Genomic DNA, 57,671 nt, shown 5'->3' on the forward strand with positions numbered 1-57,671 from the left:
CTCCGAAGATCCGCGCGGCCAGATCACGGGCCGCCGTCTGCCCGTCGGTCGGGGTGAAGTCCATGTCATCGCGCCCCTTCCGCGACGGCCCGGAACACCGGCAGCTCCAGTTCCTCGTCGGCCCTCAGGAACTCCAGCCGGACGGGCATCCCGATGCGCACCTCGTCGTACGGCACCCCGATCACATTGCTGACCATGCGCACGCCCTCGGCCAGCTCGATCAGTCCCACCGCGTACGGACCGGGCCCGTCCGGGTCCGGCGCCTCGCGGGAGGAGCCGTCGGCACCGCCGAAGGCGGGAAAGCGCGGGTGGTGCATCACCACGTACGAGTACACCGTCCCCGCACCGTCGGCCTCGACCGCGTCCCACTCCGCGGAGCCGCACTCCCCGCACCCCGGCAGCCAGGGGAAGCGCGGCGTCGCGCAGGACGCGCAGCGCTGGATCAGCAGCCGGTGCCGGGCGACGCCCTCCCAGAACCCCGCGTTGTCCCGGTTGACCACCGGGCGGGGGCGCCGGGGCCGGGGCTCCCGCCCGGCTCCCGGCGCGTACTTGAGGATGCGGAAGCGGTGCGCCCCGGCGAGCTCCCCGTCCGCCCGGACGTCCATCCTGGTCGTGACGAAGTAGCCCGCGCCCAGCTTGGTCGTCTTGCGCGGCGAGACCGTCTCGATCACCGAGTCGTAGGTGATCCGGTGCCCGGGCCGCAGCGGGCGCAGGTACTCCTGCTCGCAGTCGGTCGCCACCACCGCGGCGAACCCGGCGCCGTCGAGCAGCGCGAACAACTCGTCGTGCGCTCCGGTGCGACCGGTGTGCCCCGACAGCCCGCCCATCGTCCACGCCTGGAGCATCGTCGGCGGAGCGATCGCGTCCGGTCCCTCGTACGCCGGGTTGCGGTCGCCCATCGCCTCGCACCAGTGCCTGATCATCGGTGCGTTCACCGGATCCTTGCCGACGCCTGGGGTCGAGGCGCCGCGCCCCTCGTACACCTTCAGCAGCGGATAGAGCTCGTCCTCGCTCATCGCTTGCCCCTCCGCATGCCGAGCCGCATCGTCGCGACGATCTCCCGCTGCACCTCGCTCACCCCGCCCCCGAACGTGTTGATCTGTGCGGCACGGTTCATCCGCTCCAGTTCCCCGTCCCCCACGGCACCCGGTGAACCGGCCCTCACCAGCCCCGACTCGCCCGTGATCTCCTGGCACATCCGGTACACCTCGACGGCCGACTCGGTTGCCGTGAACTTCACGCCGCTCGCGTCCCCGGGGGCGAGCCGCCCGGTCCCCACGTCGCCCACCAGGCGCCAGCTGAGCAGCCGTGTCGCCGCGAGCCGGGCGTGCACTTCGGCCAGCCTGGTACGCACCCAGGGCTCGTCAATGGCGCGGGCACCCGTCACCGGGTCGGGTGTGCGGGCCCGTTCCAGGGCGGCCGCCGCGAAGTCCTCCGCCTGCATGCCGATCGCGGCGAGTGCCACCCGCTCGTGGTTGAGCTGGCTGGTGATCAGCTCCCAGCCGCCGTTCTCCTCGCCGACGAGGTTCGTCGCGGGCACCCGGACGCCGTCGTAGTACGTCGCTGTCGTCGTGAGCCCGCCGACCGTCCTGATCGGGGTCCAGGAGAAGCCGGGTGAGTCGGTGGGCACCAGGACGACAGAGATGCCCCGGTGCCGGGGCGCCTCGGGGCAGGTGCGGCAGGCGAGCCAGATCCAGTCGGCGTTCTGGGCGTTGGAGGTGAAGACCTTCTGACCGCTGACGACCCAGTCGCCGCCCTCGCGAACCGCCCCGGTGCGCAGCGCGGCGAGGTCGGTCCCGGCCCCGGGCTCGCTGTAGCCGATGGCGAAGACGAGCTCGCCGCGGAGGATCCCGGGCAGGAAGAACGCCCTCTGCTCGTCCGTCCCGTACGTCATCAGCGTCGGGCCGACCGTGTTCAGCGTGACCATGGAGACGGGCGCGCCGGCGCGATACGCCTCGTCGAAGAAGACGAACTGCTCGTCCGCGCCCCGTCCCTGCCCTCCGTACTCGACGGGCCAGCCGAGGCCGAGGAGTCCGTCGGTACCGATGCGCCGGAGCAGCCTGCGCTGTTCGGCGTGGTCGTCGGCGGCCGGGGGACCGTCCGGCATCAGGGCGCGGAAGTACGAGCGGAGTTCGGCGCGCAGCCGCTGCTGGCGCTCTGTCGGGGCGAGGTGCACGGCGGCGGCCTCCCGGGCGGTGCGGGGTGTGGTGTGGCACAGCTGCAAGGTTTTTGACTGTCCGTCAGATAACCTGCTCTGTCAAGGCGAGGGGCACCGCCGCGGGCCCTCCGGAACGCCACGGCCACTGAGGCGTGCGCGCGGGGGACACGGCCCGGCGCGTCCCGCCCCCGCTCCCGCAACGGCGGACGGTCCGCACGCCGGTGCCGGAGCACCGCCGCGCGGACCGTCGTCCACTCCTCGCTCACCCCTCCCCGGGCGGCACCCCTACCAGAGCGGCAGGAAGGTGATCGCGATGTTCTCGTTCGACTGGTCGATCGCCGTGAAGGCCGAGCCGTTCACGGAGGCCGTGTTGTTCTGGTTGGACGCACCGGCACCGGTGGCCACCTGCTGGGTGGTCGTCGAGTTGCCGAGGTTGTGGCCACCCACACCACTGCCGCTGACGGTGGCCACGGCGGCGTTCGATCCGTCACCCGCGAAGGCTCCGTTGTCGGCGTGCGCCACACCGGCGAAGAGGGCGGCGGCCAAGGGCAGCGCGGCGACGGCGGCCAGGGCGCGGGCGGTACGGATGCTTGCCATGTCGATTCCTCCGAAGCATTGGAAGTGCACCGGGCAGCGGCGCACCGGAACGTGCGGAACTACGGCTGGAAACAGAGCGGTTGGCCGACCGCCCCGGTCGATCTTCACGACGTCGCGCATCCAGAGTTGCCCAGCGGGTCTCCGGCGAACCACCCCGGAGGCGGTGATTCGCCCTCAAGCGTGAGGACATGCCGATAAACCCCCATCCGGCCGCGAACCTCGCAGCTCAGCCGCCCGGGCAGCGCCAGAACCCCCGCTCCCGGGAGGAAAAGCGTTACGGCACATTTTCGGCCAATCCCCTCCTCTTCCCTTGGTCGAACATTCGTACGAACATGGAGTCATGGCCACCACCGACCGGCACACCGCCACCCTGGCCCTCGCCCACGCGCTCTCCGCCGCCGAGCGCGGACTCCCCGTGATCCCCCTGTCCCCCACGAAGCTCCCGGCCCTGCCGTCACCCCACCGCCTGGAACCGGAGCCGGCCCACTGCCGGGGCGAGTGCGGCCGGCCCGGGCACGGAGTGCACGATGCGACGGCCGACCCCGCCGCCGTCCGCGCGCTCTTCTCCGCCGCGCCCTGGGCCACCGGGTACGGCATCGCCTGCGGACGCCCGCCGCACCACCTGATCGGTGTCGACCTGGACACCGGGACGGCCGCCGTCGGCGCCACGGACTCGGCCGCGGCCCTGCGGCAGCTGGCACTCCGGCACCTGTTCACGATCCCGGAGACGGTCACCGTCATCACCCCGAGCGGCGGCCGCCACCTGTGGCTGACCGGCCCGTCCGACGTGGTGGTGCCGAACTCGGCGAGCCGCCTCGCCCCCGGAATCGACATCCGCGGCGCCGGGGGCTATCTCGTCGGCCCGGGATCGGTGTCGGCGCACGGCGCGTACCGCCTCGCACCGGGCTCGGCCGAGCTGCCGCCCGCACCGTGCCCCGACGCCCTGCTGAGGCTGATCGCGCCCCCCGCAACCACCCACCGCCCCGCGTCGGCCCGGCCCCCGCACGGCCAGGGGCTGATCCACTTCGTGCTCGCGGCCCACAAGGGGCAGCGCAACACCCGGCTGTTCTGGGCCGCTTGCCGGGCGTACGAGAACGGCATCGGCGAGAGCCTCGCCGACGCGCTGACCCAAGCCGCCGTGCGCGCCGGACTGAGCGAGCGCGAGGCCCGCGCGACGATCGCGTCGGCCGCACGACTGACGAGCCGTTGAGTCACCGGCGCACCGGGACGGCCGGCGCCCCGCGGCCGTCCGGGCGCCGGAGCCCGGCACCCGGCGGCACCGGACCGGGACATCCCGACCCTCGGCCCGTCGTGATATGCCTCACACGAGAATGCCGCCAATCGAGGCCAACTGTCCGGCTTGGGTGATTCACCCATGGTATGAGGCACCGTCAGCCGCCGTACCGTCCCCACAACTTGCTTCCACAGCACCGGCGGTGCTCATACGATCACCACCGACCAGTCGCCCTGCGTGAGGGAACCCGCGGCGGCTGCCCGTGCTTCCGTACCCCAGACACCGGACCCCAGAAAAGGGTGCTCGTGACACTCCGCCGCACCGTGGCAACGGCCGTCGCCGCTGCCGTGACCACGCCCGCCGTACTGTTCGGCGCCACCCCCGCGTTCGCCGACGACACGCCGACCGCCTCCGTCACCGCGCCGGTCGCCCCCGAGGACGCCGCATCGCACGCCGGCATGCTGCGCGGCGACGCGCTGGCCGGCAAGATCGACGCCGGCCGGGACGCGACAGGGGCGCAGGCCGCCGAGCCCTCCGTCGAGGAGCTCGAGAAGGCCGCCGCGCAGGCCCAGAAGGCGTACGACGACGCCGTCGCCGCGGAGAAGGCCGCGCTGGCCGCCGTGGAGGCCGCGCACTCCGACGACTTCCCCCTCGCCGTCGCGGCCGAGGCGGCGGCGCGGGCGGCGGCCGAGGCGGCCACCGCCAGGACCGACGCCGACAAGGCCCTGGCCGACGCCGAGGCCGCACTCGCCGCGCTGCCCGGGACCGCAGGACCCGAGGAGAAGGCCGCCGCCGAGAAGGCCGTCGCGGAGGCCGCCGCCGCGGCCGGGACCGCCGCGGCCGCCAAGACCGCGGCCGACGAGAAGGCGAAGCGGGCCGCCACCGACCTGGGTGACGCCCGCGTCGCCTCCGTACGGGAGCTGGGCAAGGCCCAGGAGGCCGTGAAGAAGGCCCTGGAGGCCAAGAAGGCCGCCGACAAGGCCCTCGAGGACGCCCTGGAGGAGCAGGAGCCGGTCCCGTGCCGGCCCGAGAGCGAGCTCACCGCGACCCTCACCGGCCTGCCCGCCCGGATCACCGCCGGTTCGACCGTCGAGATGAAGCTCCGCATCACCAACGGCACGGACAGGACGCTCGACGATGTCTGGCCCTTCGTCTACGTCCACGCGATCGAGAAGGGCGGCTACGCACCCATCGACGACCACATGCACCTGCGGTGGTCGACGCCCACCCAGACCTGGACGGAGGCGGGCGACGACTACACCGCCGGTTCCGTCACCTCGCTGAAGGCCGGTGGCCACGCCGACATCAAGCTGCGGCTGACGGTCGACGCCGGCACGCCCGACGCCGCGGGCGCCGCGTTCATCGCCGCCGACTACGTCAACGAGGACGGCACCTGCGGCGGTTCGCCGGAGCTGACCCCGTACGACTTCGAGGTCGCCGCCGAGCCCGCACCGTCCGCCTCCCCGTCGCCCAGCTCCGGAACGGGCACGCAGACCCAGACCACGACCACGCAGCCGCTCACCACCACGAGCGGCAGCCTCGCCAGCACCGGCTCCTCCGCGGCCCTGCCGCAGCTCGCCGCGGCGGGCGCGGCCGTGGCCCTCGGCGCCGGCGCCGTCTTCGCGGCGCGCCGCCGGAAGGCGGATTCCGCTTCCTGACCCTCGGCGACGCGGTGGAAGGGCGCTTCCGCACGGATTCCAGGGGGACGCCCTTCCCCGCGCGCCGTCAGCGCTTGCTGAATACGCTGACCGGCCGCTCCTGCCGCTCGCCGTCGACGATGACGTCGACGTACTCGTCGTAGAAGGCGATCCGGTCCTTGATGACGCTCACGGCCGGCAGCGGATCGGGATAGCTCCAGGCGATGTCGGGCCGCACGTCGCCCTGTCCCGCCCAGGACCAGTACTCGGTTGCCACGCCCTTGTACGGGCAGCGGGTGCTCGAGTCGGTCGGGGTGAACAGGTCGAGGCGCACGTCCTCGCGCGGGAAGTAGTAGCGCACCGGCAGGTCCGTCTCGAACAGCAGCACCGGGGACCGCGTGTCCGCGACGACCGTGCCCTCGATCTCGACCTGGACACGGCGAGTGCTGGGCAGTGCGTCGACGCGCTTGTGGGGATCACGTGGGTGCACGAAGATCTCCTCCTCCTCTTCGTACCAGTGGTCGAGGACCTCGCGGCCGAACCAGGCGAAGCACACGTACCCGGCCAGCTCCTCGCCGGGGCAGCCCCAGGCCGCGGAGCGCACGACCTCGTCGCCCACCACGAGGTCGTAGAAGTCGGTGGCCCCCGCGTGCCGCCGCCCGGGGGGCCGCTCGAACCTCCGCAGCAGGTCCATCCGGACGTCCCCGGCCGGGAACGCGTACACCGGCACGGGAACGCCCGGCTCCCACACCAGCACCGGCCGGCGGCTGTCGACGACGGTGACGCCGCCCTTCGTCCCGCGGACCCAGCGTCCACTGGGCTCCCAGAGCAGGCTGTCGGCCGGATCGGGACGGCGCCGGACCACCGGCGCGGTCCCGGGCGTCTCCCCGGGTGCCGCCATGGCCTCCTCCTCCGGTCGGTACCGCGTCCTGCGGCCGGTACGGCGCCCTCCGGCCCGCGGACCGCGCCGCCCTCCTGACCCCTCCACCTTGGGGTTCCGCGCCCCCGGGTGCAACGCCGCATCCACGCCCGGTGGCGGCGGACCCGGAGGGCCGCCACCGGGGGGACGGCCGGCGCGCCCCGGGCAGCCCTCCCGCCCGTGCCGCCGGCGCGGCACCCGTCCTGGTCGCCCGCCGTTGCGGAACCGTCGTCACTCCCCGTAGGACTTCCCGACGGTCAAACGGTCGTCAGCTCGTCCACCAGACCGGTCGCCACCGGCACGGCGATCCCGTGCCGCGCCGCCGCCCTCAGCAGCGCGCCGCCGATCGCGTCGAGCTCCAGCGGCCGGCCGGCCTCCGCGTCGCGTTGCATCGAGGACTTGGTGCCCGGCGGGAAGGAGTCGTAAAGCGCCAGCGTCCCGGCGGGGTCGGTGGTGGTTCCGCAGGCCTCGCTGACCGCGGCGGCCTCCTCGAACAGCGCCAGCAGTTCGTCGCGCCGCTCCGTCCGCACATCGCCGATGGTGAGTCCGTAACGGGTGGTGAGCAGTGCGAAGGGCGCGAGGAAGGCGAGCTTGGCCCAGAGCACCGCGACCCCGTCCTCCAGGATCCGGGTGCGCACGTCGGCGGCGTTGAGCATCGCGGCCGGCAAGTCGAGGCGTTCCTGGGTTCCGCCGAGGTCGATCTCGGTGAAGGGGCTGCCGTGCTCGATGACCCCGGGGCTGACGCGGGTCGACTCCACCCGGATGACGGCCGGTGCGACCCGATGCGAACCGTAGCGTCCACGCAGGACGTCAAGGTGCTCGATGCCGTTGAGCAACGGCACGACGAGCCCGTCGCCCAGCACCGCGGGCGGAATGCGCTCCAGCGCGGTGTGGAGCGCCGTGTGCTTGACGGTGACCAGACACAGATCGACCGGTTCGCGCAGCTCGGTGTCCGCCTCCACCTGCGTGGTGAAGTCCCCGAAGTGCGTACTGCGAACCCGGATGCCGTCCCGGCGCAGCGCCCGTGTCGTCGCCTCCCCGGCCACACAGATCACCCGGTGCCCGGCCCGGGACAGTACGGCGGCCAGCAGTCCACCGACACCCCCCGGGCCGAGAACCGCGACGGTCCGTCGTTCTGCGGGTGCCGCTCCGGGGAGCGGGGAGTTCGTGAGCACCGTGTGGCAGTCCTTCCAGGCGGACCGGCTGAGAAGTGGGCGGAAGCCGGTGAAGAGCGTGAGGAGACCGGGACCCCACCGGTCACGGAAGTCCGGGTCGACGCGTGCGATGTCGAGTTCGTTCGCGGCCGACAGCTCGGCGAAGTCGCGCCGCAACGACGGGCCCGGGGTGAAGGTCCGGCCGGTGAACCGGTCGCGGAAGGCGGCATCGGCGTCGGCGAGGGTGGGGTAGGAAGCCGCCCGGTCACAACTGGCGTAGAAGTACACGACGGCCTCGGCCTCGCTGCCGATCGCAGCCGCGAGTTCGTCGCGGCGTTCCAGGGGGAGCAGGGCGGTGGCGAAGCCGTCGGTTCCGTAGCAGGCATGGCACAGGCCGGCGAGCTGGAGGGCCGGGCGGGCACCCCACGCGGCGAGCAGGCCCTGCACACGTCGCAGGTGAGCGAGGAGAGTGCCACCCGGGTGCTCCATGCCCTCAGCACCCAGCGCGCGCAGGAGCGCGACGGCTTCGGCGGCAGGCAGGACTGACAAGGGACTCGTTCTCCTCTCGGGAGCGGTGGGTCGGCACCCGCCCCGCGCGATCGCAACGAGTCCGGACCGTCGCGCAGGCGCGGGACGGGTTGCCGCCTTGGGCCCTGCAGTGATCTTCGAACACCGGCGGAATTCAAGTCAATCCTCAGGTTTCCTTGACAACTCCCAAGCAATAGCTTGGGTGTTGTGACCCTCGACGATCTGCGTGTCTTCGTGGCGGTGTGCCGGGCCGGAAGCCTGAGCGCCGTCGCCCGCGAACTCACGTGTACACAGTCGGCGGTGAGCCAGCACGTGAAGCGGCTGGAGCGGGAGACCGGCGTCAGCCTCCTGGAACGCCGTCCGCGCGGCGTCGTCCCCACACCGGCCGGGCGCATGCTCCAGGCAGCCGCGGCGGACGGCATCGCCGGCCTCGACCTCGCATTGCGCCGCATCGACGAGCTGGTGCGCGGTGACGCCGGATCGGTCCGGGTGACGACGGGCGGCACGACCGTTCGCCACTTCATGTCCGAGGCCGTCGTCGCCTTCCGGAACCGCTACCCCGACGTGAACCTGGAGTTCCAGACCGCCAACTCCAGCCGCAGTTGCTTCGACGCCCTCTCGGCCCACGATCTCGACCTCGCCTGGATCACCATCGGCAGCCCGGTACGCGGCATCGAGCAGCGCCCAGTCGTCGACCTGCCCTGGGTCCTGGCCGTCCGGGCCGATGACCCGCTCGCCGACCGGCACTGCGTCGGACCGGCCGAGCTCTCGGGCATCCGGCACATCCGCCTTCCGGAGAACTCCGCCTCTCGGGCCCACCTCGACGCGGCCTTCGCGGACCTGGGCATCCGTGTCAGCTCCGACACCAGTGTCGCCGACTGGGACACCGCCGTGCTCCTGGCCGAGCTCGGCCTCGGCCACGCCGTCGTGCCCGCCCCACCCGGCCGGTACGTCTCCGGCGACGCCGCCACCCTGCGGTTCGTACCCGTGCCCGATCTGCCTCCGCTGTCCGTGGGCTGGGCCGTCCGCCGCTGGGACGCCCTCACCCCGGTCGCCCGTACCTTCGCCGACACCGTCAGCCGCCACTGCGCGAAGGCCGTCAGCGCGGCACGGGCGCGGGACGCGTCGCGGGAGCCGTAACGACAGCGCCAATCCTCCGGGAGACGGGCTGGCGCGGCAGGCGGCGGGCGGCGCACGATGGAGGTGTGGCCCAGCCAAGGAGGCATCGTCATGTTGGAGGTCAAGACCCCCGGTAAGCCGGACGAGAAGCGAGAATTCCCCCATGGCCACCTCGAAGCCGTTCACCTCTCGGGGCTGGACTTCGCGGTGGCAACCTTCGAGCCCGGCTGGAAGTGGTCACGGGAGGTCGCGCCGATCGCCGGGACCGAGAGCTGCCAGTTCCATCACAACGGGATGGTGGTGCAGGGGCGGCTGCACATACGGATGGACGACGGAGCCGAGACCGAGGTCGGTCCCGGGGAGGTCTTCGTGTGTTCACCCGGGCACGATGCGTGGACGGTCGGCGACGAGCCGTGCGTGGCGTACGACTTCGCCGGTCAGACGGCCAAGGACTACGCGAAGCCCAAGTGAGGACCACAAGGCCGCAGAACCCGAGCACGACGGCGACGTGCGTACTTCTCGACCGCGACTCAGCGCGCGACCGGGTGGTACCGCAGGGCCTCACGCGCGTGATACCGCCAGGCACCTGCGACACAGCCGAGGGATCATCGACCGCCGTGCCCCCAATGTGCCCGATCGAGCGGGAAACTCACGGGGAGCACCGGTCGGTCACGGAGAGCGGAAAGGAGAACGACCCCCGACCGGATCTCCTGGTCAGGGGCCGCTCGCCTGCGGTGGGTGTGGGATGTGAACGCACGGTGACATCGCTGTCACGACGGTTCTGGAGACCGCTGGGCCCTGGAGCTGCTTTCCATACGCTGACCTGCAGCTTGACGCCCTCTGGCACTGGATTGCGGGCGTCCTCTGGCACTGGATCGCAGGGCTCTGGCCCACACATGGTCCACGAACCTCATCGCGGCACTTCGGATCACCGACTTGCAGGTTCCGCCGGAGTCGCCGCTGCGGCTGCCGTTCAAGACACTACTTGCCCTTCTTTTCAGCAGCGCTCATGGATTCAGTCTCCTCCGGGCGGACGGCCAGAACCACGGCGCGGCCCTCATAGAGGATGTCGTAGATGAGTCCTCCGTAGCCGGGCGGTACCGTCCCGGCCGAGGTGGCCGGCGGATAGAAGTCCGAGGCGGCGAGAAGGCCGCCGTCGCGGGCGTCACGCCACTGGATTTGGTCCATGTAGTTGGCGCCGATCGGGCCGGGGTTGTACTTGGTGGGGTCGGACTCTTTCGATCGGGCGTTCGCGTTCACGAACACACGCTTGTCCGGTGGACCGATGAGGGTGATGTAGCTGTTACTGCGCTGCTTGACCTTCCAGGCCAGTGACATACGGCCGTCGCGGAAGTCGATGGCAGATGCGGTGCCCAGGCCGAAGTCCATGACGTAGATGCGGTTGTTGACCGCGTCGACCGACACCTTGGCGTAGTAGTAGCTGTACTGACCGGGCTTCAGTGTCGGGGTGGGGTCCATGCGAGTCATGCGCCTGGCATCGCCCTGATGAATGGCGATCACGCTCAACGGCACCTGTGTGGGGGCTCCGTTGTTGGAGAAGACCACCCAGTCACCCATGATGACGGGCGCGCCGGCCTGAGTCTGGCCGGGTCTGGTATAGGTGACCGGACCCCAGGTGGTGTCCTGCGTGATGGTGTGGCCGTCCCAGACGTAGCGGTAGATCTGGGTGGGGGTGGTGATGTAGGCATAGTCGTGCCCCTGGTAGCGGCTGGTGGTGACCCGGCCGAGCACGTTGCCCTTCAGTTCCGTCCAGCTGAGGACCTTGAAAGTCTCGGGGTCGACCGTGCCGATGATGGAGGGCTTGGCCGAGTTGGGAGCCCCAGGGCACTTGAACGCGGCCGAGCTGTAGCCGTTGAGCGTGCAGCCGACGGGCCGGTTCAGTGATCTGACGACGATCGTGCCGTCGGGGAAGGCGTCGATGCCATTGAAGGCGCTGTCGTTGGGGGGACTGCTCCCGGTGGGCATGTCCTGCTTGATGAGGATCTTGCCGGTGGTCCCATCGAGCTTGTAGAGCGTGTGGTCGGAGATCGCGACGATATTGCCGTCGGCCATGACGTCAACCGCACCGGACACATGTAGCTCGTTGTTGTCTCGGGCGTCGGACAGATAGGTGCGCCAGATCTGCTTCATCGTGCCGGGCTCGACCTTCGCGACAAAGGTGTGCAGCGCCGGCGGGTTCGCGTCACCGTTGCCGCCACCGTAGACGTAAAGGTCGTTCTCATCGCGCGTGGCGATGTCGAACTGCGAGTAGTAGACGTCCGTGGTGGGGTGTGCCTCGACCACGTTCGGCCCCGTCATCGAGCCGGGGAACCGAGCACACGGGTACAGGCTGCTGCGTCCGGAGTCGTAGTGCTCAAACGGCTGAAGCGTTCTGTACCAGGGGCTGTTCTGCTGTTGGGCCGCGCATGCGGCTTCCTCCTGGGCGATGGCAGGGTCCCCGATGGGCGGGTCGACGAACGGTGGAGTACTCGGCCCGTCATGTGATGCGGGTGCGGAGGGATCGACCGGCCCCCCGCGTAGCGGCCTGTCCGGCGCGTCGGTTGTTCCGAAGCCGCAGCCAGCCGCAACCATGGCGAGGGCAGCGAGTGCCCCGGCGACCCGCAGGCGACGTATGCCTACCTTCACTCTTTCCTCCTTGTCCCGGGCACTCGGCGCCCTGGACTCCCGTACCACCCGGACACGCCGAGGCTCGCAGTGGTTCTCGAAACCTGGAGTGGGCATTCACCGCACCGGAGTCCTCCCGCGGGGCTTTGCCCCGGACCTGCCCTCCGGCTCGGTGTGAAGGCGAAGACGCACGAGGGCGTGCGCTCCGGACAGCGCCTGCCGAGATGCAACGACGGGCGCTGTTCGCATCTGCAGCGTAGGCAGGTCAGACGGCGCGCGGCTGCATCTGCTGGTCCGATCGGGGCATCCCTGTTCGCCTTCCGATCTGGCTGAGGATCCGCAGACACTCCTGCCTGGTACGAGCAGGCCGTGGCGTACGCGGTCGTGAAGTGGCCGAAGGCCGCCGCCAGGCACCGGGCGAGCATCGCGGAAGCGCTCGCGACGGTCACCCCGGCGTTCCTGTCGACGACCCGGGGAGCTCCCCGCCGACTGCCGGCTGCCCGAGTCGGGGTGGGGCGAACTGGTCCTCGCCGGACCGCGATGACCGCGGGCGCGGTGAGCAGGAACAGCCCGGGCACACAGCAGAGCAGGAACGGCAGCAGCACGCACCCGTTGACCCGGACCTACCCGGTCAGCTCCCGCAGGGGAGGCCACTCGTCCGCCTGGAACCGCTGCCGCAGCGACTGCCGGCCGCGCGGGATGTACGGGGGCCTCGGCGGGGGCGGGCCCGGATGCGGTGGCCGGACGTTCGGATTCCCGCCACCGTAGGGGTTGTTGTGTCCGTAGCGATTCCCCCCTCCGTACGGATTCCCCGGCCGCGGCCCCCGGGGCCGTGCGGGTTCTGTCCCCCGAACGTCACTCCGGTTCCTCCCCGCTGTCGTCGCACTGATCACTCCAGCGCGACGAACCGGCGTGCACGGAAAGCCACATGGCGGTCCGATGTGTCAGTTCGGTCCCGACGTGCGGCAGGTCGTGCGCGTCGGACGAGTTGGTCGCGATCGTGCGATGCAGCGAGGGCCCGCACGCCCCGTGGCAGGGGTGTGCGGGCCCTCGGCCGAGCGGACGCCGGGTGCTCAGTCCGTGTCGGCGACCGTCTGCAGCGTGCCGTCGTCGACGACGAGCTCGTGGTAGCCGAAGCGCTCACCCAGCTCGTGGTACCGCAGGTACTGCGATTCCGTGATCGGGACCATGTACGCCTTGAGGATCCGCAGGAAAAGGCGGAAACCCAGGTCGGGGTCCACGTGGACGACCACCTGCTCCACCGCGGCCACCACGTCGGCCCCACCGGAGTGGCCGGCGGCGCGGACGGCGCCGACCACGGCCGGAGCGACCTCGCGGATCTCCCGCAGAACCGCCTCCCCGAGCATCCCGTTCGCCGGTGGCTCCGGCGATGCGGGAGTGAAGGAGGGCTCGTCCTGGCGCACTCGTGCCACGCAGAGTCCGACGATCTCGTCCAGCCACGCGCGCCCTTCGACGGGCACGGTGCCCGGGTCGTAGGGAAGTCCGATCGCCGCACACCACAACCGGTCGATCACCGGAGCCGGCACAGGGGACGCCAGCAGTCGCTGCGCATCCTGCAGGAGTGTCGGCGCGTAGCCGCCGTCTCCCCAGCTCGCCGCCTCGGTGACGAGCTCCTCGGGCGTGACCTCACCGGCCCATGGGGCGGCGAACCACTTGGTGAGCCCGCTGAGCCCGAAATCGATCCAGATGTCCTGGCGTCGCACTGTCACCTCACGGCCTCGGTCCCTTGGGGTAGGAGGTGTACACCATGTAGCCCGGCTTGTGCGCGGACCTCTTGAGAGTGATGGACACGACGTTCGTGGCCGCCCAGCTGGCACCTGTGTGGTGGTAGACGGTGCCGAGGGATGCCGGATTGTCCAGCGTCACGTCGAACGAAAGGAGGTCCGTGGGGCTCTCCGAGTCCTTCCGCGTGTCCTGCATCCACTTCTGCAGACGCTTCTGGTTCGCCGCGTTCTGCTTGGGCGACATGCCCGTCAGCCACTTCGCCATGGCGTCGTTCACGGCTGCCTGAGCCGTGTCCAGATTCGTCCAGACACCGGTCACACCGGGGTGGTTGGGGTTCTTCGCGAGATCGGCCTTGGCCTTGTCGATGGCCCGCTGGGGCGTGGTCTTCACGTGGTCCCGGATCGTGTGTGCACCGCGGTCGCCCTCGTGCAACTCCAGCTTCACGCAGTTGTGGACCAGGACGTCACGCGCCGGTGCGCCCGGCGCGCCCTCCGAGCCCACATAGAAGGTGTGGGTCCCGTCGACCGTGATGTCGTACACCGTGCGGGGTGCCAGATCCGACCGGTCGTTCAGCGCACGGACGGCGCGAGCCGTACCGTCCGGGCCGCGGAGCCGGTCGCCGGCGCGCAGGTCGGCCACGACGGTCCACCCTCGCTCCGCCACGAACACCCGGTGCCCTGCCGTACTGGTCAGGCGGTACCCGTCGGCGAAGGACACTTCGACGAGACGATTCGCATCGTGCCGGTACGTGTCCGTGACGGGCTGGATCGCGTGCACGCCGGTCTCGGCGTCCGTCGCGAGGACCAGGTCGCCCTCGCGGACGGAGTCGATCGGCCGACGCGTGCCGTCCGCCATCAGCACCCGTGTCTCCGCCGGGAAGCTGTTGACCCGGCAGCTCGTCAGGGCGTCCTCGACGATGTTGACCTGCTGCGAGATCTTCGCGAGCGTCGCGGGGTCCACGTCGAGGATCTTCAGGGCCTTGTAGGCGTCGGCGATGCCGATGCCGGTCTTCAGGGCGGCGTCCAGGGCGTTGATCGCCTCGGCGATCTTGGCGAAGGCCTTGCCGGGAACGAAGTTGGACGCGGCCCAGGCGCAGCCGCTGACGCTGCCGTGCCAGCAGTCGACGAAGTCCTGGATCAGGACTGCCTTGAGGATCCGGTAGACGACGGTCTGCTGGATCAGGTCGAGCTTGCTGAAGTAGTTGGTGACGTCCTTCTTCAGCCCCGTGAAGGGTTCGGACCTGACCAGGACCGTGTCGGCCTGCGGGCAGCCGGTCGCCGATGCGGGCACGTCCGGGTCGGTGCAGAGGAAGAAGTCGACGGTTGCGTTGAACGTGACCGTGAAGGTGACGGTGCAGCCCTCGAAGCCGATTTCGATGACGCAGTCGTTGAGCTGCTTGGCGTCGGTGACTTCGACGGTGCTCTCGTCGACGACGTACCAGGTGCCGCCGATTCCGGTGCCCGCTCCGCTGCTGACCTGCTGGTTGGCCTCCTTGCGCTCGGCGGACTCGGCCGCTTCCTGCGCCGACTCGGCGTACTTCTGGGCGTCCTTGGCCGCCTCCTCCGCCAGGGTGGCGGCGGTGTCGGCGCGGGTCGCCGCGGCGCGGGCGTCCTTGGCGGCCTGCTCGGCCGCCGCTGCGGCCTCACGGGCGGCCTGGGCGTCGAGCGCGGCCGCGTCGGCGGACGAACGGGCGTCGGTGGCGTAGCCCTCGGCGCGGTCGGCCGCCTTGTCGGCCGCGGCCGCGTCCTCGCCGGCCTTGCGGTCGTACTCGATGGTGCGCGCGAGGGACTGCGACGCCTTGGACGCCGCGGTGGCGGCGTCGGCCGCGTAGCCGAGTGCCTCCTTCGCGTAGGTGCGGGCGGTCGCCGCGTGGCCCGCCGCGTTCGCGGCGTGCTGGTAGGCGGCCTTGGCGTCGCCCTGCGCGGCCTCCGCGATGGCCTTGGCCGCGGCGGCCTCCTCCTGCGCGTTCTTGGCGTGGGCGTCGGCGACGCTCTTCTGCTGCTCGGCGATCGACTTGGACGACTGGCCCGCCAGCACCACGAGGGAGGCGGCGGAGTCGGTCGTCACGTACGGGGAGCCGAGCTGGATGGCGTCGTTCGCCGGCTTGGCGACCTGCTCGGCCGCGTTCCCTGCGTCGACGGCGGCCTGCGCCGTGACGTGGGCGAAGCCGGCGGCCTTGGCCGAGGCGACGAGCGCCTTGCCGGCCTCCTTGTGGGCCTCGTCCGCCTGGGTCTTGGCGGTCTTGGCCTGCTTCTCTGCCTCGTCCGCCAGCGCGACGGCGGTCTTCGCCTCCGCGGCGGCGTGCTCCGACGCCTTGATGGCGTCCGCCGCCGCACTGGTCGCGGTGCGCACCGCGGCCTCGGACTTCAGCTTGGCGGCCTGGGCCGCGTCCGAGTGGGCGCGGGCGCGCTTGGCGGCCGCTTCCGCTCGGGTGGCGGCGGCGTCCGCGTCGGCGGCGGCCTGCGTCGCGGCGTTCGCCGCGGTGCGGGCCCGGCCGGCTGCGGCCTCGGCGTCGTCGGCGTGGCCTGCCGCCGCGTCCGCCGCGGCACGCGACTCCTGGGCGTTGGCGTCCGACTCGTGGGCCTGGGCGAACGCCTCCTTGGCATCGGCCTTGGCGCGTGCCGCGTCCGCCTTCTGCTCGGCGTCCCAGGCGTCGTCGCGCAGGTCCTTGGCCTTGTCGCGGGCGGCCTCGGCTGCCTTCTGCTTCTCGACCGCGGTGCCTTCGGCTGCCTCCGCCTTCTCCTTGGCGTCCTGCGCGGTGCCCGCCTCGGCCTCGGCGGTCCTGCGGTGCTGGGCCGCCTCGGCCTGCTTGGCCGCCGCGGTCTCCTTCTCCTTCTTCGCGGTGGCCTCCTCGGCCTCCGCGGCGAGCCGCTTGGCGTGGGCCGTGGCGGCGGCCGCCTTGGCGTCGCCCTCGGCCTTCAGCGCCTCGGCGAGCTTCGCCTCCGCGGTCTCCTTGTCCTTCTTCGCGTTGTCGCGGTGGAGCTTCGCACCGTCGGAGGCGGCCTTCGCCTGCAACTCGGCGGCGTAGGCCGCCTGCCGGCGGAACTCGGCCTTCGACTGTGCGGCCTGGGCCAGCGCCCGCTGCGAGATCGTGTCACTGTCCGCGGCGGAGGCGCGGGTGGCCGCCTCGGCGGTCTCACCGGCCTTCACCATCGCGTCCAGCGCGGCGACGGCGCCCTTGGTGACCTGAGCCTTCTGCTGGGCGGCCAGCAGACCGCGGCCCCGGGGCGAACCCTGGGCGTCCGCGATCGCGTAGGCGGCCTTCTCGGCGGTGTCACTGGTGGTGGCGGCCTTCTTCGCCGCTGCCGCCTGCGCCTTGAGGGCGTCCAGTTGCTTCTTCGCCGCGGCGCGGGCGTCCGTGATGCCCTTCGCGGCCTTGTCGAACTGGGCCTTCGGCGGGACGGAGCCGTTGTTGCCGGAGACCTTGACCGTGAACTGCTGCGGTCCCGTGGGGCCGCAGGTCGCCTGCACGGCGTTGACGCTGTTGTCGAACTTGGGCAGGTTCACGCACTTGCCCGTGCCGACGTTCTTCAGGGTCGTCTTGGCCCGGACGTTGTAGTCCCAGGTCTGCGCCGGGGAGCTGTTGCAGGTCCAGATCTGGATCTTCGCGCCGTCGGCGGTGCTGGTGCCCGAGACGTCCAGGCACTTCTGGGAACCGACGTTCCGCAGATGCAGACCCCTGTCGTCGCCCTCGACGATCCACTGCTGGGCGGCGCCGTTGTTGCAGGTGTACACCTGGACGGGGGTGCCGTTGGCGGTCTTGCCGCCCTCGACGTCGAGGCACTTGCCGGTGGAGGCGCTCACCTGGATGGTGGTCGGCTTGGTGCCGATCCAGCCGACTCCGCCCGCGGACCAGTAGTCCTGGAACTGGGTCAGGTGGTCGGCCACCCAGGAGTGGCCGATCAGGTCACCGAGGATCTTCGACCCGGAGGCCAGCGCCTTGGTGGCGTCCTTGTTGGCGGTCAGCAGCTGGTTGCGCTGGGCCGCCTGCGAGGAGATCTCCTGCTGCCACTCGGTGGCGGCCGTGTCGGAGATCGAGTCCAGGACGTCGTTCGGGTCGATCGGGTCACGCCACGCGCAGGCGGCGAAGCGGGTCTTGAGGTCCTCGACCGCGATCCGGTGCTCCGGCGAACCGGGCTGGGGAGCGGTGCGCGGGAAGCCGCCGGACGCGAGGAAGATCCGGGCGTTGTCCGCGCCCGTGGGCTCCAGCGACCAGTTCGTCAGGTGCTCGAACGCGTCGCGCTCGGCGAGGGCACGGTTCCAGTCGGGCGAGCTCGGGTCCGGGTCGGTGCCGTAGAGCGGGGCCCCGAGGTCCTTGACCGCCTTGACGGTCGCCGCGTCGGCGCCCGGGGTCGGGTCCTCGTAGAAGTCGCCCTCGTCCTTCCAGAACCGGTCGGAGATCCACTTGGTCAGACCGGTCTGCTCGTAGAAGTCCTGGCCCTCGCGAGTACCGGGAGGCCACTCGAATCCGGTGGCGGTGAAGCCGGCCGGGTTGGTCAGCCCCTGGAGAGGCTTCTGCCACCCGTCGCGCAGGGCGTGCAGGGCGTCGAGTTCCTTCAGCGCCGTGTCCCGGTCGCTCTGGTACGCCGTGGCGAGCGGGGTGTCCTCCCAGTGCTGCCGGTCGGCGAGTTCGTGGAGCTTCTCCGGCGTCTGGTCGAGTCCGCTCTGCGCGGTGGCGGCCATGGACGGTCCGCCGAGCCGCAGCACGCCGTCCATCAGGCACTGGTCCTGGCGGAGCAGTTCGGCGGGGGTCTCCTCGTTCCAGTCGTTGCTGGCGCCCGCTGGGGCCATGCGGTCGGCCCGGTCCGGCACGGCGGCGCCGGGCTGCGCGCCCAGACCGCCGAGGACGGCGAGCGCCGCCACTGAGGTGACGACAGGGGTGAGGATCGGTGATCGGCGTGGTCCGGGTCTGAACAACCCTGGTTTGAGGCGCAAGGGAGCAATCCTTCGTCGCGATCGAGGACAGGCGGGGTGCCGGTGCGGCGGGTGGAGGTTCGGGCGGTCAGCCCTGCGCGGCGGCGCGGACGGCGAGACCGTCCGGTACGGCGTGCTCAGCGAGCCGGTGGTGCGGCATGACGGTGAACCTCCCCCGTGGCGGATCCGTCCCCCGGCCGCCGTGTGATGTGCGCGTCCCGTGGCCGAGCGGTCAGGTCCCGCCACGCGCGCGGCGCTCACCATACGTCCGCCGCCGCACGGGGGTCCGGCCATTTCCGGAGCGCGGAGCACCGCTGCGGAGTGGCGGATGTGAGGCGGGCCCGCCACTCGCCCAGGCAGAACCCGTGTCCATGACAGGAGCTACCTGCGAAGGGGATGCGAAGGTCGGGCCCAGAGTTGACCTTTTCCGGTCACAAGTTGACTGAAAATGAACAGTCGAGAGCGAACAATCCCCTACCCGGCAGTAGCCCGAGCCCCGTTCCGGCGCCGCACCCGCCCTGGGCTCGACACCATGGAGTGGACCCAACAGGAGTACCTGGCCCACCTGGCGGGCGAACGGCGCCGATACGCCTGGTTGATGCGGCACCACGGCGGCAGGACCGCCGTCCGGGCGGGCGTCGAGGCGACGGAGTGGTACCCGTACGAACCGGCCGACGCCCCGCACCGCGGACTCACGTTCCACGACTCGTCCTGGCACTGGGCGATGTCGGCCCTGCACGGGGCCGACTGCCACCGGATCCACCCGGAACTGTCGAACCCGTCGGCCGAGTACGACGCCCTGGACCGACCAGGTCGCGGACTCCTGGCCGGAACTCCCGGAAGGGGTCACCGAGCGACCGGCCGACGTGTGGGAGCCACTGCTCGCCGTCGCGGAGGCCGCCGGCGGGGACCGCCGGCGGGGACCGGCCGCGGCGGGCCCGTACCCATCCCGCCCGTGCTCGTCGGGATGCTGCGCGAGCACATCAAGACGTACGGCACGGCCGACGATGGACGCCTGTTCCGCGCGGACCCTGGCAGCCGGGTGCGGTCCACGGAGTACTGCGAGGTACGGACCGGGCCCGCGTCAAGGCGCTCAGCAAGGCCGAGGCCGCAACGCCGCTCGCGGACGTGCCGTACTCGCTGCGGCACGCCGGCGTCTCCCTGTGGATCAACTCGGGTGTGGATCCGGTCGAGGTCGCCCGTCGGGCCGGCCACAACCTCACCATGCTGTTCCGCTCCTAGGCGAAGATCCTCCGGGGCCGACAGACGCTCGCCAACGACCTGATCGACAAGAGTCCGAGCGGCAGCCAGTGAGCCCGGACAGGACCTCGACGTGATCGTGGAGAGCGCGGAGTGCTCCTGTGACGCCGGGGACGACACCCCCCACTGACCGACACGATCCGGTCAACTCCGTTCAGGCCCCGGCGTACTCGCGTCGGGGCCTGAGCCCGACCCGGTCACCGCTATGGTGCCGCTCATGCTCTTCCGCTGGGACTGGCTCCGGTCCGTACTGGCCGCGCCGATCGTGCCGACCCTCGGCCCGGTCCACCCCGACGCCCTGACCGTCGACATCTTCGAGGACACCCTGCGAGCGGCCGTCACCGGGGACTTCCTGCCCTACGACAAGGACCGGCGTTGGGGCGGCGAGAAGGACGAGAAAGTCCTCCTCGACGACGTGGTGCACCAGCGCGAGCACACCCTCATCCCCACCCTGAGTCGGCGTGGACGCGGCACTGCCAAGGTCTTCGCCTACGGGCTCCGCGACAGCGTCGTGGAGGAGGCCGCCGAACTGGTCGCGAAACTCGCGGCCGTGCACGACGTGGTCAGCGCCCGGGTCGTACGCTCCCTCGGCCCCGAAACCACACCCCCGCGGGGCACCCGCATCCAGCTCAAGGACTTCACCGCCGCCCCCTGCCCCACCCCCGATGGCCCGGTCCGGCCCGTCACCGCTTGGTCGACCGCCGTGCAGGAGACCTTCGCCCCGTTCGCCGAGGCCATGGCCGGCAACGGCCTGTCCTTCCTCCACGCCCAGATGCAGGCCGGCCGGTGCGGCCCGGTCCTCGCCGCCGCCATCGAGGACCGCATCGTGGGTGCGATCGGCCCTATGGAAGTACGCCCCGACGCGATCGGCTGCCCCCAACTCTTGCCCCAGTACTTCGCCGTCCTGCCCGAGGCCCGGGGCCGGGGTCTCGGCCGCGTTCTATGGCGGGCCGCGATGCACTGGGGGCATTCCCACGGCGCCACCTACCAACTCCTCCAGACCGAGGTCGACGGCCCCTCCGACCGGCTGTGCCAGGCCGAAGGACTGACCTCCCTCGGCTTCACCCACACCACGTCCGCGTAGCTCCGGACCGCGCTGCCTTCTCTGATCAGCTGTCCTCCCGCAGCGCGACCGGGGCACGCATCAGCCGGGTGCCGGTCTTGACCGGCATCTGCACCCGCTTGAGCACGTCGTAGCCGGTCATCCGGGTCTCAACGGCACCGGAGCACAGCTCACGGGAGGTGACGCCGTACATCCCGAAGGAGTGGCGCAGCCGGTCCGATGCGGCGGCGAACGTCGAAGGCGTCCTGTCCCGGGCGGAGTTTGAGCCGGAGGACCAGGCCGGTGTGGGTGGGCCGCAGCCGCAGGATGCGCTGCGCGCGGGACTCCGGTGCCGGGGGCTGGCCATCCGGGCCGGCATGAGGCGCCAGCGCGAGGGCGGGACCGTCAGCCCGCAGGCCTCCATGTGTCAGCAGTCCAGCCCACCTCGGCTCTCCTCATCCTCGACCATGCCGATGGCGACGGGAAATGCCTCCAGGAACTGACGCCGTGCCGGGTCTTGCTCTGCTCCGGCCAAGCCTGTGAGCCCCTGCAAGAGTCGTTCGCGTTGCTCTGAGGGCAGTTGCAGCAGCGTCCAGCCCACGCTCTCCATCATCTTCACCGCGGAGTCCGGATCCACTTCCTCGTCCCCGGCGCTCTCCAGCCACCGGACGATGTCAACGAGCAGGCCGGTGAGTGCTGGCACGAGCGGATCCGGATTAGTCATCCGTGCAACATAGCCGCTCCCTACGACGCCGCTACTCTGCGGGAACCCGGCCAGCCATCGCGCTCCCGGGCCGCCGAATGCTGACAGGAGGATCACGTCAGGAGCACCCTTGACTGGGGTTGGCTCACGGCCTGGAGGTGACCGCGGCTGGTGGCTACGCGGAGCACGTCCCGCAAGGCTCCGGTCAGTCCGGTCAGCATCCGGCGCAGATCCTCCGGGCCAGCGTCCTGGTGGCCGAGTACTGCCGGAACCCTCAGACGGGAGCCGGTCACCGGGCCCGAGGCGGCCGGTCGTGATCTGGCGTCTCAGGTCGTCAGCGACGACGAGGCGGCGAGACGTCATGGGCTGCGTCACCGCCTTCTCGTCATCCGCACGGCGACGAGCCGGGTCCGCCCGTTTATGTCAGCAGTCTCCCGACTCGAACAGGAGTTGCTTCGCGCCCTGGGGCAGCTGGAAGAGGTCGCTCACCCGGCATGCCCGACCGCCGACTTGGATGATGTCGCCCCGCAGAACGGTGGCCGCCGTGATCTCGACGTTCGATACCAGCGCACCCCCGGGGGCCCAGTTTCTCACCGCTTCACCGCCGATCGCGTGGAGTGGCCCGGCGCAGCGTGGCAGGGGCAGGCACACGTCTCGTAGATCACCGGCAGGTCGACCGGGGCAGGAGAGGGCGACGCTTCCGCGCAGGCTGCGTGAGTGCCGACCCGGCATGCGGTCGACCGGTAGGCAGCCGCCGCGGTTTCCGAAATGTGGAGGCGTTGACGAGGAGGCATCAGCGGACACCTGCCAGGGCCGAGTACGTCTCAGCCGACAGACGCGGCGCCACGACCACCCGAGCGGTGGCGTGCGCGCTGCCGCTCCCAGGCGAGCACGTACGGACGAACGAGCGCGTTGTCCTCACCCAGGAGCGGGTGAAGGCGGTCGGCGGTGTCCGGCATCCAATCGGGGACGGCCGGCGGTTCTACGGCGAGCACGGGAGGCGTCGCCAAGCCGTTCGGGACGGCGTTAGGGCGCGGCGGTGCCTGCCCTTGGGAAAGTACCGCGCTCTGGCGAGCGAGACGGCACGGCGGATACGGTTGAGCACGCTGCTCAGCTCCTATCGCTGATGGCTCGGTCCCCCGACATCGCCCGTCGTGGGGGCCGTTTTGCGTACGACCGCCCAGAGGGTGCGGCCGTTCAAGCTGGTGGCGTGAAGCCCGAATCGATCGGCTCGATCGGCCTCCGCCAGCACTTCCAAGACCTCCCGCCATGACTCGGCGGAGTGCGATTCCGGCACCTCCGCCTCGACCGACGTGCACCGGTCGCGCTCTTCCACGCGTGTGGTGAGCCCGACCGCCGATAACCGGGCGGCGACGGCCTCCGCGCTCACTCGCGAAGTGGGCACAGGGGAGCCTCCGTCACTCGGTGATCACTTTGAGTGAGGCTAGTTAACTGGAATAGAGCTAGTGGACTAGATTTTCCATATGCCTGAGCAGCCGCCCTATCTCCGTATCGCCGACGAGCTACGGCAGCGGATCGCGGAGCATGTGTGGGAACCGGGGGACCGGCTTCCCTCCCGCGCGCAGATCGGCCAGGAGTTTGGCGTAGGCGAGAACGTCGTCCGCAGGGCTCAGGAGCTACTGATCTCCCAAGGCGTGTTGGAGGGCCGAGCCGGTTCGGGCACCTACGTCGCCGAGCCCCGGCAACGCGTACGCGTGGTGCGGTCGTCCGCCCGCGAGCAGCCCGAAGGGTCGCCGTTCCGGGCGGACATGAAGGCCGTCGGCAGGCAGGGTGACTGGGAGAGCAGGACCGACGCCAAGGTGCCGGCCCCGGCGGAGATCGCCGCCCGGCTCGGGATCGCCGAGGGCGAGCTGTGCGTCCGAACCGCGTACGAGTTCCTGGCCGACGGCAGGCCCGTGCAGCTGTCGACCAGTTGGGAGCCGTACGACCTCACCGCCGGCAGTCTCGTCGTCCTCCCCGAGGGAGGGCCGCACGCCGGTGCAGGCGTCGTGAATCGGATGGCCGCCATCGGTATCAGCGTGAGCCATGCCGTGGAGCAACCCGAGCCCAGGCAGGCGACCGCCGAGGAGGCGTCACTCCTCGGCATTCAGAAGGCCGCCCTCGTCACTCACATCCGGCGGACGTACTACAGCGATCAGGGACGGCCCGTCGAGACGGCGGACATCGTGGTGCCCGCCGCGCACTGCGAGATCGTCTACGAGATCCCCATCAACCGATAGTCCCGATTCGGAACGTGCCAGCGCATGACCGACGCCATGTCCTGCCCCAACTGCTCGCAGGGGCTGAAGTCAGGCGGGCTGGTCTTGGCCGGGCGGGACGACGGTGATCGGGCATGCCGGCCGCTGTGGAGGTGTGCCGATGGGCACGCCTGGTGGAAGTGGGCGGACCGGCCCGACGATGCTCTTGGAGATCTGCCCGGAGCCACGGTTGTTCCGATGACCCGGCACTCACGCGCACGACGACATACGACGCTGCAACAGCCCCGGATGAGCCCTCGATTCGTAGCGAGCACCAGGCCGGGAGCCGTGCCCACGCGTGCCCCATCCGTGCCCGATGGAGCGGTAAGACACGGGAAGCAGCGGTGACCGACGGGTACCCGAAACTGCAGCGGCCCCCGACCAACGATGCTGGTCAGGGGCCGTAACACTGCGGTGGGTGTGGGATTTGAACCCACGGTGACATCGCTGCCACGACGGTTTTCAAGACCGTTCCCTTAGGCCGCTCGGGCAACCCACCTCCGCCCCGCCTACCAGCGGCGGAACGGGTACAGAGTACCGGGCTCGGGCGTCGCGCGGGCTCCTTGGTCCACACGGGGCCCACTGGCCGGCTTCTGGCTGTGAGGGCCAACGGCCGGACACTCCCGTGGCGGCTTTCGGCTCTACCTGGTCACCACCGCCGAGGGCATGCCCGTCACCTGGTGCCTGGCCAACCCGGCACTCGGCGAGCGGGAGGTGATGGCCGCACTCCGGAACGCGACCACCCCCTCGTCCGGGCCGGGAAGGTGATCCTCGCCGACAATGGTCGGCCTGGCGGGAGGCGGACGCCAAAGCCTCTTGATTACCGGGTTCCGGCAATCACCTGTGTGCGGATCATGCTGTGGCCCCGCCTACCTGCCGGGGAAGGCACTGTGGCTCAATATGCCCAACCGCGAACGGGGGCGTAAGCGGAGGGGAGGCCCGGTGAGCAGGAGCAAGAGAGCGGAGGCGCGGCGGCGTCGGCCCGCATGGTGGAACCGGGCCTGGGGGCTGCTCGTGGTGCCGCTGGCCGTCATGGCAGGCGCGGCAGGCATCGCGGTCCTGGTCACCGTGCCGGACTCGGTGAACGAGGTACGGGCCTTTCGCTCCGCCCGGCCGTGCACCTTCCCGCAGGCCGTCGCGGCCGACTGCCTGCGCACCTACCCCGCGACGGTGCGCGGAACGGCCGTCGAGAACCAGGGCCGGAGTCAGCTGTATCTGCTCAAGCTCGACGGCCCGCCTCCGATTCCCGCGGAACTCGACATGGACGACGAGGTCCCGCTGCTGAAGCATCTGCGTAAGGGCGACCACGTCACGGTGACCGTCTGGCGCGACTACGCGACGGCCGTCACCAAGGACGGCGTGACCCAGGAGTCCACCGACACCCCGGAGGGTTGGCCCGAATTCCAGACTGCCTTCGCGCTCGACCTGCTGACCGTGGGAGGCTACGGCGGTTTCGCGGGGACCACGGCGGTGCGCCACGCACGGCGGCGATCACTGCCCGACTGGGTGGCACTGTGGGGCCGATGGACCATGGGAGCCGTAGTCGTCTCTGTGCCGGCGGGCATCATCGGTTACGAGACCGGAACCGGACCGGTAGTCGTGGCGCTGCTGTGGCTGGCGCTGCTGCCCGCGGTCTGGCTTGTCGTCAAGCGCCGCGAGAGACACGACTCCGGACGACACAGCCGCAGACCCGCCCCCAGCAGGGCCGCCGACACCGGCACCTGGCCCCGCTACCTGGCGAACTGGTGGCGGTCTGTGACGAATGCGTTCTGGGCTTTGGATCGGGTTCTGGGCGGGCAGCGGCGTCCGACTCGGTTCCAGAAGTGGGTGGGCCGACACCCGACCAAAGCCGGTTTGTGCGTGGGCACCCCCGCCGCGCTCTTCTATGTGCTCTTCTTCGTAATGCTCTCTGATGAGGCGGAGCTGGAGGACATCCTCGTCGCGACGCTCTTCGGGCTGTCCCTAGGACTCATCTTTGGTCTCACAGCGGCGTCAGAGCGGCTCCGGCAGCGCAGGCTCAAGCGTCTGGGGATATGGGACGGATCCTGAGCAGGTCTGGCTCGGCCTGCGCAGGAAACATGCGAGGAGGGAGGGCGGAGATGTCGCGAAATGTGGGGGAGTTCTTCGATAGTCCGGGCTGGATGAGTCTCAACATCCTGCTCTATGGGTGGGCAGCCGCCAGTAGCGGCACCGAGCCCTGGCTGAGGTGCATCGCGGCGTTCGGTCTGGCGGCCTGGGTGGCGTTGCTGACAAGGCACCTCTTGCAACGTACCCGCGGCCGTGGGACTACTGAACACTCGGATGAATCGGGATCCTGAGGACGGCGCTGCTGCGGACGACGGCAGGTCCGGGCATCGGGGTACTCACTGACTCGGCGCACTGCACACGCAGCCTGCGGTCTGGGTACCGTCAAGGGTGGAAGCCCCGACTGAGACTGATCCCTTGGGGTGGACACCCTGAAGCGGAGCAGGAGTGGCAGCTGGAACGCGAGATCCTGCGCCGGGCAGCCGCCTATTGCGCCCGGGAGATGAAGTGAGCCCCCGCCGCTGGGACTTCATCTCCAACAACCGTGCCGACTTCGGCGTCAAGCGGATCTGCCGGGTCCTGGGCGTCTCCGGCTCCGGCTGCACAGCCTACCGGCTGGCGGATCTCCCGTGAGACGGCCCGGGAAGAGTCGTCCGAAGGGGCGGGCCGGACCCGGTGGTGCGGCCGTGGTCCGGGCGCGGTCGAGCGCGGGCCCGGCAGTGGCTCAGCGGTCGGCGATGTCCTCGCGGAGACCGTCGGAGAACTCCCACCACGACAGGGGAAGCCAGTCGCCGTCGACAAAGGCATCCACCGTGGCGCCACGACCGCGGACCGTCACCGTCGTACCGGCCGGGTACGTGGCTCCGGAGAGGCCCGGTACGGGGACGAGCAGGGTCCCTAGCCTTTGTGCTGCCACTTTCTCGCCCTCCCGTTCGGTTGACTCGGCGCGGCACCTGAAGGCACCACCCGGGGCGGGTATTCCTCCTGAGATTACCGGCTTGTCCGATCCTCCGGGCCGGAGAATCATGAGATATGTGCCACAAGTGAGTCACAAGTGAAAGGAGGGGCGGGGGGCGGGGGCCGCAGTCACGCACGTATCGCCAGCGGAGGTCGCAGCCATGAAAGCCGTTGTGTACAAGGAACCGTTCGAGGTGGCCGTCGAGGACGTCGAGAAGCCGCGGATCCACCACCCGAACGATGTGATCGTACGGGTCACCTCCACCGCGATATGCGGCTCCGACCTGCATATGTACGAGGGTCGTACGGCGGCGGAGCCGGGCATCGTCTTCGGCCACGAGAACATGGGGATCATCGAGGAGACGGGTGACGGCGTCACCTCGCTGAAGCAGGGCGACCGGGTGGTCATGCCCTTCAACGTCGCATGCGGCTTCTGCATGAACTGCGTGGAGGGATTCACCGGTTTCTGTCTGACCGTCAATCCCGGGTTCGCCGGCGGCGCTTACGGCTACGTCGCGATGGGCCCCTGGCCCGGCGGCCAGGCCGAGTACCTCCGTGTCCCCTATGCGGACTTCAACTGCCTCAAGCTGCCCGAGGGGAACGAGCACGAGACCGACTTCATCCTGCTCGCGGACATCTTCCCCACCGGGTACCACGGTTGCGAACTCGCCCAGGTGCGCCCTGGGGAGAGCGTCGCGGTGTACGGCGGCGGGCCGGTCGGCCTCATGGCCGCGTACTCGGCCATGCTGCGGGGCGCCAAGAAGGTCTTCGTCGTGGACCGCGTCCCCGAACGCCTCGAGAAGGCAAGGGAGATCGGCGCGACACCGATCAACTTCGCCGAGGGCGACCCGGTGGAGCAGATCAAGGAGCAGACCGAGGGCATCGGCACCGACAAGGGCGTGGACGCGGTCGGCTACCAGGCGACGGTGCGCGACACCGGACGTGAGGAGCCCGCGACCGTGCTGAACTCGCTCATCGGCACCGTCAGGGCCACCGGCATGCTCGGCGTACCCGGATTGTACGTACCCTCCGACCCCGGCGGCCCGGACGAGCAGTCCAAGCACGGCATGCTCAGCGTCGCGATCGGCAGGCTGTTCGAGAAGGGCCTGAAGATGGGCACCGGTCAGTGCAACGTGAAGCGCTACAACCGGTACCTGCGCGACATGATCGTCGAGGGCAGGGCGACGCCGAGCTTCGTCGTCTCCCACGAACTGCCGTTGGACCAGGCCCCGTCGGCGTACGAGAAGTTCGACAAGAGGGTCGAGGGCTACACCAAGGTGGTGCTGCACCCGTAGTAGCGCCGGCCGGCCGCGGTTCCCCGGCGGCGCACGGCACGGGGAGACCAGCGGGGGAGCCCGCACGACGAAGGGACTGCCGAGTCCGGCAGTCCCTTCCTCACGTCACCGGCCGGCAGCCACCCCAGGTCAGCCGTCGCCCTCGCGCTGCCCCAGCGTGACGGTGGCCGTGATCTCCCGTCCGTCCCGCTCATAGGTGATCCGGACCTGGTCACCGGGCTTGTGGGTCCAGATCTCGCTGATGAGACCAGGACCGCTGTCCACCGGCTTTCCCGCGAACTTGGTGATCACGTCGCCGGGCCTGAGCCCCGCCTTGGCCGCCGGGCCGTTCGGGGTGACGGCCGCCGTGCCGCCAGCGCCCTCCTGGGCGATCGTCGCGCCGTTGCCCCTGTCCGTCATGTTCACCGTGGCCCCGATGACGGGGTAGACGGGCTTGCCCGTCTTGATGAGCTGGTCGGCCACGTTCTTCGCCTGGTTGACGGGGATGGCGAAACCGAGGCCGATGGAACCGGCCTGGGACTGCTGGCCGAAGCCGTTGCCGCCGCCCGCGGACTGGATCGCGGAGTTGATGCCGATCACCGCGCCGCGCGCGTCGAGGAGCGGACCGCCGGAGTTGCCGGGGTTGATCGAGGCGTCGGTCTGCAGCGCGCTCATGTACGAGTTCTTGCCGCCGGAGCCGTCGCCCGAGGCCACCGGCCGGTTCTTGGCGCTGATGATGCCCGTCGTGACCGTGTGGGACAGGCCGAAGGGCGCGCCGATCGCGATGGTCGAGTCGCCGACCGCGACCTGGTCGGAGTTGCCCAGCGGCAGCGGGTCGAGCCCGGCGGGCGCGTTCCGCAGCTTCAGCACGGCCACGTCGTAGCCCTGGGCCCGGCCGACGACCTCGGCGTCGTACTCCTTGCCGTCGGAGAAGGTCGCCGAGAGCGTGCCACCGTCGGCCGCGGAGGCCACCACGTGGTTGTTCGTGAGGATGTGGCCTTCCTTGTCGTACACGAAGCCGGTGCCCGTGCCGGCCTCGCCCTGGCTGCTACCGGACTTCGCCTCGATCGTGACGACGCTGGGCAGCGCCTTGCCCGCCACGGCGGCGACCGTGCCGGGGTCGCGCTTGAAGCCCGCCGGGGCGTCACCGGCGGCCACGGTCGTCGAGGCCCCGCCGTCGTTGCGCTCGGCGGCCCAGTAGCCGATCCCGCCGCCCACACCACCGGCGACGAGCGCGGCGACGAGGACGGACGCGATGATCCCGCCGGACCCGCGCCTGCGCGGCCCGTGCGGAACGGGCGCGGGCTCGCCCCAGGCGGATACGGGTGGCGGGGGCGGCGGCCAGCCGCCCTGCGGGTGGGTGGCCGTGGCGGCGGGGGAGTGGTCGCCGGGTGCGGACCCATGAGCGGTGGGCGGGACCTGGGGCTCGGGGGGCACCGTGCGGCCGGGCTGCGTCGGGGCGTCCGCGCCGGCGGGCGCGTGCGCGGCAGCGCTTTCGGGAGCAGCCGCCGGCACAGGAGGTACGGACGGGCCCGCGTGTGCCGGGGTGCCCTCGTTCTCGGTGCTCACAGCTTCCTCTTCCTCGATTCCACGATTCGGCGGTCCGCGGTGACGCGGCACCGCACCGATGCGCTGCAGACAGCTTTTCCCATGGCCTGTCAGGCCACTGTAAGCAGGACCTGTGCGTCCGTGCGTCCGTGCGCCCTCCGTCCTTCCGTCTCTCCGCCCCTCCGCCCCTGCATTCCTCCGCCCCTCCGCCTCCCCCGTCCCGGGCATCGCGGACGGGGGCCGGGGCCTCCGCTGTCCGGCGGATGACACCATGACGCGGTGACCCAACACCGGATCCAGGTCGTCGCCCACCGAGGCGCCTCGGAGGACGCCCCCGAACACACGCTGGCCGCCTATGTGAGAGCCGTGGAGGACGGGGCCGACGCGCTCGAGTGCGATGTGCGCCTCACTGCGGACGGGCACCTGGTCTGCGTCCACGACCGCCGGGTGAACCGCACCTCCAACGGCCGGGGCGCGGTCTCCGCGCTGGAACTCGCGGACCTCGCCGCCCTCGACTTCGGCTCCTGGAAGGACAGCGAGGAGAGCCCCGACTGGAAGGACCCCGGTTTCACCTCCGTGCTGACCCTGGAGCGGCTGCTCGAACTGGTGACGGACGCCGGCCGGCGGATCGAGCTCGCCATCGAGACCAAGCACCCGACCCGCTGGGCCGGACAGGTGGAGGAGCGGCTGGTCCGGCTGCTGAAGCGGTTCGGTCTGGACGCCCCGGCGGCACCCGACGAGTCCCCGGTGCGCGTCATGAGCTTCTCGGCCCGCTCGCTGCACCGGATCGCGGACGCGGCCCCGGGCATCCCGATTGTGTACCTGATGCAGTTCCTCCCGCTGCGTGCGCGCGAGGCGCGACTGCCGGCCGGTGCCCGGATCGCGGGCCCGGGGATCCGGCTCGTGCGCAATCACCCCGCCTACGTGGACCGGCTGCACGCGGCCGGTCACCAGGTGCACGTCTGGACGGTGAACGAGCCGGCCGACGTCGACCTCTGCGTCGGACTCGGTGTGGAGGCGATCATCACCAACCGCCCGAAGCAGGTCCTCTCCCAGCTGGGCCGCCTCTGAGCGGGCCCCACCGACCGTGGCGGAGGCTGCCGCGCTGCGACCGGACCGCTACGGGGGGTGCTCCGGCGCGTTCGATCCGTATGCGAACGTGACGAGTGCGTCACCAGACGCGGATTGGCCGGTTTCCGGTCCAGGCCATTGGGGCATCCACACCGTGGCGTGGGGCGAAGGAGGTCTCGGGGGTGGCGTTGGTGGTGGCACAGGAGGTGCCCACGTCGTCGAGCATGGCCGTACCCCATGGCCCTGCGGGCGTGGGTGAGGCGAGGCATCGGATGCGTGAGCAACTGCGGCTCAGCGGGGTGCCCGAATCGGTCGTCGACGATGCCGTTCTGATCCTTTCCGAACTGCTGAGCAATGCCTGCCGACACGGCAGACCGCTCGGGCAGCACGCGGAGATCGGCGACGGCGACATCCGCGCCGCATGGCGTCTCGACCCGTCGGGCGGGCTGACCGTCGAGGTCACGGACGGGGGCGGTCCCACCCGCCCGGTTCCGTCGACCCCCTCGGTCACGGCGCACGGCGGCCGGGGGCTCAACATCATCAGCGCGCTCGCCCGCGACTGGGGAGTACGGGACAGCGCGGCCGGCGAGGTCACCGTCTGGGTCCTCGTCACCGAGGGGCATCGCCGCGACGATTTCGCTACGCGCGTCACCGGTCCCGGCTTCGAGTTCGCGGACGCCTACGACGACGTGGACTGAGCTCCCGGAGGAAGCGGAAGCGTTCCCCGAGGCCGATCCGGACGCTCCCCCGAGTCCACGGACCGGACGCCGCCCACCCCGGGCCGCCCGCAGCAGACCGGAAAGCGCCGTTCCGGCGGGTTGGCGAGACCGGGCACGCGACGTGAAGTGCCGCTGTGACCGCTGCCACGACCGCAACGGCTAGGCTCGCGCCCGAGACAAGCACGCCGTCATCGGGAGAAAGCCACATCATGGCCAAGAAGCGCCCCCAGACGAAGGCCGCCGCCAAGCCACAGGTCACCGACGGGGAGATCCCGGTGGTCGGCGCCCGCGAGCCCTGCCCCTGCGGTTCAGGCCGTCGCTACAAGGCCTGCCACGGGCGGGCCGCCGCACACGCCGTGACAGAGCTGGTCCAGCGCCCCTTCGAGGGGCTCCCCGGCGAGGGCGACTGGGTCGCCCTCCGCGAGCTGGTGCCCGCCGCCACCGTCGCCCTGACCCTCAAGGACGGGCTGCCCGAGGACGTCCCGTCGCTGACGCTCGCGACCGTCCTCCCCATGGCGTGGCCCGCGCTGCGCCGCGAGGACGGCTCCGTCATGCTCGCCCTGCAGAACGACACGCCGTCCGGCGACCTCAGTCGCGACCTCGCCGACACCCTGCAGCGCGCGCTGACCACGAAGCCCGGCAACGCGGTGCCCCCGCGGCGCGCTCCCGGCGACGGCCCGCGACTGCAGGACCTCATCGACGCGGACGCCCCGTTCGAACCGGTCGTCCACAGCGGTTTCGAGTTCTGGATCCCGGAGTCGGTGGAGACGACGAGCGCCGAGGTGACCGCGTCGCTGGAGCGCGCCAACGCGGCCGCGATCCCGACCGCGAAGCTGTCCGGCGTGGACGCCGCGTACTGGTGCGAGACCCCGGAGAAGAACCATCTGCGCTGGGTCATGCCGCATTCCGAGGAGCGCCTGCTGGACGCACTCGCCCGGCTGCACGCCGCGGGCGCGTCGACCCTCGGTGAAGGCACCCGCCTCGTCGGGTCGTTCCGTGCGCACGGCCTGGTGGTCCCGGTCTGGGACCTGCCCCTCGGCATGGGCGCCGGGCAGTGCGAGAAGCCGGCGGCGGAGTTCGCCGAGCGGCTCGCCAAGGCGCTCGCGACGGACTCCCCGCTCACGGGCGAGGAGCGCCGGGCCCGTAGCGGTCTCACCAACCGCCAGGTCACGCTCAGCTGACCGCGGTGTCACGGGCCGTCCTGGCGCCCTGCCGACGACGCTGGTGACGGGGCGGCGGCTCCGGCCGCCGCCCGCCGTGGCGCGGCGCCCTCCGCCTCATGGGGAGTGATCCCCGTCACAACCGGCACCACGAGGCGGTAATTCGCTGTCCGAATACCCGAGATCGAATTTGCGAACAGCAGATCTCTTGTTACCGTTCTGGAAGCCCGGTCGCTGGTGCATCCCCCGTCGCCAGCGACCGGGCGTCTCTATTTCCCGCAATGACCCGGGATCCCGCCCGGTGTCAACTGCTGTCGGAGACCGGTGAGTTGCTCCCAGCACGCAGCAACAGCGGACCTTCTCCGGCTTCTCCGGAACGTGCGAACTCCGCGATCGCGTAATAGCCGCCGGCTTCACCCCGGGCCTTCTCACGCGGTGTTTCGCAGACTGCGGGCTCGTCTCCCGCTTCGGGCGCGCAATGCGCCCGTACGGTCCTTCCCTCCGGCCCCATCAGACTCAGCACGGGCGTGATCCCTCCGCCCGTCGCGTTGCGGTAGTACGTTCGCGCCCAGGCGTCCGGACCGTCGGTCAGGACGCATGTCTGTGCCTCGATGCCGTGCGGTGAGATCACTTCGGGGCCGCAGTGTTCGCTTGTGCGTCGGGCGCCGACGGCATCGTGAACCGTTTCGGGCGTCTGCCGCTGACCGTTCGGGGCACGCATTCCGGCCACACTTGGTGATCGCCCCGCCCTCTTGCCATTCTCCGTCCCTTCCGCACCTTCCGGCACGGCGGAGGCGGCGAGCGGCAGCAGTGCGACACAGACGACGGCGAGCGCGAGCCCGGTCAGGCGCTGATTCATGTGGGCCGAAGATATCGGCGGACGGCGGCACCCGGATCCGCGTCCGCCCCAATTCCCTTGTGGCGGGGCCCGGCTCCTACCCGAACGAGTGAGTCTCCGGGCCCCCGGTGGTCCGCCTGAGGGGCTGCCGCCGGCGCGGGAGGGGCCGGCCGTTCAGTACGCGAGGCGGGACCCTTCCCCGCTCTCCGGGGGCGTCACACCCGAGGGGGTGCTGACGCTCGCCTCGACGAGGGCGTCCACGACCGCCTCCACATCGGGCAGCCAGGGCGCGGCCGAGCCGGGCAGCGGGGCCCGCTCCCAGCGGACCTGGCCCGTGCCCGTCTCCGAGGGCGGCAGCATCAGATAGCCGCCCGAGCCGTGGAAGCGGAGCGAACTCGGCACCCGGTCCTTGGCGTACAGCAGTTCGCCCAGCTGCTCCATCGAGTACGGGGCGACGAGCAGCGACCACCGGGTCGGCGTGGCGACCACCGGCCCGAGTCTCATCCCCGTGCGGTCGAGCGCGGCGAGCGCCCGGGCCCCGGCGACCGCCGGCAGGCTCACCGCGCACGGCGCGTGGCCGCCCGTGGCGAGCACGATCGGGGCGGTGGGCCGCTGGGTCCACCACCAGCGCACCATCCGCTCGTCGGTGGTCGCCGCCAGGAGCCCGGGGTCGAAGGGGTGCGCGCCGGGTACGACGCACTCGTGGTCGGGGCAGGCGCAGCCGCGCACGCGATCGGCCCGCCCGCCGGCGGTCGTGAGTCCCACGCCGGGCAGCACGGGCCATTTCCACGCGGTGGCGCAGGTCAGCGCCGCGTCGAGCTGAGGAGCAGGCCTCCCCTTGCGCCGGAACCGGAGCCTGCGTCGCCTTCCGAGGATCTCGCGCATGAGCGCTCGTTCCTTTCCGTTGAACGCCGAGGTCCATCACACCATGTGTGCATAACTTCACTGTGCGTACAAAGCGGCGTCTCGCCGCCCTTGCCGTAGGCACGGGGCGACCCCATGGGCTCTGTCCATTAAACGCGTGGCGAGGGGTGGCGCGCGCATGGCGCTTGCTCTCCCGCTGTACTCGTACCGCCACTCGGGACGGGGCGGCGACCCACGGCGGTTAAGACGCCCGGGCTCCCCGCCAGGTTCCGGGGCGGTCCCAACTGCCCCTGGCCATCACCGTTTACGTACCCATCAGACCCGGGATGACTCCCCCCGCGGGCTTCGCCTCGGACTTCACCCTGGGTGGGATCCCCATGTCGAACGCCTTCAGTCGACAGCAAATCGCGTTCATGGGGGGCATTTTTCAGCCAAGTTAGCAACCCCACGGACACCAGCGATACCACCAGGACAATGCTGGACATCCCCCTTTGTCTGCGTGTAGATGTGGATGCAGTGATAGCGGCGCAGATTGACATGGGGGTTTGCGATGCTATTGAGCAGAACGCACCAGCCGGAAGGCCGGCTGCCATGAGCGCCCCTCACCTGCCGAAAGTGGCTGGAATCGACTCCGCGGTTCCGGCCCCCGCGCACACTGCCGGACCACTCGCCCCGGATCCCGCGCCCGGCGCGGTGATCCAGGACCGGCTGGCCGGCTGGGTCTCCGACCTGACCACGCTCCACGAACTCACCGAACGGCTCGCCAGAACCGGCACGCTGGACGAGGCGCTCGACGAACTCCTGTGCGCGGGCGCCGCCCTGGTCGGTGCCCGCCGCGGCATGGCCGTCCTCGAACCGGCCGACGGCCGCGGCCCCGTCGGCACCGTCGGACTCGGCCTCGCCCGCGCCGACCTGGGCCACATCGAGACCGTCCCCCGCAGCGCCACCGGGTACGGCCGGATCCTCGACGGGGGAACGGCGGGCGTCCCCTCCCCCGTCGCCCAGGCGGACCTCTTCCACGAGGAGGCGCTGGACCCGCGCCACCGCGAGGTCGCCGCCCGCCTCGGCTACGCCGCGAGCTACGCCCTGCCGCTCGCCACGGAGGAGGCCGGGAGGCTTGGCGTCGCCGTCTGGTTCTACGACGAGCCCGCCGAACCCGTGGACCGTCAGCGCCACCTCGTCGGCCTCTACGGGCGATACGCCACCGAGCACCTCGCCCGGCTGCTGGAGCTGGAGCGGGCCCGCCGGCAGATGGCCACCATCGCCGACGAGCTGCTGCCCAGCAGGCTGCCCCGGATCCCCGGGGTACGGCTCGCGGCCCGCCACCTCACCGGACCGCGCGGCGGCGGCGAGTGGTACGACGCGCTGCCGCTGCCCGAGGGCGCCCTGGGTCTCGCCGTCGGTTCGGTCTCCGGTTCGGGACCGAGCGCGCTGGCCGCCATGGGCAGGCTCCGGGCCAGTCTGCGGGCGTACGCGGTGATGGAGGGGGAGGACCCCGTCGCCGTGCTCTCGGACCTGGAGCTGTTGCTGAGGCTCACCGAACCGGCCCGCTCGGCGACCGCGCTCTTCGCGTACTGCGAACCCGCGACGGCACTCCATGCCGAGGGCACGGGCAGCAAGATCGTGCTGGCCGGGGCCGGGCACACCCCGCCGCTGATCGTCGGGCAGCACCGCACCGAGTTCGTCGAGACCTCGCTGTCGGCGCCGCTGGGGATGCTCGCCTGCTGGGAGGCGCCCAGCGTGGAGTTCTCCCCCGCACCCGGAGAAACGGTGCTGCTCTACACCGACGGTCTGCTCCGGCGCACCGGCGACCCGATGGACCGGGCCTTCACCCGGCTGCACACCGCGGCGGCGAGCGTGCCCAAGGCCGTGCGCCACGACCCGGGTGCGGTCGCCGACCACGTGCTGCGCACGGTGCTGCCCGGCGGAATCGACGCCGGCGCGGACGGCGAGGACGTGGTGATGCTGGCCGCCCGCTTCGAGTGACGCTCCGGTGACGCGGGCCTGGGGCCGCAAGGCTTCCGGCACCGCCGCGGTACGACCGTACGATGGGTGGGGGTTCAGCGTCGTACCGACTAGGAGGCAGACCCGTGGCAGAGGAGCTCACCCCGGAGACCCCGGAGAACGAGTCCGACCGCACCGCCGAGGCGGAAGGGACCGAGGAGCCGATCAAGCAGCGCAAGAACGGCCTCTACCCGGAGGTCTCCGACGAGCTCGCGGAGAACATGAAGTCGGGCTGGGCCGACACCGAGCTGCACGGCCTGGAGCCCGTCGCGCAGGCCGCGCACACCGAGCGCCGCCGCGCCGCCCTCTCCGCCCGCTTCCCGGGCGAGCGGCTGGTGATCCCGGCGGGCAACCTGAGGACCCGCTCCAACGACACCGAGTACTCCTTCCGGGCCGCCACCGAGTACGCCCACCTCACCGGCGACCAGAGCCACGACGGCGTCCTGGTGCTGGAGCCCACCGCCGACGGCCACGAGGCGACCGTCCACCTGCTGCCGCGCTCCAACCGGGAGAACGGCGAGTTCTGGCTCGACGGCCAGGGCGAGCTGTGGGTCGGCCGCCGCCACTCCCTGGCCGAGGCGGGACAGCTGCTGGGCATCGCGGCCGAGGACGTGCGCGAGCTGCCGCAGAAGCTGCGCGAGGCGACCGGCCCGGTCCGCGTCGTCCGCGGCCACGACGCAGGCGTCGAGTCCGCCCTGACCGACAAGGTCACCGCCGAGCGCGACGAGGAACTGCGCGTCTTCCTCTCCGAGGCCCGCCTGGTCAAGGACGAGTTCGAGATCGCCGAGCTGCAGCGGGCCTGCGACGCCACGGCCCGCGGCTTCGAGGACGTCGTCAGGGTCCTGGACCGGGCCGAGGCCACCAGCGAGCGCTACATCGAGGGAACGTTCTTCCTTCGCGCCCGGGTCGACGGCAACGACGTCGGCTACGGCTCGATCTGCGCGGCCGGCCCGCACGCCACCACCCTGCACTGGGTCCGCAACGACGGTGCGGTCCGCTCCGGCGAGCTGCTGCTCCTGGACGCCGGCGTGGAGACCACCGAGCTCTACACCGCCGACGTGACCCGCACCCTGCCGATCAACGGCCGCTTCACCGAGCTGCAGCGCAGGATCTACGACGCCGTGTACGAGGCACAGGAGGCCGGCATCGCCGCGGTGAAGCCCGGCGCCCCCTACCGCGACTTCCACGACGCGGCCCAGCGGGTCCTGGCCACCCGGCTCGTGGAGTGGGGTCTGCTCGGCGACCTCGACGTCGAGAAGGTGCTCGAACTCGGTCTCCAGCGCCGCTGGACGCTGCACGGCACCGGCCACATGCTCGGTATGGACGTCCACGACTGCGCGGCCGCGCGCCGCGAGACCTACGTCGCGGGCACGCTGGAGCCCGGCATGTGCCTGACCGTCGAGCCCGGCCTGTACTTCCAGGCCGACGACCTGACCGTGCCCGAGGAGTACCGCGGCATCGGCGTCCGGATCGAGGACGACATCCTCGTCACCGAGGACGGCAACCGGAACCTCTCGGCGGCGCTGCCTCGACAGGCGGACGAGGTCGAGGCGTGGATGGCCCGGCTCAGGGGCTGATCCCCGCACCGTCCGTGCGGGCCGCGACGGCCCGTGCGGAGGGACCGGCCGCCGCACCAGGACGGCGCCTCCGCTCAGACCGCTCCGAGCAGGGCGCCGTCCCGCCATTTCAGCACTTTGTCGAAGCTCACCACCGCGCCCCGGCCGGGCCGGTTCCGCAGGTGGACGTGGTCGGCGAGCTGCTCGATGAGGCAGAGGCCGCGGCCGCTCTCGGCGGCGGGCCCGGTGCCGGTGACATGGGCGCAGTCCGGGAACCCCGGTCCTCCGTCCGCCACTTCGATACGGCACTTCTCGCCGTCCAGGTACGCCGTCACGCGGTACCCGTCCGCAGAGGATCCGGGAGCGCCGGAGCCACCGTGCTCGACGGCGTTCGCGCACGCCTCGCTCAGCGCGACGGAGAGGTCGAAGGAGATGTCGGGGTCGACGCCCGCGGTCTCCATGGCACCGAGCAGAAGACGTCGAGCGAGCGGCACGCTCGCAGCCTCGCGCCGCAAATGGAGAGACCACCAGATGCTCATGCTCCAGCCTCCTGGCTGCGGCTCGACATACGGTTACGTATTGCCGCGTCATCGCGCTCGTAAGCGTTGAGTTGACGTGATTGCCCTCATTCGGCGGATGCGCCGATCGGCCATGCCGGTGTATGCCCACGCCAGGCGGGCGAGTGGGCCTGAAACGTGACCTTCCGGACCTGCCGCACGGGTCCGGAAGGCGCAGTGCGATGATGTCCCGGCCATGTCTGCCCACCCGCCGGTCCCGCCCGGCGACGCGCCGGTCGCGGCCGGACCGCGGCTGCTGAGGGCCGCGGTGTTCGCCGCGGTCTGCCTCGTGCTGTCCGCGCTGGGGCATGTCCTGGCAGCCTGCGCGACCGTCCCCCGGTGGACGCTCCTCGCCGGTTTCCTCGCGGTGTTCGCGGTGGTGGTGCCGTTCGCCGGCCGTGCACGCTCGCTCTCCGCGGTCGTCGGCGCCCTGGCGGTCGGGCAGCTCGGCCTGCACACACTCTTCGGGCTGGGCCAGCGCCCGCTCACCGTGTCACCGAGCGCCGACGACGCCCTGATCCGGATGGCGGCCAAACTCGTGTGCGGGGCCGGCGGCAACGCGCTCAGCCCGGCCGACGCCCACCGGATCGTCGCCGGCGCGGGCATCGACCCGGCGGCCGCGGCGCGGGCCGCCCACGCCGGGCACGCAGCCCCGAACCCGGCCCTCGAGCCCGCCGGGCTGCTCCCGAGCCTGCCCATGGTGCTCGGCCATCTGCTGGCGGCGCTCGTCACCGGCTGGCTGCTGCGCCGCGGCGACCTGGCACTGTTCCGGCTGGCCGAACTCTCCGCGCAGGGTGCCCAGGGCGCCGGCGAGGTGGTGGCCGAAGGGGCGCTCGTGCGCGCCCTGCGCGCCGCGCTCGTCCTCGTACGCGAGTTGCTCGCCGGGCTGCCGGCGGCACCGGGAACCCGTCCCGGACCCGCCGGGGCGGTTTCCGGTGACCCCGCGCCGCCCGTGGCGGCCGCGCTCCAGCACATCGTGATCAGGCGCGGCCCGCCCGCGTGCCGCGTCCCCGCAGGCTGCGTTCTCGCAGCCTGAACGCGGCGCCACCCGACGACGTACCCGAAACGGGTGTCCCGGGTGGTCGGTGCCGCGGCGCTCCCGCGCACCCGCGCGCGGACCGATCACCTTCCCTGCTCACATGGAGTGTTCCTGCCATGAACAAGATCTCTCGCCTCGCCGTGGCCGGCGGCGTCGCCGCCTCCTCCGTGCTGCTGCTCTGCGGCCCCGCTCTCGCGCACGTCAGCGTGCAGCCCCAGGGCGAGGCCGCGAAGGGCGGCTACGCCACGGTCAACTTCAAGGTCCCGAACGAGCGCGACAACGCCTCGACGGTGAAGCTCGAGGTCACCGTCCCCGCCGACCACCCGCTCTCGTCCGTGATGCCGCAGCCCGTCCCGGGCTGGAAGGCCGAGGTCACCAGGACGAAGCTGGCCGAGCCGCTGAGCGTGCACGGCAAGCAGATCACCGAGGCCGTCTCGAAGATCACCTGGACGGCGGCCGGCGGCAAGATCGGCCCCGGTGAGTTCCAGCAGTTCCCGGTGTCCCTCGGCCGGCTGCCGGAGGACGCCGACAAGCTCGTCTTCAAGGCGCTCCAGACGTACGACAACAAGGAGGTCGTGCGCTGGATCGAGGAGCCGCAGGAGGGCGCGGCCGAGCCGGAGCACCCCGCGCCCGTGCTCGCCCTGTCCGCGGCGACCGGCGACCACCACGGCGGCGGCGCGAGCGGCAAGAACGCGGCTGACGGCAAGAGCGCCGCCCACGCCGCGGATCACACGGACGGCGAGGGCGGGACCACGGCGAGCTCCACCGACACCACGGCGCGGGTCCTCGCCGTCGTCGGCATCCTCGTGGGTGCCGGTGGCGTGGCCTTCGGCGTGCTGGCCGGCCGCCGTCGCACCGCCTGACCGACGTCACACACTTCACTTCCGGGACATCTCTCCATGCGCAACAAGATCGTGACGGCCGCCGCCCTGGCGGTGGCGGCCGCACTCTCCCTCTCCGCCTGCGACGGGGGGTCCGACAACGCGGACGGCTCCGTCGCCGAGGTCTCCGCCCAGCCGAAGGGCAAGGCCGCGACCGTCCTCGACCGGCCCTTCGAGAAGCCGGACCTCGTCCTCACGGACACCACGGGCAAGCCGTACGACCTCCGCGAGCGGACCAAGGGCAAGCCGACCCTGATCTACTTCGGCTACACCCACTGCCCCGACGTCTGCCCGCTGACGATGAGCAACATCGCCGTCGCCAGGAAGCAGCTGCCCAAGGCCGACCAGGACAGGCTCCAGGTCGTCTTCGTCACCACCGACCCCGAGCGGGACACGGCGGCCGAACTGGCCAAGTGGCTCCCCGCCGCGGGCGACCCGTCCTTCGTCGGACTCACCGGCGACTTCCCGACCATCCAGGCCGGGGCGCGCCAACTGGGCAGCGGCGTCGAGCCCTCCACGAAGGACAAGAACGGCAAGGTCGTGTCCATGCACGGGACGCAGGTCGTGGCGTTCTCCCCGAAGACCGACCTGGGCTATGTCCTGTACGGCGAGGACACCACCCCCGAGGACTTCGCCAAGGACCTCCCCAAGCTCGTCGAGGGGGAGAACCCGTGACCCGCCGCACGGTGGCCGCCCTCGCCACGGCACTGGCCCTCTCCGCCGGCCCGGTGCTGGCGGGCTGTTCCTCGTCCGCACCCGAGCTGACGGTCGACGGGGCGTTCATGCCGCAGCCCGTCGGCGACATGGCGGGCGGCTTCCTCACCGTCACCAACAGTGGCGGCACCGCGGACAGGCTGACCTCCGTCACCAGCAGCCTCTCGGACGACGTCCAGATCCACGAGACGAAGGACCTCAGGATGCGGCAGGTGACGTCGCTCGACGTACCCCCCAATGGGGAGCTGCGGCTGGAACGCGGCGGCGACCACCTGATGTTCATGGACATCAAGAAGCAGCCGCAGCAGGGCGACACGATCGACGTCGAGCTGCACTTCGAGAAGTCGGAACCGATCAAGGTCGAGCTCCCCGTCGAGGAGCGGACCCACAACCCGAAGCAGCACTGAGCCCCGTGAAGAGGCTCTCGGCCATTCGAGGGGACTGACGACACACGATGACCACCACCGCCCCGCGCCTCGGCACGGCGACTCTGCTGCGGCTGCTGCTGATCACCGCGGCGCTGCTCGGCACCGTGCTCACCGGCACGGCGAACGCGCACGCCGCCCTGACCGGGAGCAATCCGAAGGACGGGGCGGTGCTGGCCGTCGCCCCCAGGGACGTCACGCTCACCTTCTCCGAGCAGGTCGCCCTGGGGAACGACTCGATCCGCGTGCTCGACCCCAGGAGCAAACGCATCGACACCGGCGAGGTGAAGAACCTCGGCACCGGGGATGTCGTCAGGTACGGGGTGGCCCTGCACTCCGGCCTGCCGGACGGCACGTACACGGTCGCCTGGCAGGCCGTCTCCGCCGACAGCCACCCGATCGCGGGCGCGTTCACCTTCTCGGTCGGGGCGCCCTCGAGGACCGCCGTCGAACTGCCGAAGCAGGAGGCGGGCGGCGGGCTCGTCGGCACGCTCTACGGCATCGCGCGGTACGCGTCGTACGCCGGGTTCACCGTCATGGTCGGCGCTGCCGCGTTCGTGCTGGCCTGCTGGCCGCGCGGGGCGGTCGTCCGGCCGGTGCAGCGGCTCGTGGCGTACGGCTGGGTCACGCTCACCGCCGCCACCCTCGCGATGCTGATGCTGCGCAATCCCTACACCGGCTCGGGCGAACTCGGCGACGCCTTCGACCTCGCCGGACTGCAGGCGGTCCTCGCGACCAAGACCGGAGCGGCGCTCGTCTCACGGCTGCTGCTGCTCGGCGCGGCGGCGCTGTTCATCGCGGTGCTGTTCGGGGCGTACGCGAAGCGCGCCACCGGACCGGCGGGCACCGCGGCGGCCGGGGCGGCGGGCACCGCGGACCCGGGTGCGGACGCCGCCGGGGGCGACCCGGAAGCGGCCCGGGAGCGGGCCGGGGAGAAGCAGGACCTCACCTTCGGTCTGGCCGTCGGCGGCACGGTCGTCGCGGCCGGGATCGCCGCCACCTGGGCGCTGTCCGAGCACGCCTCGACCGGTGTCCAGGCCGGTCTCGCCATGCCCGTCGACGTACTTCACCTGCTGGCCGTCGCCGCGTGGCTCGGCGGCCTGGCCACCCTGCTCGTGGCGCTCCACCGGGCGCCCTCCGTCGAGCGGGCGGCCGTCCGCCGCTTCTCCCGGGTGGCGTTCTGGTCCGTCGTCGTCCTCGCCGCGACCGGGCTCTACCAGTCCTGGCGGCAGGTCGGCTCGTGGTCGGCCCTGACCGGCACCTCCTACGGGCGGCTGCTGCTGGTGAAGATCGGGCTGGTCGCGCTGCTGGTCGGGATCGCCTGGATCTCGCGGCGCTGGACGGCGCGGCTGCCGGAACGTACGCCGACGGACCCGGACGGGAAGAAGGACACGGACGGGGAGAAGGACACGGACGGGAAGACGGACGCCTCCACCGAGGAGGACGACGGGGCCCGCGCCGCGGGCACGGCACCGCCGGCGTCCGACGACCCCGTGCGCGCCGCCCAACTCGCCCGGCAGGACGCCGCCGTGGCGGCGGCCGCACGCAAGCGCCTGAGGGACGCCGACCCGGAACGCTCCGGACTGCGCCGTTCGGTCCTCGCGGAGGCCGGCGTCGCCGTCGTCCTGCTCGCCGTGACGACGGTCCTGACGTCCACCGAGCCCGGCCGTACGGAGGAACAGGCGGCGCGGGCGGGCGGCGGGGCCTCCGAGGCCGCGCCGGCCAGGCCCGTCGACGTCACCCTGCCCTTCGACACCGGCGGCGCGAACGGCAAGGGAACGGTCCGGCTCACCATCAGCCCCGGCCGCTCGGGCGCCAACGAACTGCGTCTGTGGACCACGGGCCCGGGCCGACAGCCCCTGGACGCTCCCGAGGTCAAGGTCTCCTTCACCCTGACCGCGGAGAAGATCGGTCCGCTGCCGCTGGTCCCGGAACGGGTCGCGGCCGGCCGGTGGAGCGCGAGCAACATCCAGATCCCGCTGCCGGGCGAGTGGCAGGTACGGATCACCGTACGGACGTCGGACATCGACCAGACGACCGTCGAGAAGAACGTGAGGATCGGCTGACGTGGTCGGCCGACGAGGCACAGTGGGAAAGGCATGAGCGACAACGAGATCTCGCGGCGCAGACTGCTCGGCACGGTCGGCGCCGCCGGAGCGACCGGACTGGTCCTCGGCGCGGCGGGCGGCGCAGCCGGGTACGCGGCGGTCGCCGTGGACCCCGCGACCGCCCTGGCGACCGTCGGTTCCACCGGCGAGGCGTTCCATGGCGAGCACCAGGCGGGCATCACCACACCGATGCAGTCCCACGGCCATCTCGTCGCCTTCGACCTGACGCCGGGGGCGGGCCGGAAGGAGGCGGCCGCACTGATGCGCCGCTGGTCGGCCACCGCCGCCCGGCTGACGGCGGGCGAGCCCGCCGACGACGACACCGGCGTCGCCCTGGACGCGGGCCCCTCCTCCCTCACGGTCACCTTCGGCTTCGGCCGGACCTTCTTCGACCGCACGGGTCTGACCGCGCAGCGGCCCGTCCAGCTCGACCCGCTGCCCGCGTTCTCCGGCGACCGGCTGGATCCGCGCCGTTCGGAGGGCGACCTCTGGGTGCAGATCGGCGCCAACGACGCACTGGTCGCCTTCCACGCGCTGCGCGCCGTCCAGAAGTCGGCGGGCGGGGCGGCGCGGACTCGCTGGCAGATGAACGGCTTCAACCGGTCGCCGGGCATCACGTCCCGGCCGATGACCAGCCGCAACCTCATGGGCCAGATCGACGGCACCCGCAACCCCAAGCCGTCCGACCCCGACTTCGACCGCCGTGTGTTCGTCCCGGCCCCCGGGTCCGGGTCGGACTCGCCGGAGCAGCCGGCCTGGATGGCGGGCGGCTCGTACGCCGTCGTCCGCCGCATCCGGATGCTGCTCGACGACTGGGAGAAGCTGGACCTGAAGGCCCAGGAGCTGGTGATCGGCCGCCGCAAGTCCGACGGTGCCCCGCTGACCGGCGGCGGTGAGGCGACCGAGCTCGATCTCGACAAGACCGGTCCGGACGGTTCCCTGGTCATCCCGGCCGACGCCCACGCCCGGATCTCCGCACCGGAGCAGAACGCGGGCGCGGCGATGCTGCGCCGGCCGTTCTCGTACCACGACGGCACGGCGGCGGACGGCACTCCCGACGCGGGTCTGCTCTTCGTCTGCTGGCAGGCCGACCCCCTGCGGGGCTTCGTTCCGGTCCAGCGGAAGCTGGACCGCGGCGACGCGCTGTCCCGCTTCGTCCGGCACGAGGCGAGCGGCCTCTTCGCCGTCCCGGGCGGCGCGGACGAGGGCGGGTACGTCGGCAGCCGGCTGCTGGAGTCATGAGGCGAGCCGCAGGAGTGCGGGGCGCACTAGGGTGACGGGTATGTCCGCCACGCGCTACACGTACCTCGGCCCCGAGGGCACCTTCACCGAGGCCGCCCTGCGCACCCTCCCGGAGGCCGCAACCCGCGAACTCGTCCCGATGGTGTCCGTGCCGGCCGCCCTGGACGCCGTGCGCAGCGGTGAGGCCGCCGCCGCGCTGGTACCGATCGAGAACTCGGTGGAGGGCGGTGTCACCGCGACCGTCGACGAGCTGGCCTCCGGCGAGCCGCTGATGATCTACCGCGAGGTGCTGCTGCCGATCTCCTTCGCGCTGCTGGTGCGGCCGGGGACGAGGCTGTCCGACGTGAAGACGGTGACCGGCCACCCGGTCGCCCAGCCGCAGGTGCGGAACTGGCTGCGATCCCACCTCCCGGACGCGGTGTGGGAGTCGGCGGCGTCGAACGCGGACGGTGCGCGGCTGGTGCAGGAGGGCCGCTTCGACGCGGCCTTCGCGGGTGAGTTCGCGGCGGCGACCTACGGGCTCGAGGCGCTGGTCACCGAGATCCACGACGCGCAGAACGCGGAGACGCGCTTCGTCCTGGTGGGCCGTCCGGCGCGGCCCGCGGCCCCGACCGGCGCGGACAAGACGTCGGTGGTGATCTGGCAGCGGGACGACCACCCGGGCGCGCTGCTGGAGCTCCTCCAGGAATTCGCGGTGCGCGGCGTCAATCTGATGCTGCTCCAGTCGCGGCCCACGGGCGCGGGCATCGGGAACTACTGCTTCGCGATCGACGCGGAGGGCCACGTCTCGGACCGGCGGGTGGGGGAGGCGCTGATGGGCCTGAAGCGCATCTGCCCGAAGGTGCGGTTCCTCGGGTCCTACCCGCGGGCGGGGGTGACGGCTCCGGCGCGGGGTGGGCGCACACTGCGTCCGGGGACCTCGGACGCGGAGTTCGTGGACGCGGCGGAGTGGCTGGCGCGCTGTCAGGACGGGCGCGCGTAACCAGGGGTTCACCGAGCCCCGCCGCCACCCGGCCCTCCTCGCCCCTCCCGGTTGCCCACAGAGTTATCCACAGGGCGGCTTCTCGATCTGGGGACAAGTCGACAACACAATCCGACACAGTCGACAAATCACCTCACTCGCCCCGGTTGCTTCCACAGTGCACATCAAAAGCGCATGTCAGCTCAATTCCTTTGATCAACTCTTTGGAGCGAAGAAGTGCGGGGAATTCCCACTCGAACGAGTGCGTGAGCCATGTTTGGAGAGGCAATCCCCGACCCTTCCGCCGACTTTCGGAATGATCAATTCCGTAATCCACAGACCCCTCCCACAGCCTGTGGATAACTCGCACGCCCCTCACTCTCCTGTGGACAACGGCCCGGAGTCCCAGGGCCCACGGCGGACCGGAGCCGCGACGGAGCGGCGTTCACCCCTTTTCGGCAGCCGGCGCCGAGTCGCCCGCGGGCCATGCGCGGGATTCACCGACCCTTTCCTCAATTCCGGCAATTCGGTCAAACTGACACGCAACCAATATCAACTGGGGTGCCGGGAGCACGCACCGGTAGCCTGGTGGGGTGATTGACCTTCGCCTGCTCCGTGAGGACCCCGACCGTGTTCGCGCCTCCCAGCGCGCCCGTGGAGAGGACGTCGAACTCGTCGACGCCCTGCTCTCCGCCGATGAGCGGCGCAGGTCGTCCGGCGTCCGCTTCGACGAACTCCGCTCCGAGCAGAAGTCGCTCGGCAAGCTCATCCCCAAGGCGTCCCCGGACGAGCGGGCCGAGCTGCTGAAGAAGGCCGAGCAGCTCAAGTCCGACGTCAAGGCCGCCGAGGCCGAGCAGAACGAGGCCGAGGAAGAGACCCGCCGGCTGCTGCTCGGGCTGGGCAACCTGGTCCACCCGGACGTCCCGGTCGGCGGCGAGGAGGACTTCGTCGTCCTGGAGACGCACGGCACCGTCCGCGACTTCGGCGCCGAGGGCTTCGAGCCCAAGGACCACCTGGAGCTCGGCGAGGCACTGGGCGCCATCGACGTCGAGCGCGGCGCGAAGGTGTCCGGCTCCCGGTTCTACTACCTGACGGGCGTGGGCGCCCTGCTGGAGCTCGCTCTCGTCAACGCGGCCATGGCGCAGGCCACCGAAGCCGGCTTCACGCCGATGCTGACCCCGGCACTGGTCCGCCCGCGCGCCATGGAGGGCACGGGCTTCCTCGGCCAGGCCGCCGAGAACGTCTACCACCTGGAGAAGGACGACTTCTATCTCGTAGGCACGTCCGAGGTCCCGCTCGCGGCATACCACATGGACGAGATCCTCGACGCCGACAAGCTGCCGCTGCGGTACGCGGGCTTCTCGCCGTGCTTCCGCCGCGAGGCCGGCACCTACGGCAAGGACACCCGCGGCATCTTCCGCGTCCACCAGTTCGACAAGGTCGAGATGTTCTCCTACGTCCACCCGGACGACGCCGAGAACGAGCACAAGCGGCTCCTGGAGTGGGAGAAGCAGTGGCTGACCGGTCTGGAGCTGCCGTTCCAGGTGATCGACGTGGCCACCGGCGACCTCGGGGCCTCGGCTTCCCGCAAGTACGACTGCGAGGCGTGGATCCCGACCCAGGGGAAGTACCGCGAGCTCACGTCGGCGTCGAACTGCGACGGTTTCCAGGCCCGCCGGCTGTCGGTCCGCATGCGCGACGGCAAGCAGGTCAAGCCGCTCGCGACGCTGAACGGCACGCTGTGTGCCGTGCCGCGCACCATCGTCGCGATCCTGGAGAACCACCAGCTGGCCGACGGCTCTGTGCGGGTGCCGCAGGTCCTGCGGCCCTACCTCGGCGGCCGTGAGGTCCTGGAGCCGGTCGCCAAGTGAGTTTTCCGTACCGCCTGATCGCCACGGACCTCGACGGGACTCTGCTGCGCTCCGACGAGACCGTCTCGCAGCGCACGCGTGACGCGCTCGCCGCCGCCACGGCGGCGGGCGCCGCCCACATCGTCGTCACGGGACGGGCCGTCCCCTGGACCCGGCACATCCTCGACGACCTGGGCTACCGGGGCCTCGCGGTCTGCGGACAGGGCGCACAGGTGTACCACGCGGGTGAGAACAGACTGCTCACCTCGGTGACGCTGGACCGCCGGCTGGCCGGCCTCGCCCTCGCCAAGCTGGAAGCGGAGGTCGGCCCGCTCGCCCTGGCCGCGAGCCGCGACGGCCTGGACGGGAAGGTGGTCGTCAGCCCCGGCTACCGGGTCCAGGAGGGTCCGCTCCCGGTCGTGGTCTTCGACGACCCGGCCGAGCTGTGGGCGGCTCCGCTGAACAAGCTCTACATCCAGCATCCGGCCCTCGGCGACGACGAGCTGACCCGCGTCGCGCGGTCGACGGTCGGCGGTCTGGTGGACGTGGTGATGGCCGGCGAGGGCATCGTCGAGATCCTCCCCCTCGGCCTGAGCAAGGCCACCGGCCTGTCGCTGGCCGCCCGCCGGCTGGGCGTGAAGCCCACCCGGACGATCGCCTTCGGCGACATGCCCAACGACATCCCCATGTTCGGCTGGGCCGCGCACGGTGTCGCGATGGCCAACGCCCACGACGAACTGAAGGCCGTGGCACACGAGATCACGGCGTCGAACGAGCACGACGGCATCGCTCTGGTGCTGGAGGAACTGCTGGGGCGTTGAGCGCTCACGTCCCAGGGCCGGCCCGGCGTGCGGACCGCCGGACCGTGCGGAACGGCGCCCGCACCGGGACGTCACCGCCCGGTGCGGGGTACGCGACGTCGGAGCTCCGGGTCCGTGGCCCATCACGGAATGCGGCTGACCCGTCCGTACACGTGTACGCATGGCGGAGGATGCGCGGATCGAACGCGCGCGGGGGTCGACCCCGACCACGGCTTAGCAAGCCGGTGCCTTACCACTCGGCCAATCCTCCGGGAGGGCGGCCCGCGCGGATGCGCGCTCGAAGCGGCCGCCCGGGCAGTCTTCCGGCGGCTCCACGGAGTCCGATGACTACTCCGAAGCCTGCCGTGCGCTGCCCTGCAGGGAGCTCGACGGACTCGTACTCTCGGTCATCGCCGCGCCCCTCCCCGGTCTCGGACATCGTGCACCCGTGTCCCCGCCGCCCGTCCGGCGGCGGCATCGACCACTCTGCCCGGTACGAACCGTCCGGTGCCACCGAATATCCGTACGGACCGCCTCAGGACCGGCGCCACCAGCGCCACCAGCGCCGGCCACCGCGGCGCCGCGCTCGGGCCCGGCTCCAGAACCAGCCCGCAGGCGGCCCGTCCGAGCGCCAGGGCTGCGGTTCCGGCGCGGAGCCGCGCCAGCGGGCGGTGAGCATCCGCGCACGGGCCGACGGCTCGGAGGTCCCGGCGGCACGCACGAAGTCCTCGTCGAGAACCACCTCGTCCCAGGCATCTCCCCGAGCAGCCCCGCCGGTACCGGAGGCTCCGCCGCCGGCGCCACCCCGCGGACGACCGCCCGCACCTCCGCCCTCGTCGGCCGGGCCCGGAAGTGCCCCGCCGGGGCCGTTGCGGGGCGCGCCGGACACCGGGCCCGGTCCCGCTCCGTGCTCCTCCGGGTCCGGTCCCGGTCGGGGCTTCGGCTCCTCCGGCATGACCGTCTCCTCTCACCCCCAGTGTCCCCGCCGCCCCGTCGGGCCCGTGTGAGGACGGGAACGCCCCGGGGAGGAGCCCCCCGGGGCGGTCCCGCGCGGTGCCTGGCTACTCGTCCCCGGCCAGCGTCAGCGCCCTCAGCTTCTGCCCGGCGTAGCCCGTCGCCAGCAGCGTGACCCCGACGAGCAGCGCCGTCGCGAGCGGCAGGCCCACATCGGAGGTGATCATCCCTTCCCCGCCGATCCGTTCGGCCAGGGCCAGCGACCACTGCTGCACGCTGAGCGTCCGCGCCCCGGGCACCAGGCTGCCGAAGAGCGTCTCCCACACCAGCGCGTAGACCAGACCGATCACGACCGCGTGCCGGCTGACCGTGCCGAGCAGCAGGAACAGCGCGGCGTACGCGATCGACGCGACCAGCGCCGCGACCGTGTAGGCCACGGCGATCTGCTGTCCGTTGCCGTTGAGGATGTATCCCGCGACGAACGTGGGGACCGCGGAGAACACCATGGTCACGGCGATCGCCACGACCAGCTTGGTGACGATGATGGTCGGCCGCTTCACCGGCTTGGCCAGCAGGTAGACGATCGAGCCGTCGTCGATCTCGGGCCCGATCGCGCCCGTTCCGGCGATCACGCCGATCAGCGGCACCATCGTGGCGAGGGCGAATCCGCCCAGCACGTCGGAGGCGACCTGGTCGTCGACGCCGTTGAACGCCCGTACCGCCGCGGCGATGAGCAGCAGCAGGGCCGGGAGGACGAAGAGGATCGCCGCGCGGCGCCTGCCGAGGAGGGCCCGGTAGGTGAGCCGGGCGACTGTCGGGTTGTACATGTCGTTGGCTCCTTTCAGGCCGCTACGAGGTAGGAGAAGACCGATTCGAGGGACTCGTCGGAAGGCGAGACCGTGAGCAGCCGGATGGAGTGCTCACGGGCCACCCTCGGCAGGAGCTCGGTGAAGCGCCCGAAGTCGACCGCCTGGATGCGCAACGCGCCTTCCTGGACGTCCACTTCGATGCCGGCGGTCGACGGGTCCGCGATCAGCGCGGCGGCGAGCGCCCGGTCGTCGCTGGACCGCACCAGATAGCGGTGCGGCCGGTCCGTCATCAGCCGGCGGATCCTGCGGAAGTCACCGCTCGCCGCGTGCCGTCCCGCCACGATCACCTCGATGTGGGAGGCGAGTTGCTCGACCTCCTCAAGGATGTGGGAGGAGAACAGGACCGTGCGTCCCTCGCCCCCCATGCGCCGGAGCAGGTCCATGAGCTGCATCCGCTGGCGCGGGTCCATCCCGTTGAACGGCTCGTCGAGGAGCAGCACGCTCGGCTCGTGCACCAGGGCGGACGCCATCTTGACCCGCTGGCGCATGCCCTTGCTGTACGTGGCGATCTTGCGGTCCTGCGCGGGCTCCATCTCCACCGTGGCCAGGGCGCGCCGGGCCTCCTCGGCCCCGAGGCCGTGCAGTTCGGCGTTGGCGAGGACGAACTCCCGTCCCGTGAGGAAGTCGTACATCGCCTCCCGCTCGGGCACGACGCCGATCTGCCGGTAGACCGACTCGTTGCGCCAGATCGTTTCGCCGTCGAGGGTGACGGTGCCCGTCGAGGGGGCGAGGAAGCCGCCCATCATGTTGATGAGCGTGGACTTGCCGGCCCCGTTGGGGCCGAGGAGTCCGGTGACACCGGGCCCGATGGTCATGGTCACGTCGTTGACGGCCACCACGTTGCCGAACCAGCGCGAGGCGTGGTCGATGTGGACAGTGGTCATGATCAGAGCCCGACCTTTCGGTAGCGGCGCATCAGGACGCCGTACGAACCGGCGATGAGCGCGAGGACGGCCAGCAGATAGACCACTCCGGTGCCCGTGCCTGGCCCCTGTCCGCCGGGGAAGGAGGAGGACGCGCCGAGGAACGCGGTCTGCACACCGTCGATGAGAGTGACGGGCGAGAAGAGCCCGAGCCACTCCACCACGCCTTCGGACCCGGTCTCGTAGGCGATGGCCTGGACCGTGGACACCGCCCCGTAGGTGATGGTGAGCGTGGCGATGACCGCCGCGACGCCGAAGCCGCGACGCGGGGTGAGCGCGGCCATGACGAGGCCGAGACCGCCGAAGAGGAGCGAGAGGAGCGCCACGGAGACCAGTCCCTGTGCGAAGCCCTTCGTCTGGCCGGCGAAGTCCATCTTCGCCAGCAGCGAGCCGAGGTAGAGGATCAGGAGGGGCGCGGCGGTGAGGACGAAGAGCGCCGAGGCCATCGCGCCGAACTTGGCGAGGACGTAGTCGACGCGTTCGATGGGCCGCGAGAAGTACAGCGGCACGGTCTTGAAGCGCAGGTCCCGCGACACGGACTGCGGGGCCTGAGCGGCGAGGAAGAGGGCGATGACCGCCTGTGTGACGATCGCGTAGCGGGTGTAGTCGAGCGGCAGTTCCTTCATCTTCGTGGTCACCGCCACGGCGACCACGATCGCCGCGGGCACGCACATCACCGCGAAGAGGATCATCGGCAGCACCTTCGACCGGGCCGAGCGACCGAGCCCGTACGCCCCCCGCAGCGACTGCGCGAAGAGCGAGCGGCGGGCGTAGGCGCGGCCGAGCCGCGGGCCGTCGTAGTTGCGGTACCCGATGTTGTGGATACGGGTGGTCTCGGTGAGCGCCGTCCCCGTGCGGGTCGTCCCGTTGCTCATCGCGCCGGCACCTCCATGGGCTGGGCCGCCGCCTCGGGGCGGAAGACCTCCGCGATGTGGTGGCGGCGCTGTTCCATCCGTACGAGGCCGAGGCCGAGGGCGGCGACGGTGTCCCGGACGGTGTCGTAGGTCTCCTCGCCGGTGGCCTCCAGCAGAAGGATGTGTCCGGCGCCCGGCAGTCCGTCCTCGACCCCGGAGTGCAGGGTGACCCCGGCGGCCGCCAGCGCCTCGCGCAGCGCCGCGGTCCCGTCGGGGTGGGTGTCGGAGTCGGTGACCTCGACCGCGAGGGTCGTCGTGATCTTGGTGAAGTCGCTGGTGGAGCTGGAGCGCAGCAGCCGGCCGCCGTCGACGACCACCACGTGGTCGCAGGTGCGCTCGAGCTCACCGAGGAGGTGCGAGGTGACCAGGACCGAGATGCCGAAGTCGGTGTGGACGCGGCGGATCAGGCCGAGCATCTCGTCCCGGCCCACCGGGTCGAGGCCGTTGGTCGGCTCGTCCAGGAGTACCAACCGCGGGTCGTGGACCAGGGCCTGGGCGAGCTTCACACGCTGCTTCATGCCGGTCGAGTAGCCGCCGATCGGCCGGTAGCGCTCCTCGTAGAGGCCGACGTGGCGCAGGGTGTCCGCGGTGCGCTCGCGTGCCGCGGTCGGTGGGAGTCCGGACATGCGCGCCATGTGCACGACGAACTCGGTGGCCGAGACGTCCGGCGGCAGGCAGTCGTGCTCGGGCATGTAGCCGACGCGTTCACGGATGGCGGCACCGGAGGTGGCGACGTCGAGGCCGAGCACCTCGGCGCGGCCCTCCGTGGCGGGGGACAGACCCAGCAGGATCTTGATCAGTGTGGACTTGCCGGCCCCGTTGGCGCCCACGAGTCCGGTCACACCGGGCCCGATGTCCAGGGAGAGCCGGTCAAGCGCGGTCACCCGGGGGAACCGCTTGCTCAGGCTTTCGGTCACGATCACAGTCACGCTTCGACGGTAGTGGTGCACACCACACCCGGCGTCAGCCCTGGCGGCTGGTTCCGCATCCGACTCCAGGCGTACGGACCCGTAGGGGGCAACGCCGGAGGAGGAGACGGCCATGGTGCGCCGGCGGTCGTCCACAGGCGTCCGCAGGCCCCTTGACGCAGCCTTCGGGCATTGTCACAGTCATCAGTGTCACGTTACGAGCACGTACCGCACAGGCACACGGACGCTATGCGTCGGATCCGGACGGGACGGTGGCATGACCTCGGCAGTGATGAGCGAACGAACCGCGGAGCTGCGGGGGTTCCGGGAGGCGCAGCGCCTGGCCTATGAATGCGCGGAGGCGGTCGCGGCGCAGCTGCGGCCCGGGGTGACCGAGCGGGAGGCGGCGCGCATGCAGCGCCGCTGGCTGCACGGGCGCGGGGTGCGGGACTGGTTCCATCTCCCCTTCGCCTGGTTCGGCGACCGGACGGCGTTCACGGGCTTCCGGATACCGCTGCAGTTCTTCCCGACCGACCGGAGGCTCGAGGCGGGGATGCCGTTCATCCTCGACATGGCCCCGGTCCACAACGGCTTCACGGCCGACATCGGCTACTCGGGATGCCTGGGGCCCCACCCCCTGCTCGACAGGCTGCTGGCAGACCTCCGGGCACACCGGGAACTCATCCTGCGCGAGGTGCGCGAGCGCCGCTCCCTCCGGGAGATCTACGAGGACGTGGACCGGCTCATGGTGCGCCAGGGATACGCCAACCGGCACCGGGCGCATCCGTTCGGCGTCATCGCCCACAAGGTCGACCGGGTCGGACGGCGGCGCTGGCCGCCGACGCTGTTCGGGTTCGGCACGCAGTCGCTGAAGGGCCTGGCGGGCGACGCGCTGCGCGGCCACCGGGAGGGCTGGTCGCCCCTGTGGTCGCCCCGCCGCTCCTCCGACCATCCACCGCAACCGGGGCTCTGGGCGGTGGAACCCCACCTCGGCTTCCGCGGGACGGGCGCGAAGTTCGAGGAGATCCTGGTGGTCACGGACTCGAAGGACCCGGAGCAGAGCGCGTTCTGGCTGGACGACGACCTGCCGCACGTGCGGCGCCGGACCGCGGAGGAGGCGGCGTGAGCCCGGGCATCGAGGGAGCGCGCGAGCGCCGGGTGCGCACGGGCGGGATCGAGCTGTGCGTGGCGGAGCTCGGTGACGAGCGGCAGCCGACCGTCGTGCTGGTGCACGGCTATCCGGACAGCAAGGAAGTGTGGTCCGAGGTCGCGTCCCGACTGGCGCCCCGGTTCCACGTGGTGCTGTACGACGTCCGGGGCCACGGCCGCTCCACGGCTCCGGTGCCGCTGCGCGGAGGCTTCACCCTGGAGAAGCTGACGGACGACTTCCTGGCGGTGGCGGACGCCGTCAGCCCGCACCGGCCGGTTCACCTGGTGGGCCACGACTGGGGCTCGGTGCAGTCCTGGGAGTTCGTCACGGTGAAGCGGACCGAGGGGAGGATCGCCTCGTTCACGTCCGTGTCCGGCCCGTCGCTCGACCACTTCGGCCACTGGATCAAGAAGCGTGCGGTCCGGCCCACTCCGCGGCGGGTGGGGCAGCTCCTCGGCCAGGGCGCCAGGTCCTGGTACGTGTACATGCTGCACACCCCGGCACTGCCCGAGATGGCCTGGCGCGGGCCGCTGGGCCGGCGGTGGCCGAAGATCCTGGAGCGGATGGAGAAGGTACCGAGCGGTGACTACCCCACCGCCTCCCTGCCGTCGGACGCGGCGCACGGAGCCTGGCTCTACCGCGACAACGTCCGCTTCCGGCTGCTCCGCCCCCGCGCCGATGCATACACGCACGTGCCGATACAGCTGATCACCCCCACCGGTGACGCGTTCCTCTCCGAGCGGCTCTACGACGACCTCGCCCAGTGGGCCCCTCGGCTCGTGCGGCGCACTCTGCCGGGCAAGCACTGGGTGCCCCGCACCCGCCCCGATCAACTGGGGCGCTGGATAGCCGAGTTCGTGACCACCCACGAGGAAGGAGGCACCTCCGGCCACTCCCGGCGCACTCCCGCGACGGGATCTCCGGTGGAGTACGCGGAGCGGTTCGGCGGGCAGCTGGTGCTGGTGACGGGCGCGGCCGGCGGTATCGGACGGGCGACGGCGTTCGCGTTCGCCGAGGCCGGAGCGCGCGTGGTCGCCGTGGACCGGGACGGCGAAGGGGCCGCCAGGACTGCGGAGATGGCCCGGCTGATCGGAGCGCCGGAGGCATGGCCCGAGACGGTCGACGTCTCCGACGAGGCGGCGATGGAGAAGCTCGCCGAGAAGGTCGCCGGCGAGTACGGCGTCGTGGACGTGCTCGTGAACAACGCCGGGGTCGGGCTCGCCGGCTCCTTCCTGGACACCACCACCGACGACTGGCGCCGGGTGCTCGACGTCAACCTGTGGGGGGTCATCCACGGCTGCCGGATCTTCGGCGGGCAGATGGCCGAGCGCGGCCAGGGCGGCCACATCGTCAACACGGCATCGGCAGCCGCCTTTCAGCCCTCCAGGGCCCTGCCCGCGTACGCGACGTCGAAGGCCGCGGTCCTGATGCTGAGCGAGTGCCTGCGGGCGGAGCTGGCCGGCCGCGGCATCGGGGTCTCGGCGATCTGCCCCGGCATCGTGAACACGAACATCACGGCCACGGCGCGCTTCGCCGGAGTCTCCGAGGAGGAGGAGAATCGGCGGCGGAAGAAGAGCTCGAAGCTCTACGCGTTGCGCAACTACCCCCCGGAGAAGGTGGCCGCCGCGATCCTCCGCGCCGTCCTCGACGACGAGGCGGTGGTGCCGGTGACCCCGGAGGCCCGGGGCGCCCGGCTGCTGTCCCGGTTCGCACCCGGGGCCCTGCGGACGGTGGCCCGGTTGGAGCCTCCGCTGTGAGCGGTCATGATGTGGTCGCGCCGCACCGGCCCCCCGGCCGGGCGGTGGCGTCCCGGCTCGGAGGCGCCCGCGAGAGGCGGGGCCTGCCGGCCGTCGTGGAGCAGTGAGGAGTGGTCGTGTCCGGGGAGCTTGCGGTGGAGTACCGGATCGAGGACCTCGCCCAGCACAGCGGGGCGACGGTCCGGACGATTCGCGCCTACCAGGACCGCGGACTCCTGCCCAAACCGGAGCGTCGCGGCCGGTCGAACGTGTACGGGGACTCCCATCTGGCACGGCTGCGCCAGATCGCCGACCTGCTCGACCGCGGGTACACCCTCGCCTCGATCAAGGAACTCCTGGATGCCTGGGACTCGGGGCGGGGGCTGGGCGGTGTGCTGGGGCTCGTCGCGGAGGTCCACGGCCCCTGGACCGACGAGAAGGCCGACCGGATAAGCCGGACGGAACTGGAAGCGGCCTTCGGAGGTCAGCCCGACGAGCAGGCGATCGCCGAGGCGGTGGACCTCGGCGTACTGGAACGCATTCCGGACCGGGACGACGAGTTCCTGGTGCCGAGCCCCCAGGAGCTGGCAGTGGCAGCAGAGTTGCACGCTGCCGGCGTCCCGCTGGTCGCAATCTCAGGACATCTGAGGGAACTTCGGGGACAGGTGGAGCACATAGCCTCGCGCTTCCTGGAGTTCACCACCGAGCACGTCTTCGCCCGCTATCTCGGCCATCGGCCTCCGACGGACACCGAAGCGGCGGAGGCGGCGTCGATGGTACGCCGGCTGCGGCCCCTCGCCCAGCAGACCCTCGACGCCGAACTGGCCCGTGCCATGCGGCGGTTCGCCACGCGCCAGCTGCAGTACCACCTCGGCACCGAGGGTGCCCTGGAGAGCGGCGGTGACCCGCGCCGGGTGACTCTCCCCGCGGAGACGATTCGCGCCGTGGAAGGGCTTGTTGGGCGAGCGCATGTGGCGGACTTCATCGCCGCCGCCGCGGAAAGGGAGGTACATGCAAGGACATTGGACGCGCTGACGGCAAACGGACGCGATACCAGCGATGTTGATCAAAACATCTGACGGCGACCGCAGTTGTCCACAGCAGCGCCAATTCTGCTGTGGATAAACCGAGTTGGCTGTGGACCAAACATTTCGACCGCTGTCGTCCGGATGAAAATCTCGTGGCGGCGCGTCGACCTCCGGCGGCACCCTGAGGACATGGACGAACACCGCACCGTGAGGGTGTCGAAGTACCTCGCGAAACACCTGCGGCACCAGCCGGAGCGCATCGGGATCATGCTGGACGCGAACGGCTGGATCGCGATCGAGGAGCTGCTGCGCGCGGCGGCCGCGAACGGTTTCCCCATCACCCGGGACGAGCTGGACCACGTGGTGGCGGCGAACGACAAACGGCGCTTCATGATCGACGGCCTCCGGATCCGGGCGAATCAGGGCCACACCGTGGAGGTGGACCTGGGTCTGCCGGCCGCCGAGCCGCCCGGGCGCCTCTTCCACGGCACGGTCGCCCGCAGCCTCGACGCGATCCGGGCCGAGGGGCTGCGCCCGATGGCCCGCCACCATGTGCACCTCTCCCCCGACCGGGAGACGGCGACCCGGGTCGGCGCCCGCAGGGGCCGCCCCGTCGTCCTCACCGTGGACGCGGCAGCGATGCACCGCGCCGGTCACGTCTTCCACGTCAGCGCCAACGGCGTCTGGCTCACGGACGGCGTC

The 57,671-nt window shown here is 71.4% G+C and carries 47 protein-coding genes, 2 tRNA genes and 5 pseudogenes (2 of these 54 cut by a window edge); 28 read left to right on the forward strand and 26 right to left on the reverse strand.

Features of this window, described 5'->3' with window-relative positions; translation table 11 throughout:
- The 4 genes from AB0J10_RS16135 to AB0J10_RS16150 form a co-directional block, all read right to left on the reverse strand.
- Positions 1-64: the 5' portion of an acyl-CoA dehydrogenase family protein gene (locus AB0J10_RS16135; RefSeq protein WP_363061945.1), read on the reverse strand. 1,052 nt of this gene lie to the left of the window's left edge; the window shows 64 of its 1,116 coding nt (coding positions 1-64); its start codon is at positions 62-64; its stop codon lies off the left edge, out of view.
- Between the two features lies 1 nt (position 65).
- A complete protein-coding gene (locus tag AB0J10_RS16140; RefSeq protein WP_363061947.1) occupies positions 66-1,016 on the reverse strand; it encodes an OB-fold domain-containing protein in 951 nt (316 codons plus the stop codon).
- A complete protein-coding gene (locus AB0J10_RS16145; protein ID WP_363062106.1) occupies positions 1,013-2,176 on the reverse strand; it encodes an acyl-CoA dehydrogenase family protein in 1,164 nt (387 codons plus the stop codon). Before AB0J10_RS16145 ends, AB0J10_RS16140 begins: the two co-directional genes overlap by 4 nt.
- A 267-nt stretch (positions 2,177-2,443) precedes the next feature.
- Positions 2,444-2,755: a hypothetical protein gene (locus AB0J10_RS16150; RefSeq protein ID WP_363061949.1), complete on the reverse strand. Its 312-nt coding sequence runs from the start codon at positions 2,753-2,755 to the stop codon at positions 2,444-2,446.
- Positions 2,756-3,095: 340 nt separating this feature from the next.
- Here AB0J10_RS16150 and AB0J10_RS16155 point away from each other — a divergent pair, with 340 nt between their 5' ends.
- The gene (locus tag AB0J10_RS16155) at positions 3,096-3,965 is read left to right on the forward strand and encodes a bifunctional DNA primase/polymerase (protein WP_363061951.1); all 870 of its coding nucleotides are present in this window, start codon (positions 3,096-3,098) and stop codon (positions 3,963-3,965) included.
- 347 nt (positions 3,966-4,312) lie between these two features.
- The gene (locus AB0J10_RS16160) at positions 4,313-5,647 is read left to right on the forward strand and encodes an LPXTG cell wall anchor domain-containing protein (RefSeq protein ID WP_363061953.1); all 1,335 of its coding nucleotides are present in this window, start codon (positions 4,313-4,315) and stop codon (positions 5,645-5,647) included.
- A 67-nt stretch (positions 5,648-5,714) separates the two neighbouring features.
- Here the strand turns inward: AB0J10_RS16160 and AB0J10_RS16165 are convergent, their stop codons facing one another.
- The 3 genes and pseudogenes from AB0J10_RS16165 to AB0J10_RS16175 form a co-directional block, all read right to left on the reverse strand.
- The gene (locus tag AB0J10_RS16165; RefSeq protein ID WP_363061955.1) at positions 5,715-6,527 is read right to left on the reverse strand and encodes a DUF427 domain-containing protein; all 813 of its coding nucleotides are present in this window, start codon (positions 6,525-6,527) and stop codon (positions 5,715-5,717) included.
- 275 nt (positions 6,528-6,802) lie between these two features.
- Complete coding sequence (locus AB0J10_RS16170; RefSeq protein ID WP_363062108.1) at positions 6,803-7,720, reverse strand: 2-dehydropantoate 2-reductase; 918 nt, start codon at positions 7,718-7,720, stop codon at positions 6,803-6,805.
- A pseudogene (locus AB0J10_RS16175) lies at positions 7,715-8,248 on the reverse strand (DUF6817 domain-containing protein); the annotation flags it as partial. The pseudogene AB0J10_RS16175 and the gene AB0J10_RS16170, both read right to left, overlap by 6 nt.
- Before the next feature lie 186 nt (positions 8,249-8,434).
- Here AB0J10_RS16175 and AB0J10_RS16180 point away from each other — a divergent pair.
- Both AB0J10_RS16180 and AB0J10_RS16185 read left to right on the forward strand, forming a co-directional pair.
- Positions 8,435-9,367 (forward strand): LysR family transcriptional regulator, encoded by a 933-nt coding sequence (locus tag AB0J10_RS16180; protein ID WP_363061957.1) that lies wholly within the window; start codon positions 8,435-8,437, stop codon positions 9,365-9,367.
- Between the two features lie 90 nt (positions 9,368-9,457).
- A complete protein-coding gene (locus AB0J10_RS16185) occupies positions 9,458-9,817 on the forward strand; it encodes a cupin domain-containing protein (RefSeq protein WP_363061959.1) in 360 nt (119 codons plus the stop codon).
- Between the two features lie 510 nt (positions 9,818-10,327).
- On the opposite strand, the gene AB0J10_RS16190 is transcribed toward AB0J10_RS16185, so the two are convergent.
- The 3 genes from AB0J10_RS16190 to AB0J10_RS16200 form a co-directional block, all read right to left on the reverse strand.
- Positions 10,328-11,992 carry a hypothetical protein gene (locus AB0J10_RS16190; protein WP_363061961.1) on the reverse strand — a complete coding sequence of 555 codons (1,665 nt, stop codon included), beginning with the start codon at positions 11,990-11,992 and terminating at the stop codon, positions 10,328-10,330.
- A 1,052-nt stretch (positions 11,993-13,044) separates the two neighbouring features.
- A complete protein-coding gene (locus AB0J10_RS16195; protein ID WP_363061963.1) occupies positions 13,045-13,701 on the reverse strand; it encodes a hypothetical protein in 657 nt (218 codons plus the stop codon).
- A 1-nt stretch (position 13,702) separates the two neighbouring features.
- Complete coding sequence (locus AB0J10_RS16200) at positions 13,703-18,580, reverse strand: RICIN domain-containing protein (RefSeq protein WP_363061964.1); 4,878 nt, start codon at positions 18,578-18,580, stop codon at positions 13,703-13,705.
- Positions 18,581-19,437: 857 nt separating this feature from the next.
- On the opposite strand from AB0J10_RS16200, the pseudogene AB0J10_RS16205 reads away from it, so the two are divergent.
- Together AB0J10_RS16205 and AB0J10_RS16210 are read left to right on the forward strand one after the other, a co-directional pair.
- Positions 19,438-19,542: pseudogene (locus AB0J10_RS16205) on the forward strand (DUF3631 domain-containing protein); the annotation flags it as partial.
- Between the two features lie 566 nt (positions 19,543-20,108).
- The gene (locus tag AB0J10_RS16210) at positions 20,109-20,975 is read left to right on the forward strand and encodes a GNAT family N-acetyltransferase (protein WP_363061966.1); all 867 of its coding nucleotides are present in this window, start codon (positions 20,109-20,111) and stop codon (positions 20,973-20,975) included.
- A 31-nt stretch (positions 20,976-21,006) separates the two neighbouring features.
- On the opposite strand, the pseudogene AB0J10_RS16215 reads toward AB0J10_RS16210, so the two are convergent.
- The 4 genes and pseudogenes from AB0J10_RS16215 to AB0J10_RS16230 form a co-directional block, all read right to left on the reverse strand.
- Positions 21,007-21,357: pseudogene (locus AB0J10_RS16215) on the reverse strand (plasmid transfer protein); the annotation flags it as partial.
- A 3-nt stretch (positions 21,358-21,360) separates the two neighbouring features.
- Positions 21,361-21,657 carry a hypothetical protein gene (locus tag AB0J10_RS16220; RefSeq protein ID WP_363061968.1) on the reverse strand — a complete coding sequence of 99 codons (297 nt, stop codon included), beginning with the start codon at positions 21,655-21,657 and terminating at the stop codon, positions 21,361-21,363.
- Between the two features lie 350 nt (positions 21,658-22,007).
- Positions 22,008-22,230, reverse strand: a pseudogene (locus AB0J10_RS16225) (hypothetical protein).
- 523 nt (positions 22,231-22,753) lie between these two features.
- The gene (locus AB0J10_RS16230) at positions 22,754-23,041 is read right to left on the reverse strand and encodes a hypothetical protein (RefSeq protein WP_363061970.1); all 288 of its coding nucleotides are present in this window, start codon (positions 23,039-23,041) and stop codon (positions 22,754-22,756) included.
- A gap of 79 nt (positions 23,042-23,120) precedes the next feature.
- On the opposite strand from AB0J10_RS16230, the gene AB0J10_RS16235 reads away from it, so the two are divergent.
- The gene (locus tag AB0J10_RS16235; RefSeq protein WP_363061972.1) at positions 23,121-23,876 is read left to right on the forward strand and encodes a GntR family transcriptional regulator; all 756 of its coding nucleotides are present in this window, start codon (positions 23,121-23,123) and stop codon (positions 23,874-23,876) included.
- A gap of 430 nt (positions 23,877-24,306) precedes the next feature.
- Here AB0J10_RS16235 and AB0J10_RS16240 read toward each other — a convergent pair.
- Positions 24,307-24,393 (reverse strand) — tRNA-Ser (locus AB0J10_RS16240).
- Between the two features lie 443 nt (positions 24,394-24,836).
- Here AB0J10_RS16240 and AB0J10_RS16245 point away from each other — a divergent pair.
- Both AB0J10_RS16245 and AB0J10_RS16250 read left to right on the forward strand, forming a co-directional pair.
- Positions 24,837-25,943: a hypothetical protein gene (locus tag AB0J10_RS16245; protein WP_363061974.1), complete on the forward strand. Its 1,107-nt coding sequence runs from the start codon at positions 24,837-24,839 to the stop codon at positions 25,941-25,943.
- Positions 25,944-26,363: 420 nt separating this feature from the next.
- Positions 26,364-26,516 (forward strand): annotated as a pseudogene (locus tag AB0J10_RS16250) (IS3 family transposase); the annotation flags it as partial.
- 127 nt (positions 26,517-26,643) lie between these two features.
- On the opposite strand, the gene AB0J10_RS16255 reads toward AB0J10_RS16250, so the two are convergent.
- A complete protein-coding gene (locus AB0J10_RS16255; RefSeq protein WP_026165024.1) occupies positions 26,644-26,835 on the reverse strand; it encodes a hypothetical protein in 192 nt (63 codons plus the stop codon).
- Positions 26,836-27,037: 202 nt separating this feature from the next.
- Here AB0J10_RS16255 and AB0J10_RS16260 point away from each other — a divergent pair, with 202 nt between their 5' ends.
- Positions 27,038-28,171: a glutathione-independent formaldehyde dehydrogenase gene (locus AB0J10_RS16260; RefSeq protein ID WP_363061976.1), complete on the forward strand. Its 1,134-nt coding sequence runs from the start codon at positions 27,038-27,040 to the stop codon at positions 28,169-28,171.
- A 129-nt stretch (positions 28,172-28,300) separates the two neighbouring features.
- Here AB0J10_RS16260 and AB0J10_RS16265 read toward each other — a convergent pair whose 3' ends face one another.
- On the reverse strand, positions 28,301-29,719 hold the full coding sequence (locus AB0J10_RS16265) for a trypsin-like peptidase domain-containing protein (RefSeq protein ID WP_363061978.1): 1,419 nt from the start codon (positions 29,717-29,719) through the stop codon (positions 28,301-28,303).
- Positions 29,720-29,977: 258 nt separating this feature from the next.
- Here AB0J10_RS16265 and AB0J10_RS16270 point away from each other — a divergent pair, with 258 nt between their 5' ends.
- The 3 genes from AB0J10_RS16270 to AB0J10_RS16280 all read left to right on the forward strand — a co-directional run bounded on the left by AB0J10_RS16270 (position 29,978) and on the right by AB0J10_RS16280 (position 32,669).
- Positions 29,978-30,769: a glycerophosphodiester phosphodiesterase gene (locus tag AB0J10_RS16270; protein ID WP_363061980.1), complete on the forward strand. Its 792-nt coding sequence runs from the start codon at positions 29,978-29,980 to the stop codon at positions 30,767-30,769.
- Positions 30,770-30,864: 95 nt separating this feature from the next.
- Positions 30,865-31,467, forward strand: coding sequence for an ATP-binding protein (locus AB0J10_RS16275; protein ID WP_363061982.1), 603 nt, complete (start codon positions 30,865-30,867; stop codon positions 31,465-31,467).
- A gap of 230 nt (positions 31,468-31,697) precedes the next feature.
- Positions 31,698-32,669: a DUF5926 family protein gene (locus AB0J10_RS16280; RefSeq protein ID WP_363061984.1), complete on the forward strand. Its 972-nt coding sequence runs from the start codon at positions 31,698-31,700 to the stop codon at positions 32,667-32,669.
- A 283-nt stretch (positions 32,670-32,952) separates the two neighbouring features.
- Here AB0J10_RS16280 and AB0J10_RS16285 read toward each other — a convergent pair whose 3' ends face one another.
- Positions 32,953-33,507 (reverse strand): hypothetical protein, encoded by a 555-nt coding sequence (locus AB0J10_RS16285; protein ID WP_363061986.1) that lies wholly within the window; start codon positions 33,505-33,507, stop codon positions 32,953-32,955.
- A gap of 153 nt (positions 33,508-33,660) precedes the next feature.
- Positions 33,661-34,371, reverse strand: coding sequence for a bifunctional DNA primase/polymerase (locus AB0J10_RS16290; protein ID WP_363061988.1), 711 nt, complete (start codon positions 34,369-34,371; stop codon positions 33,661-33,663).
- A 453-nt stretch (positions 34,372-34,824) separates the two neighbouring features.
- Between AB0J10_RS16290 and AB0J10_RS16295 the strand changes: the two genes are divergently transcribed.
- Both AB0J10_RS16295 and AB0J10_RS16300 read left to right on the forward strand, forming a co-directional pair.
- Positions 34,825-36,336 carry a PP2C family protein-serine/threonine phosphatase gene (locus AB0J10_RS16295; RefSeq protein WP_363061990.1) on the forward strand — a complete coding sequence of 504 codons (1,512 nt, stop codon included), beginning with the start codon at positions 34,825-34,827 and terminating at the stop codon, positions 36,334-36,336.
- A 104-nt stretch (positions 36,337-36,440) separates the two neighbouring features.
- Complete coding sequence (locus tag AB0J10_RS16300; protein WP_363061992.1) at positions 36,441-37,931, forward strand: aminopeptidase P family protein; 1,491 nt, start codon at positions 36,441-36,443, stop codon at positions 37,929-37,931.
- 74 nt (positions 37,932-38,005) lie between these two features.
- Here the strand turns inward: AB0J10_RS16300 and AB0J10_RS16305 are convergent, their stop codons facing one another.
- Positions 38,006-38,449 (reverse strand): ATP-binding protein, encoded by a 444-nt coding sequence (locus tag AB0J10_RS16305; RefSeq protein WP_363061994.1) that lies wholly within the window; start codon positions 38,447-38,449, stop codon positions 38,006-38,008.
- A gap of 214 nt (positions 38,450-38,663) precedes the next feature.
- On the opposite strand from AB0J10_RS16305, the gene AB0J10_RS16310 reads away from it, so the two are divergent.
- The 9 genes from AB0J10_RS16310 (at position 38,664) to AB0J10_RS16350 (ending at position 48,508) form a co-directional block, all read left to right on the forward strand.
- Positions 38,664-39,503 carry a hypothetical protein gene (locus tag AB0J10_RS16310; RefSeq protein WP_363061996.1) on the forward strand — a complete coding sequence of 280 codons (840 nt, stop codon included), beginning with the start codon at positions 38,664-38,666 and terminating at the stop codon, positions 39,501-39,503.
- Between the two features lie 119 nt (positions 39,504-39,622).
- Positions 39,623-40,369 carry a YcnI family protein gene (locus tag AB0J10_RS16315; protein WP_363061998.1) on the forward strand — a complete coding sequence of 249 codons (747 nt, stop codon included), beginning with the start codon at positions 39,623-39,625 and terminating at the stop codon, positions 40,367-40,369.
- 36 nt (positions 40,370-40,405) lie between these two features.
- A complete protein-coding gene (locus tag AB0J10_RS16320) occupies positions 40,406-41,062 on the forward strand; it encodes an SCO family protein (protein WP_363062000.1) in 657 nt (218 codons plus the stop codon).
- Positions 41,059-41,508, forward strand: coding sequence for a copper chaperone PCu(A)C (locus tag AB0J10_RS16325; RefSeq protein WP_363062002.1), 450 nt, complete (start codon positions 41,059-41,061; stop codon positions 41,506-41,508). The genes AB0J10_RS16320 and AB0J10_RS16325 overlap by 4 nt, the downstream gene beginning before the upstream one ends.
- 47 nt (positions 41,509-41,555) lie before the next feature.
- The gene (locus AB0J10_RS16330; RefSeq protein WP_363062004.1) at positions 41,556-43,592 is read left to right on the forward strand and encodes a copper resistance protein CopC; all 2,037 of its coding nucleotides are present in this window, start codon (positions 41,556-41,558) and stop codon (positions 43,590-43,592) included.
- A gap of 33 nt (positions 43,593-43,625) precedes the next feature.
- Positions 43,626-44,876 carry an iron uptake transporter deferrochelatase/peroxidase subunit gene (gene efeB / locus AB0J10_RS16335; RefSeq protein WP_363062006.1) on the forward strand — a complete coding sequence of 417 codons (1,251 nt, stop codon included), beginning with the start codon at positions 43,626-43,628 and terminating at the stop codon, positions 44,874-44,876.
- Positions 44,877-44,916: 40 nt separating this feature from the next.
- Positions 44,917-45,858, forward strand: coding sequence for a prephenate dehydratase (pheA, locus tag AB0J10_RS16340; protein ID WP_363062008.1), 942 nt, complete (start codon positions 44,917-44,919; stop codon positions 45,856-45,858).
- 572 nt (positions 45,859-46,430) lie between these two features.
- On the forward strand, positions 46,431-47,708 hold the full coding sequence (gene serS, locus AB0J10_RS16345) for a serine--tRNA ligase (protein ID WP_363062010.1): 1,278 nt from the start codon (positions 46,431-46,433) through the stop codon (positions 47,706-47,708).
- Positions 47,705-48,508: an HAD family hydrolase gene (locus tag AB0J10_RS16350; RefSeq protein WP_363062012.1), complete on the forward strand. Its 804-nt coding sequence runs from the start codon at positions 47,705-47,707 to the stop codon at positions 48,506-48,508. Before serS ends, AB0J10_RS16350 begins: the two co-directional genes overlap by 4 nt.
- A gap of 161 nt (positions 48,509-48,669) precedes the next feature.
- On the opposite strand, the gene AB0J10_RS16355 is transcribed toward AB0J10_RS16350, so the two are convergent.
- The 6 genes from AB0J10_RS16355 to AB0J10_RS16380 form a co-directional block, all read right to left on the reverse strand.
- Positions 48,670-48,758: transfer RNA gene (locus tag AB0J10_RS16355), tRNA-Ser, on the reverse strand.
- A 264-nt stretch (positions 48,759-49,022) separates the two neighbouring features.
- Positions 49,023-49,229, reverse strand: coding sequence for a hypothetical protein (locus AB0J10_RS16360; RefSeq protein ID WP_363062110.1), 207 nt, complete (start codon positions 49,227-49,229; stop codon positions 49,023-49,025).
- Between the two features lie 319 nt (positions 49,230-49,548).
- The gene (locus tag AB0J10_RS16365; RefSeq protein WP_363062013.1) at positions 49,549-50,268 is read right to left on the reverse strand and encodes an ABC transporter permease subunit; all 720 of its coding nucleotides are present in this window, start codon (positions 50,266-50,268) and stop codon (positions 49,549-49,551) included.
- A gap of 14 nt (positions 50,269-50,282) precedes the next feature.
- Positions 50,283-51,194 carry an ABC transporter ATP-binding protein gene (locus tag AB0J10_RS16370; protein WP_363062015.1) on the reverse strand — a complete coding sequence of 304 codons (912 nt, stop codon included), beginning with the start codon at positions 51,192-51,194 and terminating at the stop codon, positions 50,283-50,285.
- A gap of 2 nt (positions 51,195-51,196) precedes the next feature.
- Entirely contained in the window at positions 51,197-52,108 is a 912-nt protein-coding gene (locus tag AB0J10_RS16375; RefSeq protein ID WP_363062017.1) for an ABC transporter permease, read from the reverse strand.
- Positions 52,105-53,070 (reverse strand): ABC transporter ATP-binding protein, encoded by a 966-nt coding sequence (locus tag AB0J10_RS16380; protein ID WP_363062112.1) that lies wholly within the window; start codon positions 53,068-53,070, stop codon positions 52,105-52,107. Before AB0J10_RS16380 ends, AB0J10_RS16375 begins: the two co-directional genes overlap by 4 nt.
- A gap of 262 nt (positions 53,071-53,332) precedes the next feature.
- Between AB0J10_RS16380 and AB0J10_RS16385 the strand changes: the two genes are divergently transcribed.
- The 4 genes from AB0J10_RS16385 to AB0J10_RS16400 form a co-directional block, all read left to right on the forward strand.
- Positions 53,333-54,181: a M24 family metallopeptidase gene (locus AB0J10_RS16385; RefSeq protein ID WP_363062019.1), complete on the forward strand. Its 849-nt coding sequence runs from the start codon at positions 53,333-53,335 to the stop codon at positions 54,179-54,181.
- Complete coding sequence (locus AB0J10_RS16390; protein WP_363062021.1) at positions 54,178-55,962, forward strand: SDR family oxidoreductase; 1,785 nt, start codon at positions 54,178-54,180, stop codon at positions 55,960-55,962. The genes AB0J10_RS16385 and AB0J10_RS16390 overlap by 4 nt, the downstream gene beginning before the upstream one ends.
- Before the next feature lie 116 nt (positions 55,963-56,078).
- Positions 56,079-57,020: a MerR family transcriptional regulator gene (locus tag AB0J10_RS16395; protein ID WP_363062023.1), complete on the forward strand. Its 942-nt coding sequence runs from the start codon at positions 56,079-56,081 to the stop codon at positions 57,018-57,020.
- 138 nt (positions 57,021-57,158) lie between these two features.
- Positions 57,159-57,671 carry the 5' portion of an RNA 2'-phosphotransferase gene (locus AB0J10_RS16400; RefSeq protein ID WP_363062025.1) on the forward strand. It continues 30 nt past the right edge of the window, so 513 of the gene's 543 nt are visible here — the first part of the coding sequence; the start codon lies at positions 57,159-57,161; its stop codon lies off the right edge, out of view.

The organism is Streptomyces sp. NPDC049887 (genome assembly GCF_040656535.1).
Taxonomy (GTDB): domain Bacteria; phylum Actinomycetota; class Actinomycetes; order Streptomycetales; family Streptomycetaceae; genus Streptomyces.

Excerpts from the sequence above, each read along its gene's own strand:
- AB0J10_RS16140 (WP_363061947.1), bottom strand. The coding sequence starts at position 1,016 with ATGAGCGAGGACGAGCTCTATCCGCTGCTGAAGGTGTACGAGGGGCGC.
- AB0J10_RS16150 (WP_363061949.1), bottom strand. The coding sequence starts at position 2,755 with ATGGCAAGCATCCGTACCGCCCGCGCCCTGGCCGCCGTCGCCGCGCTG.
- AB0J10_RS16155 (WP_363061951.1), top strand. The coding sequence starts at position 3,096 with ATGGCCACCACCGACCGGCACACCGCCACCCTGGCCCTCGCCCACGCG.
- AB0J10_RS16165 (WP_363061955.1), bottom strand. The coding sequence starts at position 6,527 with ATGGCGGCACCCGGGGAGACGCCCGGGACCGCGCCGGTGGTCCGGCGC.
- AB0J10_RS16185 (WP_363061959.1), top strand. The coding sequence starts at position 9,458 with ATGTTGGAGGTCAAGACCCCCGGTAAGCCGGACGAGAAGCGAGAATTC.
- AB0J10_RS16210 (WP_363061966.1), top strand. The coding sequence starts at position 20,109 with ATGCTCTTCCGCTGGGACTGGCTCCGGTCCGTACTGGCCGCGCCGATC.
- AB0J10_RS16220 (WP_363061968.1), bottom strand. The coding sequence starts at position 21,657 with ATGACTAATCCGGATCCGCTCGTGCCAGCACTCACCGGCCTGCTCGTT.
- AB0J10_RS16235 (WP_363061972.1), top strand. The coding sequence starts at position 23,121 with ATGCCTGAGCAGCCGCCCTATCTCCGTATCGCCGACGAGCTACGGCAG.
- AB0J10_RS16260 (WP_363061976.1), top strand. The coding sequence starts at position 27,038 with ATGAAAGCCGTTGTGTACAAGGAACCGTTCGAGGTGGCCGTCGAGGAC.
- AB0J10_RS16280 (WP_363061984.1), top strand. The coding sequence starts at position 31,698 with ATGGCCAAGAAGCGCCCCCAGACGAAGGCCGCCGCCAAGCCACAGGTC.
- AB0J10_RS16285 (WP_363061986.1), bottom strand. The coding sequence starts at position 33,507 with ATGAATCAGCGCCTGACCGGGCTCGCGCTCGCCGTCGTCTGTGTCGCA.
- AB0J10_RS16290 (WP_363061988.1), bottom strand. The coding sequence starts at position 34,371 with ATGCGCGAGATCCTCGGAAGGCGACGCAGGCTCCGGTTCCGGCGCAAG.
- AB0J10_RS16295 (WP_363061990.1), top strand. The coding sequence starts at position 34,825 with ATGCTGGACATCCCCCTTTGTCTGCGTGTAGATGTGGATGCAGTGATA.
- AB0J10_RS16305 (WP_363061994.1), bottom strand. The coding sequence starts at position 38,449 with ATGAGCATCTGGTGGTCTCTCCATTTGCGGCGCGAGGCTGCGAGCGTG.
- AB0J10_RS16310 (WP_363061996.1), top strand. The coding sequence starts at position 38,664 with ATGTCTGCCCACCCGCCGGTCCCGCCCGGCGACGCGCCGGTCGCGGCC.
- AB0J10_RS16315 (WP_363061998.1), top strand. The coding sequence starts at position 39,623 with ATGAACAAGATCTCTCGCCTCGCCGTGGCCGGCGGCGTCGCCGCCTCC.
- AB0J10_RS16320 (WP_363062000.1), top strand. The coding sequence starts at position 40,406 with ATGCGCAACAAGATCGTGACGGCCGCCGCCCTGGCGGTGGCGGCCGCA.
- AB0J10_RS16330 (WP_363062004.1), top strand. The coding sequence starts at position 41,556 with ATGACCACCACCGCCCCGCGCCTCGGCACGGCGACTCTGCTGCGGCTG.
- efeB (WP_363062006.1), top strand. The coding sequence starts at position 43,626 with ATGAGCGACAACGAGATCTCGCGGCGCAGACTGCTCGGCACGGTCGGC.
- pheA (WP_363062008.1), top strand. The coding sequence starts at position 44,917 with ATGTCCGCCACGCGCTACACGTACCTCGGCCCCGAGGGCACCTTCACC.
- AB0J10_RS16365 (WP_363062013.1), bottom strand. The coding sequence starts at position 50,268 with ATGTACAACCCGACAGTCGCCCGGCTCACCTACCGGGCCCTCCTCGGC.
- AB0J10_RS16370 (WP_363062015.1), bottom strand. The coding sequence starts at position 51,194 with ATGACCACTGTCCACATCGACCACGCCTCGCGCTGGTTCGGCAACGTG.
- AB0J10_RS16375 (WP_363062017.1), bottom strand. The coding sequence starts at position 52,108 with ATGAGCAACGGGACGACCCGCACGGGGACGGCGCTCACCGAGACCACC.
- AB0J10_RS16385 (WP_363062019.1), top strand. The coding sequence starts at position 53,333 with ATGACCTCGGCAGTGATGAGCGAACGAACCGCGGAGCTGCGGGGGTTC.